Source organism: Alteromonas sp. MMG017 (assembly GCF_018100795.1).
Lineage (GTDB): Bacteria > Pseudomonadota > Gammaproteobacteria > Enterobacterales > Alteromonadaceae > Alteromonas.
On record NZ_JAGJDY010000014.1, the window covers coordinates 57,672 to 98,906 of the forward strand.

The following is a 41,235-nucleotide window of genomic DNA, read 5'->3' on the forward strand; positions in this document are numbered from 1 at the left end:
GCTATAAAGAACTCTTTTCGTTCACCAGGAACAAGGTGTTGTTTTACCAAGCGCCACGACTGTAGCTCCTTCAACCCCATGCTGGTGTTGCCGCGAGATATATTGAGCGCGTCGGCAATTTCTTGTGCTGAAATGGGCTCATCAGCAAGTACAATAAGCGCCAAAATTTGGCCCACAGTGCGATTAAAGCCCCAACGACTGCCCATTTCACCGAAGTGCATAACCGCAGAAGTAATAAGTGGTGTCATTTTCATATCTATACCTGCTGAACTTTCAGAAATTACTGAAAGTTTATGCCGAAGTTTGATTGAGATCAACAAGTATCAGATGAAAATTATGTTAGGAGGAGCACGAAAACGCTTAAATGAGCAGTTGGATCTTATTTACATAATATGAAGCTCATTGGTCTTTATCGGATTAATGACTTACCGCGAAAGATGCAACGCAAACTAACTGGCAACACTATTCTAGCAATCGTAAAATTAAGAATGAATTCAGTCTAAACTTTACGTTTCGATAAGTTGTTAAGTGTAAAATATAGATGCTATAAATAACCTAGAGTTAAATAGGAAATGCGATGTTGAGGCTTATGGCTCTTCCTCGCTAAAAATTAGGGATAAATTTTGAAGGTATTTTCTGCGTTATTATGCGTGTCATTGATAATGGTAAGCGCTTCCTCTTTTGGCAGCAGCAAAAAAGTTAAAGCCGCCAAATTAATAAAAAATGCTAATACAATGGAGGATGCCTTCACTTCTCGCGGTGGTATGGAAGGTTGGACAAGAGTTTCATTCATAATAGATACAGACGGAACAACGAAAGATATCGTTGTTTTTGATTATTCAGGTAAAGACAGGTATGTGAAAAAAAGCACTAAACTAGTTCAAAACCTACAATATTCCCCCGCATTAATTAATGAAAAACCGGTAACCAGTGCTCAAACCTTGTTTGTTAAACACACTTACTCACAGGCTGGTCATAGCGAAGGTAGTGTCACGCCTGCCTTTGCAAAAGAATACCAAGCTATAATAGACGCACTTACTAGCCCTTCCGCGAATATGACCAGCATAAAAGCATCCATAGACGAATTGGTAGAAGATCATACTAAGAATTTAAATGAGCATGCTTTAGCTGCGTGGTTAAAATCTATCTATTATTATAAGAATGAAGATTTTTTAGAATATATGCGCCAATCTCAAATTACGGTAGATTTATACGAATACCTACCTGTCGCAATATTGGCTAAATCTACGGTGAACCTTTTTCAGTCACAGCTTTACTACGGTAATTTCAATGGTGCCTCTGAAACCCTTGCGCGTATGGGAAGTGTTGATGGCCTCAATTTATCTCAACAAACCCATCAACAATTTGCCGACGCGCTTAAGGCTTCTAAGGCGACTGAATCATCAAATGTTACTAAAGGTCAGCTCAGTAGTTTAGGCGCGTGGTCTCAAGCTTATGAGTTCTCAACATTCAAAGTTGACGTTTCTCAAGGGAGTGTTGATTCAGTGGAACTTAGATGTAACGACTATCAACAAAAATATGTAGAAGGTTGGGAGAACCAAATAGATTTTCCGGCGCAAACTTCTAATTGTATTTTGTTAATCAGAGGGGATGCGGGCGCAACATTTGATATTCTTGAAATTACGAGTTGAATAATCACGAAAGCGAGCGCTGATACGCACATCGATTGATTACAATGCCGCTCTTCTCAAGTGCGAGTACAAGGCGCTGTCAAAGCGGCTAATGAAAGCGGCTAATGAGAGCGGCTAATGAGAGCGGCTAAATAGAGCAGCGAAAGAGCTACCAACGTCTAATCATGGTTTTATAAACATCAGGGTCGAGTAGGCTTTCTCGCTGGCTTTTTACGCCATTAAGCATAGCCATTGCATCAGCTTTAGACTCATACGTGATGCCATCAATGACGTAAACACTGTTATCGCCAGGTAATGCTTTATCTAATGGGTAGGCAATAGGTGTATCTGCTGCCACAAGGCTCACGCTAGTTTCACCAATATAGTCAGCGATACCATCGTTATTTATATCTTTGGAAAGCCACGGTAGCCCTAGAATTCTATTGTAACTGCCGTCCTGCTGCATAACTTGAATCGTTTGTTCAAACGCGTCAATAGTGGCCTTAGCATTCGGTGTATTGTCGCCAAGCGCCAATGAAAAACCTGCGTTCATTAATGCTGCTGAAGACACGTGTAAAAGTTCTTCGCCGTCTTTTTCAAGCAGCAAGTTAAATTCTTCAATAAGTAATCGGGTAGTAATTAAATACGGGGCTCTATCGTCGGCTAGCTGCTTAAAAGCGTCGAATGTACTGGGGTTGCGAGACCATTTCACTTCTTTTAGTAAACGAAATTCTGGAGTATTCGCAAAACGGTTTTCTATTGCCACGCGACTGTCTTTTAAATGCGGTATTAGCATTATTTCTTCAACATCATATTTTTTGCCAGTGGCATATAGGTATATGGGCAAATAGGGGGCAGATAGGGTAATGGCGTTTTTTCTTTCGCCTAAGTCTATATACGCGAACTCGCCATCCACCTTACCAGAGCGAACCGCGCTACCTAAGAAGGCGTCGCGCATAACTTGAAGCTCTAGGTCGGTTTGCATTCGCGAGAACGCCGCTTCAACGATAGACGTCAGTCTTGAAGGTTCGCCCTCATCGCTTACGTAAGTTTCAAATGGTGCTGCGGCAAGTGTGACACTATTTGCCTTTAACGGCGCCACAACAATGATAAAACTTAATAAAGCGATGACTCTCACCAACACGGGCGACATCTCCTAAACAACGTTATTATTATCTATTGGCGCTATTACTCTTTAGCAAGTATAGCCGTTACTGGCCAAAACTGCCTGCAGCGCCTGGGAATACAACTGGGCTTTCAATACCATCGTTGTTCACGCTGGCCACCCCGAAAAAGTAGTTATCAATCACTACGTTTTTCAACGTGGCTTCGTTCACCTTACCAACAAACTTACTGAATTCCCACTGCGGTGCATCGGTATGACGCCAGTAAACTTTGTAGCCTGCCAGCTGTGGATTTTGTGCTGAATCTGCCGCTTCCCACATTAGTGTAGTAGAGGGCTGAACGGCGCCTTTAATGGTGACCTTAGCAGGCGGGTTCGGTGCCCAAGCCATAGCCGCTAGCGATACTGCGTTTAAGCCAGTAAGCTTGGCTGCGTAGTCAAAATTCACACCATCTAAGGTATCGCCATATTTGATACCGTCTTCTACTCTAAGGTCTTGGTGCTGACGGGTGTAGTTTTCATTGGTTTCCATAATACGAATACCAGGAAAACCTAAATCGTTGAAAGGGCGATGATGTCCACCACGACCAAATCGATCTAGTCGATAAATAACCATGGTGTCTAGATTCTCGATGTATTGGTCGGCAATGTTATCGATGTATCTTGCTAAGTTTCTGCTTGGTGAATCTACTTCGCCACCGGTGAAGCGGCGGGTGCGTGCTTCATCTGGGGTTTCGGTTACTCGCGTGCCTTCTGCAAATATACGAGCCGTAGTATTGTTGATAACGCCGTTAACGCCTTCAATGTTGCCAATCATGTCATTGTTCAATACGGCTTTTAATCGCCAGCCGTCTTTTTGTGCTTGGTTTGCCATAATACGCCCACCAAACAAGCCTTGTTCTTCCCCTGCTAGCGCGGCGTACACAATGCTGCCGTTAAATGTATATTTCGATAATATGCGTGCGGCTTCCAGTGTACCAGCTACCCCAGACGCATTGTCGTTTGCGCCAGGTGAGTCTGATGTAAAGTCCATCACATCAGATACGCGAGAATCGATATCACCCGACATCATGACGTAGCGTTCTGGATCGGTACTGCCACGTTGAATAGCAATAACGCTTACCACGTCGACAGGGTCAGGAATGCGCTTTTCCCCGCTAATGATTTCAGACTGAAAGTATACTTCTAAGCAACCGCCACACTCAGCTGATATTTTTTCAAACTCAGCCTTAATCCAGCGCCTTGCTGCCCCAATGCCGCGGGTATCTGATTTGGTTTCAGATAAGGTATGTCGCGTACCAAAATTCACCAGTGTGGTGATATCGTTTTCAATTCGTTTTGGGGAAATGTCTTCGGCAATGTTATACAAGGATTGTTGCTGCGCACTTTGCGCCTGCGCGTTAAATGCAAATGTAAGAGGGAGTGCAGCTAACGCTGAAATTTTTACGAATGTAGGAATGCTTTTTATCATTGTTTTCTCCATATCTTTTTTACCACCATACTGGATACGAGAGAAAGCAACAAATGGGGTTAACGTGTGGAGAAGTTAATGGTCGAATTAAAAGGTGTATTAAGAATAGCCTCTTCAAAAAAGAGGCTATTTGCAAAGGTGAAAGTAAGTTGCTAACTATCTGGCTATATAAAGTGCACCAAATGAAGAATTACTCCAATCAGATAAAGACTCAAGATAATCTGTTGTATCTAGTACGTCCTCTGCTCGCAGATACAGGAAGCCATTCTCTATTTCCTGTGTTACGTCTAAATCTAGTTCGAAAGGTAAAACAACATCATCAAAATTCAGCGTTTCAAGAATGCTCATTGAACCTTGAGCGGGAGTGGTTAAACTGAAAGTGAACTCTTCATATGAGGCGAAATAAAAGTAAATATTGTCGGCTCCGGTATTTGAGAAATCATAATCGTCGCCTGAAAGCATATCTTGAGCGGCTTCAAGGAATGGGGTTGGTTCCATCACGGTAAAATCGACGACGCCTGAATAATCTGAATCAACCGAAACCCCAGACACCATGTCCATCCAAACGAAACCTTCTATGTCATCAAAAAGTATCTCATCATAGGTTGTTTCTTGAAATGTAAGATAGGTTTCCAAGTTTTCGCTTTCGCTGTAAATAGGTAAACTTTGCGGTAAAAAGGCGAGTGAGTCAGCGCCTGTATAAAAATTAAAAGAGTGCAAATCTTCAATCTGGCTAGAACTTGATACGCGGTAATCGCTTTCGGTAAATACAGGTGTATTGGTGACTAAGTAGGGAACGTTCGAATTAAGGTGTGCATCTGATAGTGAAATAATATGGGTACTATCAAAGTCGTAGTCTGATAGCTGGGTACTGTACACCTCTATGTCTTGGTACGGCTGGCCGTTATGGGGAGTTGAAATAACCAATGCTAAACTAGGCCATTCGCCATTAACCGCTCTACATACTTCGGCTTCAGCTACTTCGTCAATGCCATAAGAATACGTTTGCTCATTGCTATTAGCCGCAGACGCACGCACACTTACATTATCTGATACCGTAAATTCACTGATATCAAAAGTGACACTCTCGCATTCACATTCAGTCACATTATCTTCGGCACCTGGAAAGGAGGTCATATTAAGAATTTTATCGGCGGTAACCGACACGTAGGTTTTTACTTCAGGAAAGCGACCACTGTCGCCGATTGAGAAAGTAATTGAGCTGAAAGTGGCTACATCACCATAGTCTATCGCAATATCGCCATTTTCATCGGCTTCATAGACTTCTACAGCGTCGCCTGATGCATCATGCCGTACGATAACAGCTTCAGGTTGGGGAGTAATAGTGCCGCACTTCGATGTGTAAGATGCGTTAACAATATATTCAAATGATGAGTTTCCGCCACCAGAGCCGCCAGATGGAGGCGTTTGAGTGTCAGGGGTGCTATCGCTGCCACCGCAGCCAATTAAACCCAGGGCTATTGAAGTAACAAGAATATTTTTGGTGTTAAGCATGGTTTACTCCTACATACGTCAAGAAAGGCGCAAGCAAAAGCAAAGGCAAAAAACGCAAGTAACTCAAATAACTAAAGCGCCAATGCTTCCTGCTAGGCCAAAAGGGCTATCCCGCCCTTAAGATTACCAATAATAACAAAGCAGCCATTGGGGAGGCTCTCAACACTTTGTTATTTGAAGAATTAACACTCTAGCTATTTAGAAGTAGAATCACCATTTTTAAATGTAACAACATGTACGTTTATTTAGATAAACGCGAAGGCATCGCCAAATAGGTTTTCTACTTTTAGGCCGCTAACGGTAAAGTCTTCACGCACAGTCTTGGCCATTTCAAAACGTCCAGCGACATACACTTGCATGTGTTCGAAATCCGTATGGTCGGCCAATACAGCATGGTGAACCCATCCTGTTCTACCTTTCCAGTCGTCTTCGGCAAATTCAACCACAGGAACAAACGTAAAGTTATCGTGCTTGGCCGCGAGTGCATCTAACGCTTCTGATAAATATAAATCACCGGCATGACGGCCACCCCAATAAAGAGTAATAGGCGTTTTATCGCCACTGTGCAGGTGCTGCTGTAATATAGAATAGGTGTAGGAAAAGCCTGTGCCTCCAGCGATTAATACCATCGGCAAGCCATTTGATTGCAAAAAGGCTTCACCGTTATTTGCGCTAAGGCTAATTTCGCCTTCCTCTTTCATACGACTCAATACTTCACCGGCAAAGGTGTTGCCAGGCTCTGCGCCAATGTGAAGTTCAATGCGAGAACTATCAAAAGCGGCATTGGCGATAGAAAAGGGGCGCTTGTCTTTTTCGCCCATATCAATAAGCGCATACTGACCTGCTTGGAAGGTAACGGGCGCGGGAGGCGTTAATTCAATTTTGTATACTACGTCGGTTAACGGCGTGATGCTGGCAACCTTACATTTAATCTGTGACATGTAATCTCTTCTTACGTTTGCTGTTAGCGTTTCGCCGTTGGTAAATCCATGATACCAAGTTCATCCCAGATATCATCCACCCGTTTTTTCACGTCTTCGTCCATCACAATGGGCTCGCCCCATTCACGGTCGGTTTCGCCGGGCATTTTATTGGTGGCATCCATCCCCATCTTCGATCCTAGGCCAGATACTGGCGAAGCAAAATCCAAATAGTCGATAGGGGTATTTTCAATCATAACCGTATCGCGAGCTGGATCCATACGTGTGGTAATAGCCCAAATCACATCGTTCCAGTCGCGGGCGTTTACGTCGTCATCGCACACTATCACAAACTTGGTGTACATGAACTGTCGTAAAAACGACCATACACCCATCATTACGCGTTTGGCATGACCGGGATATTGCTTTTTCATTGTAACTACAGCCATGCGGTAAGAACACCCTTCTGGCGGTAGGTAAAAGTCTACAATTTCTGGAAACTGCTTTTGCAAAATAGGCACGAAAACTTCGTTTAATGCTACCCCTAAAATAGCCGGCTCGTCAGGCGGGCGACCGGTATAAGTAGAATGATAAATGGGATCTTTACGGTGAGTAATATGGGTTACCGTAAACACTGGGAAGTCATCTACTTCATTGTAGTAACCGGTATGGTCGCCATAAGGCCCTTCAGGTGCAACTTCGTCTTGCGCAATATAGCCTTCCAATACAATTTCAGCACTCGCGGGCACTTGTAGATCGTTACTTATCGATTTAACCACTTCGGTTTTATCGCCTCGTAACAACCCTGCAAAGGCATATTCGGAAAGGGTATCTGGAACAGGCGTAACGGCACCTAAAATGGTTGCCGGGTCGGCACCTAGCGCAACGCTTACCGGGTACGGTTTACCTGGGTGAGTTTGGCACCACTCACGAAAATCGAGGGCGCCACCGCGGTGAGATAACCAGCGCATAATAAGCTTGTTCTTACCGATAACCTGCTGGCGATAAATACCTAGGTTCTGGCGGTTTTTGTGCGGGCCTTTGGTAACGCTTAATCCCCACGTAATAAGTGGCGCAGCATCACCTGGCCAACAACGCTGAATAGGCAGTTTACCTAAATCGACATCATCACCGGTTAGCACGATTTCTTGGCAAGGCGCTTTTTTAACGACCTTGGCTGGCATATTCAGTACCTGTTTAAAAACAGGCAATTTCTGCCACAAATCCTTTAGCCCTTTTGGCGGTTCAGGTTCTTTTAAATAGGCCAGCAATTCGCCCACTTCTCGAAGTGCCGCAACCGACTCTTGCCCCATTCCCATCGCCACACGTTCTGGTGTGCCAAATAAGTTAGCTAATACCGGCATGCTATGGTTTTTAGGGTTTTCAAATAATAGCGCAGGGCCACCGGCACGTAGTGTACGGTCGGCTATTTCTGTCATTTCTAAATCGGTATCGATTGGCTGGCTTATGCGAACCAATTCACCTTTGGCTTCCAACTGGTGAATAAAGTCACGTAAATCTTTGTACTTCATTTGAACAGGGGGTATCCGCAGACTAAAGTTAGGAACAAGAATATACTATTTCGACACAAAGTCCGATCAGTTCAGTGGGCTAAAAGGGTGGCTTATCAGGTTTTAGCGGCGTATGTTGATAAAATAATCTGGACACCCTACGTAAATGGTAGTCTGATAGCGTTAGTGCGGTTGAACTTCAAGTAGTTGAACTGTCTATACAAAAGAGTGAATAACAATAATACCCTTTTTTGCCTAAGGTGAGTGTATGACAATATTTGACCAGGACATGCTCGACGAACTTAACTTATTAGTTAAGTTTCCTACAGACAGTTTATTACAAGGCCTAAAGATTCATCACGATGCTAGCCAGTCAATGGTGAATGCCGCATCAAGACTTTATACAAAAGGTCTGATTACTCAGCCCGATGGCGGTTACCTTACCGATTTAGGAATAGATTTGGCTGATCATTCCCGTCATCTACAATCAGCGCTGTGTAATCGGAAAAGTAGTCACTAACGAATACGCGCCTGCAGCGGGGCTGTTATTGAGCCTAGCTAAATAAGCCCCGCTAAATACCCATTAAGTATTCGTGATAATGGCCGATAATTAAACATAGCCAAAAAGGCTTAGAGGCAAATATCGTCATATAGATACCTTTATTTGTTTTCCTGCCTTTATACCTAAACGCTTTAGAAGCACGATTTTTATATATTAATTTTAGACATTAACTTAAAGCATAACTTTCAGACATTAACGTCTAAATAAAGAAGCCATTGATATGAAACTGTATTCACTGCCCACAATTTGTTTATTGCTTTCTGCACTTTTCAGCGCCGCGGTGTTGGCTGAAGGGGAAACCATTGATGAAATTCGTGCGGTACAGTTGTACGATCAAAATGCGCTTATCGATATGATTAACGCCAATACCCATTTAGATAAAGTGGTGGCCGACCGTTGTCAGCTGGTACAAGACATAGAAGCTCGTGCCGATATATTGAAAGTGCCTGCCTACCAGTTTTTATGGGGCGACATGTTAGCGTGGGGGGTATGCGTAGATGCTGAACCGGCTAGGGGCATGACCCATATTGAAGATGCGGCGAACCAAGGTTTTCCAGCTGCGTTGGAACAGTTGGGCCGTTACTATGCGAACGGTACATTAGTGCAAGAGAACAAAGAAAGGGCGGTGGTGTATTTACGAGAAGCCGCGGCGCTTAAAAGTTTAAAGGCGCAATTGCAGTTAGTTGAGCTATTCCTTGATGGGTACGGCAGCCCTTACGACTATCAAGATGCCTACCATTGGTTACATAACTCAGTCACTAACGACAAAGCGCAACATCAAAAAATAGCCAGTTACTTAACCAAGCTTGAAAAGCTAATGCACCCTAAAGCAGTACGCGCAGCGAAACGCCCATTAGACAGCTAGTTTCATACATAAGACAGGCTAGCTCCATAGCTTAGCGATTACTGCTACTTCGTTCGCTCAATCTTACAGCGCGCTTGCAAAACTTTCCCCACCGCAACACACCTCGATTAAACTACGACAGCAATAAATTAGCACCTCAGTATACTAACGCCTCAGTAAGCTAGCACCTCAGCAAACAATGACTGCCATAGATAACGACTTCAAAAAACACCCGCCAGCAGGTGATAAATAGCACCTTACTGCAACTCAATACGTTAATTGTGTATTTCTATACGTGTATGATAATTATTGGTTTTTGAAACATGTTGTCATAAAACTGCCTCTTATCTGTCACCCATGCTTCATCATTTCGTCTTATTTCAGGGCTAGATTCTTCTGCTTTGCAGCGCGCTGACGATTACTGCAACTCAATATGAAAAAAGCATATGAACACGCACACAACACACTAACAAAACGCTAATTGAAGTAAATTAAGGGACAGACACATGTTTTCAAAAACGCTACTAGCCACCGCTATTTTCAGCGCATTGGCCGCTCCAACGTTTGCTAACACAGACTCACCAGCAGATGAAAAAGATTACATTGAAGAAATTACCGTTACTGCGCAAATGCGTGAGCAGTCAATTATGGATGTTCCAGTCACCATGGATGTTATTTCAGGCGACTTTTTAGAGCGCACTAACATTATGGAACTTGATGAGTTGTCTCGCGTTTTACCAAACGTTCAAATTCAGGAACAAGCAGTAAGCTTGCCTTCATTTAATATTCGTGGTGTTACCGACGATGGCTCTTCGGTTTCAGCCACGCCACGTATTTCTGTCTATCAAGATGGCTTCGATATTAGTAAGAAAACCGTATCGAGTGTAGCGCTCTATGATATCGGTCGCGTTGAAGTATTAAAAGGCCCTCAGCCCACATTATTCGGTGTTGCCGCGGCAAACGGCGCAATCAGTATTCACTCTCACTTGCCTACCAATGAAAAAGAGGCAAGGGTTCAGTTGGGTTATGACACTGAGTCAGGCAAAGAAGCTGAGTTCATGTTCAATACACCTATTAATGACAATCATAGCGTGCGTATTGCCGGTCTATACCGCGAGATGGACGGTATTATAGAAAACAATGCCTGTTCTGAAGACAGTTACTATGGCAATGCCGACATGATTGATCATTTAGGCAATGCAGTGCCCTGTAATAGCGAAGACTTACAAGGCATTTCAGTGCAAGCACTGCGTGGTACATGGAAAGCCAGTTACGACAACTTTGAAGTAATCGCTCGTGCTTCCATGGAATACAACGACCAACCAGGTATTGCGTTTAAGTCAGGCTCGATTGCGCCTAATGGCGGCGACACTAGCCCTTTTACGGCTGCTGAGTTCAGTATGGGAAGCGAGTTAGGTATTGAACGTACGCTGCAGGCCTACGATATTTCACTTGATTACGATATCAGCAACAGCCTAATGTTCCACGGTGATGCGTATTACAAAGATGTAGAAGTGAGTGAAGGGTTTGATGCCGACGGTACCGCGCTTAGAATTCAAGATGCTTACTTTGATAATGATGCAACGCTAAGCGGTGGCTCAATGCGCTTGGTGTATGACGCGGGTGATAAATTGGTTGCTTTCGTAGGCGCCTCAGTTAGCCAAGATGATTCCATACTTCCATATTACGTCATGGTAGACCCGTTCATACGTGGTACGTTCGATGCGGTAAAAGCGCAATTAGAAGCCTCTTCCAATATTCCGTTAAATCAAAATATTGCTACTGACGCCTCTTTAGAAGAAATTGAAGCTCTGCGAGCCATGCTAGTGTCTTCATTATTTAACGCCGACGGCACACCCATTTCTAACGCGGACTTTCCCTCTACTTTAATTCAGGGCCCGTACATCTTTGAAGCAGAGTTAGACATTACGTCTTACGTGGCTGAGGTTTCTTACTTTGTAACAGATAATATTAACGTCACCGCTGGTGTGCGTTATATTGATGAATCACGTTTTACAAAAAATACTTATACGCTGCCAGAAGGCACATTTACTTTTGAAGCAGAAGGCGACTTTGACGATACGCTACCTCGTTTTGCCGTTAGCTACGACATGAACGATAGTTGGAATTTTTACGCCAACTACGCCCGCGGCCGTCGCTCACCTGTGGTTAATGCTGATTTCTCTGGTGTATCTACCACTAAAGCTGAAATTGTCGATAGCTACGATTTAGGTGTTAAATATCAAAGCAACAACTTCACCTTCTCGGGTGCGGTGTTTACTTATGAATATAGCGATTACCAACAGTCTTATACTGACCCTGAAACCCTTCAATCCATTACCGTAACGGTTGGCGATTCAACTATGTCGGGCATTGAAGGCATGGGTACCTATCACTACAGCGATACTTTATCGATAACCGGTAGTATTGGTTTCTTAGACGCAGAGTTTGCTGATGAAACGGCCGATGGAAGCCCATTCCAGTATGCTGGCAATAAATTCCGCTTAGCCCCAGAGGTGAGCGGTGCGATAAACATCAACAAGGAATTTGAAGTTCAGAACTGGTTAGTAAATGTGAATTGGCTAACGAGCTTCCAGTCTGAAGTATTCTTTGAGAGCAGCAACTACCCTGGTTTGTCGCAAGATACTCATTCATTGACAGATATATCTATACAACTTTCGCAAGAAGCGAGCAGCTTTGCGTATGAAGTGTATTTAGAAAATGCCTTCGATAAAGAGTATGTGATTGACGCAGGTAATACGGGTGGTGGTTTAGGTATTCCTACCTATGTTCGCGGTATGCCGCGCATTGCAGGTGTTCGCTTCTATTATAGCTACTAAGATCGATATTTTTAGCGTTAAAAAAATCCCGTTTCGCTTTTGGCGATAACGGGATTTTTGTTTTATGAGTCATGGTAAATAACAACGCTAATTATTTATCTGCCTCAAATCAGCTTTCAATTACACACTCATGGCTACTTACTATGCTGGCAGGTGTGGATTTCTGGTGGAAACATGGCCTGCTCAACTTGTTGCAATGGCAACACTGGCTTCGGCGATTTAACTTAATTTGATAAAAGCACATCTGTCCATAATGTATGTCTGTAATAGATTTTTTTTAGTGATTGAGAACTAAAGATATATCTAAAGTGTATGACACTGGCATAGCAGTTTTATAACGTAATGTTTTGTGCAGATTGCTGTTATACTGTGCGTAAATCGAACGCTTTAAAATTGCTATGCGTAGAACATGGGCAACAGTGTTTGAAAAATGAATAAACTAACGAGGCGACAGAACAACTCTATGAGTGATGATCCGCATTATCAGCGCGAGAAAGAAAAGTACGAAAACCCGGTAGCAAGCCGGGAGTTTTTGATGAGTCTATTGAAAGAAGAAGACAAACCTATGTCTTTTCTTGAAATATGTACGGCAGTGAATGCCGAAGAAGAAGATGCCCGCATAGGCATTCAGCGCCGCCTTCGCGCCATGGAGCGAGAAGGGCAAGTGCAGTTCACCCGTCAAAAGAAGTATATTCTTCAAGATCAAGATGAGTTGTTCCGCGGTAAAGTGATTGGCCACCGAGATGGCTTCGGCTTTTTACGCCCCGAAGATAAAAGCGGTGACCTTTTCATTAGCGCAGGCCAAATGAAACTGTTTTTGCATGACGATATTGTAGAAGCGCGCGTAAGCGGTACTGACCGCCGTGGTCGTAAAGAAGCCTTTATTACGCAAGTGGTAGAACCTCGTTCAGAGCCAATTGTTGGCCGCTACTTTGTAGAGCAAGGGTTTGGCATGGTTGTGCCAGATGACAGTCGCTTACAGTATGAAATTGTTATCCCACCTGAACATGTGCACGGCGCCCGCATGGGGCAAATAGTAGTGGTTGAGCTTACGCAGCGCCCACGCCGTAAAATGAGCCCAGTGGGTAAAATTGTTGAAGTACTAGGTGAACATATGGCACCTGGTATGGAAATAGAAATGGCGCTTCGCACCTTTGATATTCCGCATCAATGGCCTAAAGGCGTTACTAAGCAAGTTAAAAGCCTTACCGAACAAGTGCCCGATGAAGCAAAAGAAGGGCGAATCGATTTACGTCAGCTTCCTCTGGTAACCATTGATGGTGAAGATGCGCGTGATTTTGATGATGCCGTATATTGTGAACCGCTAGACGATGGTGGTTGGCAACTGTGGGTAGCTATTGCCGATGTCAGTTACTACGTACGAAATGGCACAGCACTAGATGATGAAGCCCAACAGCGAGGCAACTCGGTGTATTTCCCCGAGCAAGTTATACCTATGCTGCCGGAAGTGCTTTCTAACGGCTTGTGTTCACTGAACCCAGAAGTTGATCGCTTGTGTATGGTGTGCGAGATGACCATTACTGCGCAAGGTAAGTTAGATACTTACCAATTCTATGAAGCCGTAATGAATTCACACGCTCGCCTAACGTACACTAAGGTATGGCAAATATTGCAAGGCGACAAAGACTTGCATCAACGATATGAAGCACAGGTGCCGCATTTGCGACATCTTCACGATTTATATCGTTCATTGAAAAAAGCCCGTCAGCACCGCGGTGCTATCGAGTTCGAAACCCAAGAAAGTAAGTTTGTATTTAACGCACAGCGTAAAATTGAAAACATCGTGCCGCTTATCCGTAACGATGCTCACAAACTTATTGAAGAGTGCATGATTTTAGCGAACGTGAGTGCTGCACTTACATTGTCGGAAAATGAAGCACCTACATTATATCGAGTACACGACAAACCAGACGCCGATAGGCTTACAGCCTTCACCAGCTACTTAGCTGAAATAGGTGTGCCGCACAAGATCACCGATGAAGCCTTACCGGCAGATTTCACCGACGTGGTATTAAAAACCCGTGGTCGCCCTGACGAAGAGCTTATTCAAACCATGTTGCTTCGTTCAATGAAGCAGGCTATTTATGATGGTGACAACCTAGGCCACTTCGGCTTAGCGCTTGAAGCTTACGCGCACTTTACGTCGCCTATTCGTCGTTACCCTGATTTGGTAGTTCACCGCGCATTAAAAGGGATTATTGCCAAGCAAAAAGGCAAAAATACGGTTTCAGGTGCAAAGAATTACACGGTTGAAGAAATTGAACAGCTAGGCGAACAATGCTCTATGACCGAACGTCGTGCCGACGATGCTACCCGTGATGTTGCAGACTGGCTTAAGTGTGAATTCATGCTTGACCACGTGGGTGACACTTTTGAAGGCGTAGTGAGTTCAGTAACCAACTTTGGTTTGTTTGTTCGCTTAACTGAATATCACATTGACGGCCTAGTACATATTACTTCACTTGATGACGATTTCTATCACTACGACCAAGTTAAACAAATACTGGCGGGTGAGTCGGGACATCGTCAATTTAGACTAGGCGATACCGTAGAAGTGAAAGTGGCTGCGGTTAACCTAGATGAAAGAAAGATTGATTTATTACTGGATAAGTCTATGCTGCGCGGCCCCGGCGGCAAGAAGGTTAAAGTAGCCAGTGCGAAAAAGCCGCCTAGAAATGCCAAGCGAGGCCCTAAAAAAGCTGCGCCTAAAGGCAAGGGGGCACCATCGCGTTCGAAGAAAGGGGGTAAGCGTTAATGGCACAGCAAGAATGGTTATATGGTTTACATGCAATGCAGTCGGTTCTAGAACAAGAACCAGAGCGTGTAATGGAAGTGATGGTATTAAAAGGCCGTAATGATGAGCGTTTAACTAATATTGTTAATCAAGCACGTCGTTTTGGTATATCAGTACAGTTTTGTCAGCGTAAAGCACTAGACGACAAAGTTAACGGCGAACAGCATCAAGGCGTCGTAGCCAGAGCGAAGCCCGCTCGTGTTATGGATGAAGCTGACCTAGATAGAATTCTAGATAAAGAAAGTAAGCCTTTATTGTTAGTACTTGACGGTATAACCGACCCGCATAACCTAGGCGCCTGTTTGCGTACTGCTGATGGTGCTGGTGTGCATGCGGTGGTAGTACCAAAAGATAAATCGGCTAGCCTTAATGGCACCGTGCGCAAAGTTGCATGTGGAGCCGCGGAAGTTATTCCACTTATTCAAGTCACTAACTTGGCCCGCACGTTAAAGCACCTACAAGACAAAGGTTTATGGATTGTGGGTACGGCGGGTGAAACCGACAAAACCCTTTACGATATAAAACTAGATGGCCCAACTGCATTAGTGATGGGCGCTGAAGGTAAAGGCATGCGCAGGTTAACGAAAGAAACCTGCGATGAATTAGTGAAGTTGCCTATGGCAGGTAGTGTAAGTAGCCTGAATGTATCGGTAGCCACTGGTGTTTGCTTGTACGAGATAGTGCGACAACGTGGCTAACGAGCCTTAATTTAGTAGGTATGCAACTCGTCACTATATAAGTATTCGCTACAGACTTATTCGCAAAACACAGAAGCCGTTAACGTATTCGTTAGCGGCTTTTTCGTTTTTTGAAAAACACTAAGTAGAAAGTAAAATTAGTTAGTTGATATTTAAGCTTTATTAATTACTTAATTCATATTTGCTTACAAATTGAGACTTTACGCCCGAACCACACGCCACGCCTGCATTTACTAAAATTCCAACATTACTTAAGCACAATCCATTCTGCAACTTACGTATATATTTTGAACGTGAGGAACATTTCGTAATACTTAACTCATTGATTCTATGTTTAATAGTTAAACGGTGCGCATTTGATGTTTTACTGAATGCCACAACAAAAGGCATGTGGGCCGTTTGCGAATTTGAGCATGGAGTGCTTTCGTAGGAAGTAGCGTTTGCCCTGAATGTCTATTAATAACAACGAAGTTTCAAAAACGCTGTAAAGCGTTGAAACACGACAAGACAGATAACAGGAAATAATAGTGAATATGAAACACACAAGTATATCAGCCATCGCCCTTGCAGTATCTGTAGGGTTGGTAAGTCACGCTGCAACAGCAGCAATAACGAAAAATACGACAGCGACAAACACAACCAATGCGCCAGTCAAAGTTGAAGAGAAAAAAGCGTCGCTTCAATCTTTACTCGGTAAACGACTGGTTCTAAAGGGCGAGTCTGCACAAGAAAAACAGCGGTATATTATTAAATTCAAAGAAACATTAACGACAGATGTTATTAGCAATGCCAGTAGCAGTAAATCTGGCTCATCTGAGCTAGTTCAAGCCACTAAGTCTACCGTAAAGCGACCTTTTGAAGTGCAATCTGCCCGCAGTGAAATACAAAAGGTGGGAGGAGATGTTCGTAAAGAGCTTGGAAAGCATCGCATGATGGCGGCGTCTTTAAGCCGCAGTGCGCTTAATAAATTGCGTAACAATGCAAATGTAGAAAGTATTGAAGTAGATGTAAAACGAACACCTATGGCGCAAACTACTCCTTATGGTTACACCATGGTTCAAGCCAATCAGCTTTCGCAAGCAGATACTACCGCTCGCCGTGTATGTGTTATCGACACAGGGTACAACCTAGGGCATCCGGATTTACCTGGCACCAATGATGGTGTTACCGGTCAGGCGAATAATAGTGCGGTGGGGAATTGGTATAACGATGGCAACGGTCATGGTACCCATGTTGCTGGCACTATTGCCGCCTATGACAATAGTGAAGGAGTTATTGGTGTTTACCCTGGCGTGAATCTGCATATTGTTAAAATATTCAATGACAATGGCGATTGGACCTACGCCTCTGATCTTATTGATGCCATTTCACAGTGTCAAAGTGCGGGGGCTAACGTGGTAAACATGAGCTTAGGTGGCGGCAGCGCTTCTACAACCGAGCAAAACGCAATGCAAAGCTTTACCGATGATGGCTTGTTACTCGTCGCTGCGGCAGGTAACGCAGGTACGAGTGCGAAATCATATCCTGCCTCTTATGATGCAGTAATGTCGGTTGCCGCTGTAGATTCAAATGAAAATAGAGCAAGCTACAGTCAGTACAATGACCAAGTTGAAATAGCCGCACCCGGTAGTGCCGTTTATTCAACATATCCCACAGACACCTATGCTTCTTTAAGTGGAACGTCAATGGCTACCCCACACGTTGCAGGTGGCGCGGCCTTGGTGTGGAGTTACTTCCCACAGTGCTCAAATACGCAGATACGTAATGCATTAACATCGGCGGCCGAAGATAAGGGCGCAAATGGACGTGATAACTTGTACGGTTTTGGGCTTATGCAACTTGAGGATGCCTACAGCTACCTGAACACTAATGGGTGCGGCGGCGGTGGCGGTTCAGATCCAGGTACCGACCCAACCGTTGAGCCTGTATCAGGTCAGCTTACCGGACTATCTGCATCACAAAGTAACTGGAATCGCTATACATGGACCATTCCTGAAGGCGTGACTACCATGACAGTGCAAACATCTGGCGGTAGCGGTGATGCAGACTTGTACATGAAGTTTGGTTCTCAGCCAGAAACCAATGACTTTGACTGCCGTCCTTACGAGAATGGTAATAATGAAGTGTGTACGTTCCAAGCACCTGCTGCAGGCACGTGGCATATTGGAATTCGTGCTTACACGACATACAGTGGCGTAACGTTATCGTATTCGTATGAATAGATAGTTAGCCCACAAATACAATGCTCGCCCCTATTACCTGATGAGAGGTAATAGGGGCTTTTTTGTATAAAAAGACAAAATACTTTTGTCGTGAATTGTCAGCTTTGTAAAGGCAGCGTAAAGGTGTGAACTATAACAAGCTTTGTAGTGCCATACGGCAGTATAGTTCACGCCTTTCTGGGCAGTGTAACTCCCTTCAAACAATCACGAATTTAGTAAGGACGTTCAGTATATGCAATTTCAATTTCCGGCTTGGTTACGAAACGTAGCTATCGGTCTGGTGGCTATTTCAGGGCTAGCTGCTTGTGGCGGCTCTGACAGCAGCTCCGATTACTCGTATGCTTATATACAATTCTATAATGCTTCACCAAATGGTGCGAATGTAGAAATGCGAGAAGTCGATGGAGATAGCTTTGGCTCTGCGCAATATGGTGATACTACCGCGATGTACTCAATGGACAACGGTGAAATTGAACTAGAGTTCATTCGCACCGACTCAGATGACCAAGAAGTGCTTATTGATACTTACACCGTAAACCTTAAAAACGGTGACAAGCGTCTTATCGTAATGAGTGGCGATTTTGAATCACCCATTATCAGCGATTACAGCTATACCCGTGAAACGCTAGAAGACCATTTCAGGTTATTCGCATTGTCTGTAACTATTGATGAAGGTTCTTACGACTTCTATTTAGCCGAATCAGGCGACCCATTCGAAGCTGCAAACTTCTTAGGCACAGTAACTGCGTCTGAAATGATTGAGTTTGATTACTGGGATCCAGATGATGACAGCGATTACTTTGACGAAGATGAGTACACTATTTACCTAACAGAGCCGGGTAGCACAGAAGTTATATTTGAATCTCAGACACTAGACTTTGCTTACGAGACTGAATACCTACTTACTATGCGTGATGTAAGTGGTGCAATTCAATCAGGTTTAGTTGTAGATACTATCTTGAATTCATCTTCAGTGACTGCATTAACCGACGTTGAAGCCGATTCTCAATACCGTATATATAACTCGACCAATATTACTACAGCACTTGATGTGACCTTTGGTGGTAACACAGATGAAGAAGATGTTGCTTTTTCTCTGGATGCGGGTGAGTTATCTGAATTCACTGAAATTGGATACGGTGATTACCGCGTAACGGTCACAGATTCATCTGGTGAAGCTACAACGCTAAGCAATAAACTTATCACCTTGAACCAAGGTGAGAGCAAAGCAATTTTAATCTATGAAAAAGCAGGTGCACTTGGCGCGGTTACATTCGTAGAAAGTGGTCTGCCTCAAGCGTACGATAAAACTGTAAACTTCATTAACTTGGTTGAAGACTTTGATGATGTGGATTTCTATCTTGTGCGTAACGATGAAACTATCGATACCGCAGAATACGATCTTCAAAACCTTGAATTCGGCGAAACAGACAGTGAAGTATTACCGTCTGATTACTACGAAATCATTGCCGTTTACGAAGATGATAACGAAGAGCAAATTCTATTAGATCGCACAGCATTGTTCGGATTTAACGAAGAAGAGAACTATATTGTTACAGTAGAGCCAGCAGATACTGCAACAGGCTATGAAATTAACATTTTGTATTAATCACTTATGTGAAAACTATACTAATTGCTAATGCCGGTATGCTTTCAATACCGAGAGTTTAAGTTACCTTTTAAAAAGACTATTACTTTTCTGTAATGGTCTTTTTTGCCTTAAGGGCCTTTATAAGAGGGGCTTAAATCCTCATGAGTATAATTAAAGATCTTCACCAAATTACCACCGATGGGGCATTGTCCTTCAGTGAAAAAGTTCGGCGATTGCTAGAAATTGGCACGGAAGTGTTAGGCCTTGAAACCGGCATTGTTAGCTATGTACATAATGGCACATACACGGTGGTGCAAGCCATTTCCCCGTTGAATGAAATTGTCAATGGCGCTGAATTTCCCCTATCTGACACGTATTGCGCTGACACCGTAAATGCAAATGGCATTGTGGCCTACAACGACGTAGACGTTATGCCAGGCAATAGCCACCCTTGCTATGCGCTCTACACATTAAAAAGCTACTTAGCTACCCCTATACATGTGAATGCTGCTTTATATGGCACACTAAACTTCTCTTCTACTTCCTCGAAGGGCGACGGATTCACAGCGTTAGATTATGACTATTTACTGCTACTTGCCGATTGGATAGGGGCGGAAGTGGCGCGTGAACAAGCGTTAAGCGAAATCATATCTCAGAAAAATGCTTTAGAAGAACAAAATGCGCTGTTAAACCAGATCACTGAATTGGCGGGCGTCGGCACGTGGGAGCTCGATTTAGAGATGAACTCGCTTAAGTGGTCTGCATCTCTAAAGCGCATGTTACAAATAAACGAAAAACAAGAGATAACCCCATCCCATGCACTTAAGTTCATGGCTAACAAAAAAGTGCGAAATGTATACGAATCTAAAATGGAAGAAATTGCCATAACCGGTAATGATTGGGCTTATGAGTTCGAGGTAATTACCGATGGGGGAGAAAAACGGTGGTTAGAAAGTCGTGCGCATCCCATTATGAAAAATGGAACTTGCCAAAAAATCATCGGAGCAACACGGGATATAACCGAGCGATTTAACACCACCCAATCGTTGAAGCAAAAAACTGCGATTGCAGAGCAAGCCCTTAAAGCGCGTAGTGAGTTCCTGGCGAACATGAGCCATGAAATACGAACCCCCATTCATGGTGTACAAGGCATGCTCGAAACCCTTTGTAGTACATCGCTTAACGAAAAACAGAAAGAGTATACCCATGTTGCTATGCGCAGCTCAGAATCGTTGCTCAACATAGTGAATGATATTTTAGATTTCTCAAAAATCGATTCAGGGCATATGACCTATGATGTTGAGCCAGTAAATTTGAAAGAGTTAATCGAGCAACAAGTGCCTATGTTCAGGCGTTTGGCTGATAAAAAGGGAATTGAATTTATCACCGAAACGGCGGCTGTTTCAGATACGTTGTTCCTCGCTGATTCGTTAAGGCTAAGCCAGATTCTAATGAACCTTATCAATAACGCGGTGAAGTTCACCGAAGAAGGTTCCATTAAAATTAGTACGCGATGTACAAAATATGGTGCGGGTCGCTATAGAGTTAAGTTAATAGTAACGGATACGGGTATTGGGATTAGTGAAGAGCAGCAAAAAGTTATCTTTTCCCCCTTTCTGCAAGCCGAAGAGTCAACACAGCGACGTTTTGGCGGCACAGGTTTAGGATTAGCCATAGTGAACAATATTGTTGAGCATTATGATGGCAACGTCGAAGTATCAAGTGCGATTGGAGAAGGCGCGCGATTTATCGTGACCATGACTTTAGATTGTGCAAATGCCGGGGCATTGAAAGAAAAAACTATCGCGGCCAATAGGGCCACGCCGCTTTGCAAAAGGGTGTTGTCAGAATCACGGGTATTAGTAGTTGAAGATAACGAAATAAATCAGATAGTCATTAAAGAGCAACTAAAAGAAATTGGCGTGTCGGTAGAGCTTGCCAACAATGGTGCTTTAGGCCTCGCAAAGGTGAAAAGTGCTATAGCAAGGAAAAAGCCATACGATCTTATCTTCATGGATTGCCACATGCCGGTGATGGATGGGTTAACTGCCACGAAAGAAATTAGAGAGTTAGGTGAAACAATACCTATCATTGCACTCACTGCAAACGCGCTGAGTGGAGAAAAGGAAAAGTGTTTACGAGCAGGAATGGATGACTTTATATCAAAACCTGTAGGCGTTTCGCGGTTAGGCGACTGTATTAACTATCACTTGTCTTATAAACAGGAGAGGTTTAAAGATCCTGCTTGATAACCAACATTTGGTTATCTGCCCCGGCTATGCTGGGGCTTTTTATTGGTGTGTTATGAATGTACATTAAATCACAAGACAAACTGTAAAATCTTGCGTATAATCCGCATCAGTTTCTGGCACTATTCATGTCATGTGTCATGCGACCCCCTCGCATTTCAGAAACGATTTACTTAATTTCCCCATCGATTAAAAATAATCCAATTTAACGCTATCTCTAGCTCAAAATTTCTGTTATAGTTTCGCGCCCTTTTTATGGGGGTATGTATATAAATTCAACAATGTTTGTTGGGTTTAGCAGCAATAACGACTCGGCAGAGTCTCATAATAGAGCGGAGCACTAACATGATCCAAATGCAAACTAACCTGGACGTTGCAGACAACAGCGGCGCTCGCAGGGTTCAGTGTATTAAGGTTCTTGGTGGCTCGCATCGCCGTTATGCAGGTATCGGTGACATCATCAAAGTTACTGTGAAGGAAGCAATTCCTCGCGGTAAAGTTAAAAAAGGTGACGTACTGAATGCAGTGGTGGTGCGTACTAGAAAAGGCGTTCGTCGTGCAGATGGTTCATCCATTCGTTTTGACGGCAACGCAGCTGTTTTGCTTAACGCAAACAAGCAACCAATTGGTACGCGTATCTTTGGACCGGTAACCCGTGAGTTGAGAAGTGAAAACTTCATGAAAATCATCTCATTGGCCCCAGAGGTACTATAAGGAGTCACGATAATGGCTAATAAAATTCGTCGTGATGATGAAGTAGTCGTATTAGCGGGTAAAGACAAAGGCAAACAAGGCAAAGTCCTTAAAGTGCTTATTGCTGATAACCGTGTAATTATAGAAGGTGTTAATCTTATCAAGAAGCACACTAAGCCAAACCCTCAATTGGGTGTAGCTGGTGGAATTGTTGAGAAAGAAGCTTCTATTCACGTTTCTAATGTTGCGATTGTTAACCCGGCAACGGGCAAAGCAGATCGCGTTGGTTTCCGTTTCGAAGATGAGAAGAAAGTACGTTTCTTCAAATCTAACGGCGAACTTGTTTAATTATATTGGAGAGTACGATGGCGAAACTGCATGATTTCTATAAAGAAACAGTAGTAGCTGAACTTGCTAAGCAGTTCGGGTACAAAAGCGTCATGCAAGTCCCTCGGATTGAAAAAATCACTCTAAACATGGGTTTAGGTGAAGCAATTGCTGACAAGAAGGTGCTTGAGAATGCTCAAGCTGACATGGCGGCTATCGCCGGTCAGAAGCCGATTGTTACAGTTGCTAGAAGATCAGTAGCGGGCTTTAAAATCCGTGAAGGTTATCCGATTGGCTGTAAAGTAACCTTACGCGGCGAGCGTATGTGGGAATTCCTTGAGCGTTTGATTTCAATCGCTATCCCACGAGTTCGCGACTTCCGTGGTTTGAACCCTAAGTCATTCGACGGTCGTGGTAACTACAGCATGGGCGTGCGTGAGCAAATCATTTTCCCTGAAATCGATTTCGATAAAGTGGATAAAGTTCGTGGTATGGATATTACTATCACTACCAGTGCGGACTCAAATGAAGAAGCACGTGCTCTGCTGGACGCGTTCAACTTCCCATTTAAAAAGTAGGGTGTAGGGTTATGGCAAAAGAATCAATGAAGGCCCGTGAAGTAAAGCGCGCTAAGCTAGTAGCTAAGTACGCAGAAAAACGTGCCGCACTTAAAGCGACTATCAGCGATGTTAACGTATCTGAAGAAGAGCGTTGGGACGCTGTTCTTAAGCTACAACAACTGCCACGTGACTCAAGTTCTTCACGTCAGCGTAACCGCTGCCGCGTAACTGGTCGTCCACATGGTTACCTTCGCAAATTCGGTCTTAGCCGTATCAAACTGCGTGAAGCAGCGATGCGCGGCGAAGTCCCTGGCCTTAAAAAAGCCAGCTGGTAAGGAGTAGCTGATAATGAGCATGCAAGATCCTATCGCGGATATGTTTACCCGCATCCGTAACGGCCAAATGGCAGAGAAAGTTTCTGTAGTTATGCCTTCTTCTAAACTTCGCGTAGCAATTTGTGAAGTATTAAAGTCTGAAGGTTATATTACTGACTTCGCTGCATCTGGTGACGTTAAGCCTGTTTTAGAAGTTACGCTTAAGTACTTCGAAGGCAAGCAAGTAATTGACACTATTGAGCGTGTAAGCCGCCCAGGTCTGCGAATCTATAAGAAAAAAGATGAGCTTCCTAAAGTAATGGGTGGATTGGGTGTCGCGATCGTGTCGACTTCTAAAGGTGTGATGACTGACCGTGCAGCGCGTAACGCTGGCATGGGCGGTGAGATCATCGGTTATGTAGCATAACGGAGGAGTTGAAATGTCACGAGTAGCAAAAGCCCCAGTAGACTTGGTTTCAGGTGTAGATATTTCTATCGCTGGCCAAGAAATTACCGCAAAAGGTAGTAAAGGCACTTTGACCCGCGTTTTTAACGACGCTGTAGAAGTTGTACAAGAAGAAAACCAATTGAAAGCACTTCCTCGTGAAGGTTTTGCTGACGCTTGGGCGCAGGCAGGTACTGCTCGCTCTCTTCTTAATGCAATGGTTCAAGGTGTTTCACAAGGTTTTGAGAAAAAGCTTCAGTTAAATGGTGTTGGTTACCGTGCGCAAGCACAAGGTAGCAAACTAAACCTGACGCTTGGTTTCTCTCACCCAGTAGTATACGAAATGCCTGCAGGCATTACCGTTGAAACGCCTACGCAAACTGAAATCGTCGTGAAAGGCGCCGATAAGCAGGTTGTAGGACAGGTTGCGGCGAACATTCGCGCTTACCGTCCACCAGAGCCTTATAAAGGTAAAGGTGTACGTTACGCTGACGAACATGTACGTCGTAAAGAAGCTAAGAAAAAGTAGGTGGGTGATACGATGGATAAGAAAACAGCTCGCATTCGTCGCGCTACACGCGCACGAGCAAAAATTCGTGAACTGGCCGCGCATCGCTTGGTAATTAACCGTACACCTCGCCACATCTATGCTCAGTTAATCGCTCCTAGCGGTTCTGAAGTATTAGCAGCGGCTTCTACTGTAGATAAAGAACTTGCAAAAGATCTTAAGTCAACAGGTAACGCTGAAGCAGCGGCGATAGTCGGTAAAGCAATTGCAGAACGCGCTAAAGAGAAAGGCATTGAAAAAGTGGCTTTCGATCGTAGTGGTTTTAAATACCACGGTCGCGTTAAGGCATTAGCTGATGCAGCTCGCGAAGCTGGCCTTCAGTTCTAGGAGTTTATAATGGCTAAACAAGAAGTTCAGAACGGTGAACTATTAGAGAAATTGATTGCTGTAAACCGCGTATCTAAAGTGGTTAAAGGTGGTCGTATCTTTAGTTTCACTGCATTGACAGTAGTGGGTGACGGTAATGGTCGCGTAGGTTTCGGTTACGGTAAAGCACGTGAAGTGCCTGCTGCAATCCAGAAAGCTATGGAAAAGGCACGTCGCAACATGGTTGACGTTGACCTTAATGGCCACACGTTACAGCACCCAATTAAAGGTCGTCACTCTGGCTCTAAAGTCTACATGCAGCCTGCATCAGAAGGTACCGGTATTATTGCCGGCGGTGCAATGCGTGCAGTACTTGAAGTAGCTGGTGTACAGAACGTACTTTCAAAATGTTACGGTTCTACGAACCCAATCAACGTTGTTCGTGCAACAATCAACGCGCTGACAGAGATGAATTCTCCAGCGAAAGTTGCTGCGAAGCGTGGATTGTCTGTATCAGAAATTTTGGGGTAATCAGACATGGCAACGATTAAAGTAAAGCAAACTAAAAGTGCGATTGGCCGTTTGCCAAAGCACAGAGCTACGCTTAAAGGTTTAGGCCTTCGTAAAATCAACCATGTTCGTGAACTGGAAGATACGCCAAGTGTACGCGGCATGATTCACCGTGTTAATTACATGGTCGAAATAGTCGAGGAGTAAGTTATGCGTTTAAATACTATTGCTCCTGCTCCAGGAGCTAAACATTCTGGTAAGCGTACTGGTCGTGGTATCGGTTCAGGTCTAGGTAAAACAGGTGGCGCAGGTCACAAAGGTCAAAAAAGCCGTTCAGGTGGCCGTGTTAAGCCAGGATTTGAAGGTGGTCAGATGCCACTTCAGCGTCGTCTTCCTAAATTCGGTTTCACTTCACGCAAGAGCTTCGTTACTGATGAAGTAACGCTTGCAGAAATCGCAAAGGTTGATGGTGATACAGCATCTCTAGAAACTTTAAAAGCAGCTGGTCTTGTGAAAAAAGAGATCCAGTTCGTTAAAGTTATCAAGAGCGGCGAAGTATCACGCGCTGTTACAGTAAGCGGTTTAAAGGTTACTAAAGGCGCTAAAGAAGCGATTGAAGCTGCTGGCGGTAAAGTAGAGGAATAAGCTAGATGGCTAAACCAGGATTGGATTCAGGCGCGAAAAGCGGCTTGAGTGAGCTTAAAGCAAGATTGTTGTTCGTACTCGGTGCGATTGTTGTATTCAGATTAGGTTCTTATGTTCCTATTCCGGGCATCGATCCAGCTGTACTTGCTGACTTGTTCGAGCAACAGAAAGGTACCATTGTAGAAATGTTTAACATGTTCTCCGGTGGTGCGCTTGAGCGTGCATCCGTTCTGGCTTTGGGCATCATGCCATACATTACTGCATCAATTATTATGCAGTTGCTCTCGGTGGTTCATCCACCGATGATAGAGCTTAAAAAAGAAGGCGAAGCAGGTCGTCGTAAAATTAGCCAGTACACACGTTATTTAACGTTGGTGTTGGCTATCTTCCAATCATTTGGAATTTCGACGGGTCTGCCTAACCTAATTAATGGACTGGTATTGAACCCTGGCTTCGGATTCTACTTTACGGCAGTAGTGAGCTTGGTCACAGGAACTATGTTCCTAATGTGGTTAGGTGAGCAAATTACTGAACGAGGTATCGGTAACGGTATTTCTATATTGATATTTGCTGGTATTGTTGCCGGTCTACCAACAGCGATAGGTCAGACGGCAGAACAAGCAAGACAAGGCGACATTAACTTGTTGTTCTTGTTGTTGATGGCTGTGATTGTTATTGCGCTTACATACCTTGTGGTATTTGTAGAGCGCGGACAGCGCAGAATTGTGGTAAACTATGCAAAGCGTCAGCAAGGCCGTCAGGTTTTTGCCGCGCAAAGCACGCATTTACCACTGAAAGTCAACATGGCTGGTGTTATTCCACCCATCTTTGCTTCCAGCATCATTTTGTTTCCGGGTACTATCGCAGGATGGTTCGGACAGAATGAATCTACAGCGTGGTTGCAGGACGTAGCGCTTATGCTATCTCCAGGTCAGCCTCTGTATGTGATGTTATATGCAACAGCGATAATCTTCTTCTGCTTCTTCTACACGGCGTTGGTTTTCAACCCGCGTGAAACAGCGGATAACTTGAAGAAGTCTGGTGCGTTTGTACCAGGTATTCGTCCTGGTGAACAAACATCGCGTTATATCGATAAGGTAATGACTCGTCTGACACTGGCAGGCGCACTGTACATAACCTTTATTTGTTTGGTGCCTGAATTCATGCTGATTGCCTGGAATGTGCCGTTCTACTTCGGTGGTACGTCGCTTCTAATTATCGTGGTGGTTATCATGGACTTTATGGCACAGGTGCAGACGCATTTGATGAGTAGTCAATATGAGTCTGTTCTGAAGAAAGCTAATCTTAAAGGCTACGGCCGTTAAGTTAGCCCCTTAATATATAAGATAGGGGAGTGATGTAATGAAAGTTCGTGCATCAGTTAAAAAGATTTGCCGTAACTGTAAAGTTATCAAACGCAACGGTGTTGTGCGCGTAATTTGTACAGAGCCGAAGCATAAGCAAAGGCAAGGTTAATCTACGCGGTACTGAATACTCGCAAAGCCAATAAGCAGGGCCTGACTTATACTTATCAGGTTCTGCTGGTTTTGTTTAAAGTATTCAGAACCTAAATATTTGCAATTTAGTTGACGGGTAAGTATCCTATCGGGCTTTTTAGGTCGTCAACAATAAATTAGAGGAGTGCTGTTAATGGCCCGTATCGCTGGCATTAACATTCCTGAGCACAAGCATGCTGTAATCGCTATCCAAGCGATCTATGGCGTTGGTCCTACACGTGCTAAAAGCATTTGTGTAGGTGCTGGTGTTGCAGAAGATACAAAGATCAAAGAGCTAGACGAAGCGACTATTGATAAGCTTCGTGACGAAGTGGCTAAATTTACCGTTGAAGGTGATTTACGCCGTGAAGTCTCTATGAGCATCAAACGTTTGATGGACCTGGGTTGCTTCCGTGGTATTCGCCACCGTCGTAGCTTGCCTCTACGTGGTCAGCGCACTAAAACTAATGCGCGTACCCGTAAAGGTCCTCGTAAGCCAATTAAGAAGTAAACGGGGAATAAGTTATGGCTAAAGCACCAGCTCGTAGTACGCGTAAGCGCGCTAAACGTCAGGTTGCAGACGGTATGGCTCATATCCATGCGTCTTTCAACAACACAATTGTGACTATTACAGACCGTCAAGGCAATGCATTAGCATGGGCGACATCTGGTGGTTCAGGTTTCCGTGGTTCACGTAAATCTACCCCATTTGCTGCACAGGTTGCTGCAGAGCGTGCAGGTGTTGCTGCACAAGAATACGGTCTTAAAAACCTAGAAGTGTTTGTAAAAGGTCCAGGTCCAGGCCGTGAGTCTGCGATCCGTGCTCTTAACGCTACTGGTTATAAGATCACAAATATTACCGATGTGACACCAATTCCTCACAACGGTTGTCGTCCACCGAAAAAACGTCGCGTTTAATCGACGGACAGTTGGAGAAAGATCATGGCAAGATATTTGGGTCCAAAACTCAAACTTAGCCGTCGCGAAGGAACTGATTTGTTCCTTAAAAGCGGCGTTCGCGCAATCGATTCTAAATGTAAAATCGATACAGCGCCTGGTCAGCATGGAGCCCGTCGTGGCCGTTTGTCTGACTACGGTGTTCAGCTGCGTGAAAAACAAAAAGTTCGTCGTATGTATGGCGTTCTTGAAAAGCAATTCCGCAACTACTATAAAGAAGCTGCACGTCTAAAAGGGAACACAGGTGAAAACTTGTTACAACTTTTAGAAAAGCGTCTTGATAACGTAGTTTACCGTATGGGATTTGCTAGCACACGTGCTGAAGCACGTCAGCTAGTTAGCCACAAGGCGATCATGGTAAATGGTCAAGTTGTGAACATTCCATCATTCAACGTTTCTGCCGAAGACGTGGTTTCTGTTCGTGAAAAAGCTAAGAAGCAAGCTCGTATCGTAGCTGCTTTGGAACTGGCTGACCAACGCGAGAAGCCAACTTGGATTGAAGTAGACAGCACGAAAATGGAAGGTACTTTTAAGCGCCTACCAGAAAGAACTGATTTGTCTGCGGAAATTAACGAACAGTTGATCGTTGAACTTTACTCTAAGTAAAGCTAACTAAAGAGGAAGCATTGTGGGTTCTGTGACTGAATTCCTTAAACCGAGACTAGTTGAGATCGAAAACGTTTCTCCTACTCGTGCCAAAGTAACTTTGGAACCACTAGAGCGCGGCTTTGGCCACACTCTAGGTAACGCCCTACGTCGTATCTTGTTGTCATCCATGCCAGGATGCGCAGTTACTGAAGTAGAAATTGATGGCGTTCTTCACGAGTACAGCACCAAAGAAGGTGTGCAAGAAGACGTAATTGAAATCTTGCTAAATCTTAAAGGTTTAGCGGTTCGCCTAGAAGGTAAAACTGAGGCAACCCTAACTCTAGTGAAATCTGGCGCTGGCCCTGTTGTTGCTGGTGACATTCAGCATGATGGCGACGTAGAAATTGTTAACCCTGACCACTTAGTTTGTACTTTAACTGGCGAAGCTGAAATCAGCATGCGTATTAAAGTAGAAATGGGTCGCGGTTATGTACCAGCTTCTACCCGTCGCTCCTCTGAAGAAGATGATCGTCCAATTGGTCGTTTGTTAGTTGATGCTTCATACAGCCCAGTAGAGCGTATAGCTTACAGTGTAGAGTCTGCCCGTGTTGAACAACGCACAGACCTAGACAAATTGATTATCGATATGGAAACGAACGGTACTTTAGATCCTGAAGAAGCGATCCGCCGTTCTGCGACTATCCTAGCTGAACAGCTTGATGCATTCGTAGATTTACGTGATGTATCTGAGCCAGAAGCGAAAGAAGAGAAGCCGGAATTTGATCCGATTCTACTTCGCCCAGTTGATGACCTAGAGCTAACTGTACGTTCTGCTAACTGTTTAAAAGCAGAAGCTATCCAGTACATTGGTGACCTGGTTCAGCGTACTGAGGTTGAGCTACTTAAAACGCCTAACCTTGGTAAAAAATCGCTAACTGAAATCAAAGATGTTCTAGCATCTCGTGGACTTTCTCTAGGTATGCGCCTAGAAAACTGGCCGCCTGAGAGCATCGCTGAAAAAGATTAATCAGGTTTTTAATAAACTGATTTGTAGAGAAGGATAAAACTATGCGCCATCGTAAGAGTGGTCGTCAGTTGAATCGCAACAGCAGCCATCGTCAAGCTATGTTCAAGAACATGGCCGGCTCTTTGGTCAAGCACGAAGTGATCAAAACGACGTTACCAAAAGCGAAAGAATTACGTCGCGTTATTGAGCCTCTTATCACTATGGCTAAGCAAGACAGCGTTGCAAACCGCCGTTTAGCTTTCGCCCGCACTGGTGATAAAGAAGTTGTTGGTAAACTATTCAACGAGCTTGGTCCTCGTTACGAAGCTCGCCCAGGCGGATACACTCGCATTCTTAAATGCGGACTCCGTGCTGGCGACAATGCCCCTATGGCATACGTTGAACTAGTAGACCGTCCAGTTGTTGAAGCTGAAGAAGAAGCAGTAGAAGCAACTGAAGAGTAATAAATACTCTCAATTCTGAGTTATCAGAATTATTAAAAAACCCGGCTTAGGCCGGGTTTTTTGTTTCTTAAAATTTAATATTTGTCCTAACTGATAATTAATCTAGTTAATTGCTGGAAGCGCCGTTTCATACCAAAAAGATTCTTTGTATACTTAGATAAATAATAAAAGTATCAGGAAGTGAGAGTTCTCTCACTCATAAAGGAAGTTAATATGAAACCAGTAGTACTTGCAGGCGGTACCGGAAGCCGCTTATGGCCAAAATCACGAGCGGCGTTACCTAAACAGTTTTTGTCACTCACATCCGATAACACCATGTTGCAAGACACTATTGTTCGATTGAATGGAACTAAAGCCCAAAGCCCCATTTTCATATGTAATGATGCACACCGATTTCTAGTTGCAGAGCAACTACGTCAAAAAGACATCAACCATGGCGGTATTTTACTGGAGCCTGTTGGCCGAAATACTGCACCTGCTATTGCACTTGCAGCGTTGCATGCAACGATAAATGGTGAAGACCCTGTATTGCTCGTGCTAGCGGCCGATCATTTAATCAAAGACGAACCCGCATTTCATGCTGCAATTGAAAAAGCAGAAAAATTAGCAGAGCAAGGTAAATTGGTGACATTTGGTATAGTGCCAGATCAACCACACACGGGCTATGGCTACATTAAAGCAGGGAGTGGATTAGCAGACGGATTTGAAGTTGCGGAGTTTGTTGAGAAACCTGCGCTTGAAACTGCAAAAGGGTATGTCGATTCTGGTGACTATTATTGGAATAGTGGCATGTTTATGTTTAAAGCTAGCAGATACTTAGAAGAGCTTGAGAAATACAGTCCTGAAATGCTAGATGTCTGTAAACGCGCCATTGACACTGAAACCCCAGACCTAGATTTTATTCGCGTCGATCACGATATTTTTGCTACCTGCCCAGATGACTCTATCGATTATGCTGTAATGGAAAAAACTGATAGTGCTGCCATGGTTCCACTTGATGCCCAGTGGAGTGATGTAGGTAGCTGGACTTCGTTATGGGAAACAGCGGAAAAAGACGAAAATGGCAATGTTTCTGTTGGTGATACTATTTTAGAAAATACTAAAAATAGCTATGTGAACGCAGAGCAACGTCTTGTATCTGTCATTGGTCTGGAAGACGTTATTGTAGTTGAAACCAAAGATGCGGTTATGGTCGCTCATAAAGACGATGCACAGAGTATCAAGAACGTAGTAAACAAACTTAAAGCTGAAAAACGCCCTGAGTTTCAGTTCCATCGTGAAGTATTTCGCCCTTGGGGTAGTTATGATTCCATTGATAATGGAGCTCGTTTCCAAGTAAAACGAATTACCGTTAAACCTGGCGAAAAACTATCGGTACAAATGCATCATCACCGCGCTGAGCACTGGATAGTAGTATCGGGCAGTGCCAATGTCACCATTGATGATAAAACCACATTAGTCACCGAGAACCAATCGGTTTACATTCCTATTGGTGCGGTCCACGCCTTAGAAAACCCTGGGAAAATCCAACTGGAGCTTATTGAAGTGCAGTCAGGCGCCTACTTAGGCGAAGATGACATAGTGCGTTTTTCTGATAGATATGGGCGTGTAGCTAAGTAGATTAGACAGTTAATTAATTAGAAAGGCACCTTTGGTGCCTTTTTCTTTTTTTGGATTTATATCTTCATCCAATATCATCATTCTCGTGTGTTTCCATTTTATTAAATGCGGTATGATTAGCGCCGTAAAGGTATGTAGTAAACCTTCTACGTAACAAGTGAAGTTTAAGGAAAGCATTCTAAGCTTTATATAGGAAAAGGTGTTCACCCGTTTTGTTATCTAAAATTCTCAAGCCTGCAACTTTAAAGCGATTAGCCTATCGGCTAGCTAAAAAGTTAATCATTGTTCCCCATCATGAGTTAGCGCCAGTCAAGGCAGACAATAGTGGTTCCACTTGGGTATCAACGGGAGATGACCCGCAATTCATTATTCATCCTGCGCGACGCATTCCCACTCGTAGCTTTAGTAAAGGGTGGTACCTTTTGCGTATAAAGATTAACGAGGCAAATCATCAGTCGCACATAGGAAAGCTTTATTCTAACCTTCAAAAGGGTGAATTGGTGTCTATCAATGTGCCCTGGCATAGCACTAAGTTTGTGAATAGAGTTTTCTACCTTGAAAGTGCAAACGCTATGCTCAGGTTCGACCCTTGTGAAGCAGAAACAGAGTTCACAATAAATACTTTCATGATTTCAAAAGTGCCCTCCTTCATTGCAATGAGGCACATGAAACAGCGCTTGTACAAGTTACTTAGTCATGTAGATAACATTGAGGAGTACTTGGCCGCGAACTGTAGGCTGAACGGTGGGCGGTTAGTAGATACCGTTTACCAAGAATACAATAATACATTTACTCATGGTGCAATGGAGAAAAGCTATCCGTTTTGGGTAGAGTTTGATGAGCCGCGTGCCATAGAGAAGATGAAACAAGCTTTCACTGCAAATCAGTCTGAAGTAAAGTTTTCTATCATATTGCCGACGTACAATACCGCCCCTGTTTATTTAAAAGCATGTATCGATTCTGTAGTTCAACAAACGCATAAAAACTGGGAACTTTGTATAGCAGACGATGCATCAACTAACATGGAAACCATCGAAGTATTAAAGGCATATGAACAGCAGTATTCTAATATAAACGTTAAGTTGCTTAATGAAAATGGGCATATTTCTAAAGCAAGTAACGAAGCATTAGCCTTAGTGGCTAATGATTACGTTCTCTTACTTGATCACGATGATACTTTACCTGCACATACGTTATCGTTCTTTGCAAAGGCCATTACAGAGAATGCATCAGCGCAAGTTCTTTATGCCGACGAAGATAAAATAGACGAGCAAGGAAATCGGCACCAACCGCATTTCAAGCCAGACTGGAATCCAGATTTACTGCTAAGTCAAAATTACATATGTCACCCAGCAGTTTATAAAACCAGCTTACTTAAAAAAGTCGGTGGTTTTAGAGTTGGTGTTGAAGGTTCACAAGATCACGATTTACTATTAAGAGCTGCAGCTAATCTTAGTTGTGAAGAAGTGGTGCATTTACCCTTCATTCTTTATCACTGGCGAGTTATCGAAAACTCAACAGCGTCGAATGCATCAGCTAAATCGTACACAACCGATGCAGGAATTGAGTCGATAAAGCATTTCCTTTCGCAGACAAAGCAAAGTGCATCTGTTGAAAAAGGGGCATACCCCAACACCTATAGAGTTAATTGGGCTTTGCCTGCTAAACCACCTTTAGTGAGCTTGGTAATACCCACAAGAGACGGCTACGACATTCTGAAGCAATGCCTAGAATCTATCTACAATAAGACATCATACGAAAACTTTGAAATTATTGTTGTAGACAATCAAACGAGCTGTGAGAAAACATTAGCCCTCTTTAATGACTATTTAGACGCAAAAAGTAACTTTAGCGTGTTGAAGTGGGATAAGTCTTTTAACTACTCAGCAATTAATAACTTTGCGGTATCACAAGCAAGCGGAGACGTCGTTGGCTTAGTAAACAACGACATCGAAGTTATCAGCGAGCATTGGCTAACAGAAATGGTCTCCCATGCTTTAAGACCTGAAATTGGATGTGTAGGGGCCAAGCTCTATTATCCTAATGATACTATTCAGCATGCTGGCGTTGTTTTAGGAATAGGCGGCGTTGCTGGCCACTCACACAAATACTTCCACAAGAGTGAACCCGGTTATTTTACGCGGTTGCATCTAGTCCAGAATATGTCTGCCGTTACCGCAGCTTGTTTACTAGTGCGTAAGTCTGTTTTTGAAGAGGTAGGCGGGCTAAATGAAGAAGACCTCACCATAGCCTTTAACGATGTGGATTTTTGTTTGAAGGTACATACCGCAGGTTATCGAAACCTGTTTACACCTTGGGCCGAGCTTTACCACCATGAGTCGATAAGCCGTGGTGAAGAAGATACCCCAGAGAAAGTTGCGCGCTTTAATAAAGAAAGTGAGTACATGAAGGAAAAGTGGGCTGACTTATTGAAAGCTGACCCAGCTTATAATATGAATTTATCGTCTACGCATGAAGACTTTAGCCTTAGCTAATTAAATGTAAGGGGCTTACTAATGATTAAGTTTTTTAGAGGGAGCGATGACAAGTTCAAGCTTCCTAAGGTGAAAAATACTAGAAAGCATTATGATGTGGTTATACACATTGGTGCACCCAAAACTGGCTCATCGGCGCTTCAAAAGTTTTTTGTTGAAAACAAATCAAATTTAAATGAACAGGGTTTTCTATATCCTGAACATAGCTTGGATGAGAATGGAATCTCAGGTGGTCATTCCGATCTCGCCTTAAAATTAATCGATAAGCGTGAGGAAGAAGCCAAAAAGCAGTTCGATGTGCTAATAACTAGAGCTAAAAAAGCAGATAAAATATTATTTCTGTCTTCAGAAGCGTTTTATATACGACCTCAAGCTGTAGCTGAGCTAGTAAAGGGATATCGCTGTAAGGTTATTGCCTTCTACCGTGACCCGATAGAGGCAATTAATTCTAACTATAATCAAGGTATTAAGCGCAATTTTTCAACAGCAAGCCCAGAGCAATTCTGTTCTAGACTGCTAAGGGAGCATACTAGTTTCTATACTGGGCTTATATTCAATCAATGGGTGAAGTCCTTTAGTAAAGACGACGTTGAAGTGTACGGTTACGACACCGCGCTTTTCAAACAATACCCTATTCAGGAAGTTTTTTTAAATAGTCTTGGGTTGACTAGCAAAGAAATCTCCCCAAACTTTACTATCGAAAACAAAGTAGTTAATCGCAGTTATTCATACACAGCCTTGGAATTGAAAAGACTACTTAACCATGCGCTTGATCAGAAAGCACATCACTTTAATCATCAGTTAGACTGGTTTCTACAAGGAATCTCCGATAAGAGCGAAGATTCATCAATCAATTTATCAGCGCTTGTCTCAGAGTCGACACTAGGTAAGCTAGAAGAGCACTTCCGTGAAAAATCTCAACAGTGTTTAGATAAAGTGTTGGTTAAAATAAATCCAAACTTTCTCAAAGCTCCTTTAGTTAAAATAGAGTCGAAGCTACCTCATAGGGCTGAGACATTTTGTAAAATGTTTGAAGTAGTAGAAAAGTTGAAAGCTGAGAAACCCGGATTGTACAGCCATCTGGAGAATCAGGTTCAAGTCCAATTGACAAATAATACAATAGGGCCTGACGCGTTTAAGCTTGCTGATTTATTTAATGTAGATTACAAAAAAGGTAGTGATAATTCACCTTGGTTTTCTAATGCGATTCTTACAAAGATGCCGGACTTTAAGCTAGAAGACTTCTTGCGCGAAACCGCTTATGTAGCGTATGAAAGGGGTGAGGAAAAACATTCTCAGGCACTGATTGAAAAGGCTAGAGAGATACGCCCTAAAGGGCCTTTTATCGTCAAGTTCAGTGATAAATTGAGAGCTGAATTGGGCTCGAATAAACCTAACAAGTAATTGGGTGTTGAATAAAACAAAAGCCATTTGTGCTCTTGTTTTATTCAGGTCGATTCAATTTTGTTACTATGAAAGTAGTATACAAAGTCGTTTTTTCGACAAAGATGTTGTATAACACATTGAGACTTAGATTAAGTGCCTTTGATGTAATCTGTAATAATTCAGAATTATTGCGTGGAATTCGTTTATTTTCGTATTAGTGGAAGCTTTGCTAGCCTCCTTAGCTTTCTACCAAATTTGTTTAGGAGGCCATATTGAAAAGTATGTTCATCTGCATTGGATGCCACATTACCTTTAACAGCTCCTCCGCGTTTAGCTGACGAGAGTTTAATTTTTTCTATAGATTCACGAATAGAAGTTTCTTGTAATCCAGAAAAAATTCGCACTAAGTCTTTCTCATCTGTTGGGTTTAAGTTGTCAGATTGACTATTTAATAAGTCCACAGTATTTAAAGCACGCCTTTCTATATTTCTTTTCGCAGCATCTAACAAATGGCCAATTCGAATTGAGAGAAGAAAAGCATCAAACTGCGCCCTATAGTTGTTGTAAGCAAGTTCGTTAAATTCAATAAAACGTTCATTTTTACACTTTTTGATATATCCAGGCCTATTTCTTTTGAAAGGAAATGAGTCTGATGGACGCCCTCTTTGTAATAAGGAAATGTACTCTAACTCCGAACGATACATACGATGTAGAATATATGCTGGATAGTGTTCCTCTAGTGCTTTGTCCTGAAGCCTTTGTCGTTCTTTTGGTGAGTGCAGAAAAGGCTTATGGTTTGAAAGCATATGGCCCCTTGAACCATTCTCCAGTAAAGGTAAATGAAGCTGTATCTTTTTAATTTTACTTGATAAGTTGATAACAGACTTAACTGTCGGGGCCGGCTGAACATGTAACTGCCTAGTTATGTGGCTAAATTCTTTTTCATTTAAAATATTCAACCAATGGAAAGACAGTGTTTCGAACGATGAAACTTGTTCAATGATATCACTAATGGAGCTTTTGAAGTCTTCCGGAACCCAAAATTCATCAATGTCCAAAAAGCATATGTGCGATAGTGTAGCGTTGTTTGAAGCGCGGTTATAACTTTCAGCGTATGCAATATACTGTATGAACTGATTTGGAGGTGTGGTATCTATCCAATCAACTCTTCTGAAAGAAACTTGGGGGAATTCATGCACAATTTTACATAATACAGCTTCGGTATTATCGCTGGTTCTATTTATAAGTATTTCGATTTCATGGAATCCAAAGTGAAGGTGATGGAATATCCACTCAGGCAAATATGCTGCCTCATCTTTCGCTATAGCGACTAGTTTGATTTTACTCATTACTTCACAAGCGCTTTTACGTGATCATTAGTGTTAATATTACTCTCCTGATAAAACGATTTCCAATCATGTACTTTTGTTCACTGCCTAAAAAATAAGTCTAATGAGTTTTTACTTGAAGAAAAATAACCATACTTACTATATTTTCGAATACTGCTGGAAGGTTTTTGATGTTTTTAGGGTTTAATAAAGCATTTTCCCTTCCAAAGCTTGCTGATACCTTCAGTTCACTTATACTCGACGCGCTTACGAGTATAAGATAAATTGAAGTTATCGACTAGTCGTTGTGCAGCGGGTGTAGGCTACATTTCGTCAAGTCGAGCTAATTATTCCTAGGTTGGGCTATTCCTCTAGCAGTAGACAAATTAAGAGAGTTCAACATTGACTTAATTTGTATGGTTGGGGGGGGGGAAAGTCACATCGGCGATTCTTTTGCCAGGGTTGCATTTTAGAGTTTTTGAGTATGTAGTAATGTACTTGAGTTCAATAGCGAATCTGAGGTCGACATCGAGCAACTTCTACAATGGTAGTTCGCCAAGCACTAGATTGAACAGCCCGATGTATAAAGGGCTTAGTATAATAAATGCCTATATATTTAAATTAATTGATTTTTTAAATTATGTTGTTTGGTTTTTGCTTGTCAACAAACTTACGCCTAGAGGACTATATATACTTTAGGAGAGGGAAAATGACACTGCTCGAAGAGCGTTTACAGGTAAGTATACTTTTACTTGGGCAAATTTAATCGATATGAGGCTTTTATGAATAATTGGTATACGCATATCTTACTACTAATTTTGACCATTCCCTCGTTTCGATTGGCTATTGCAGAAGAGTTGCCAATAGTTAAGGAAGAAATATTCCAGGAAAGGCTCCTTAGATTTTATAGTAGTATTAAGTCGCATAGGAAAAAATATGATAAGGAAGTTCTTTACCAAGACTCAATTGCCCCTCATCAAAGCTTTTTAGACCCAAGAAAAGTAAAAAAACGTTTAGACTCAATACATGAACGATACCTATCCTATGAAGAGATAATTGAGCAGAAATACAAATTAGAATCGTTTACAAATACATATAAACCAGAAAAGCCTCAAGGATTTGTAAGTCTAGACATCTACTTAAAACGCTACAAAAGCGTGGACGTTGCACTTAATTGGGCTCTAACTGCTGGGGACGTTTGGTTACCCTCAAATCGTAAAATAGTACTTTCAAAATCGATAAGCATGCCAGAGGGCAGAAAGTTAGCTTCAGATGGAACTGCAACACTAGTGTTTGACTTTGAAGACGATGGCGAACAAAGGAGTTTAATTAATATATTGGGCAGTCAAGATGTAGTAGTTAAAGACCTCAAAATAACTGTTCAAAACAGTGGACGCCGTTACAAATCTGGAATTGAAATATTTAATAGTAAAGACATAACAATTGAAGGGGTTGAATTCGTCGGTGTTTCTAATACTAGCGCAATAATAAGAATAAACTCTTCCCACTCTGTTAAAGTCAGCGAAAACTTAATCCATGATTCGTTTTCCACTATGCCACTTCGTCAAATTACCGGAATAGAAGTCGATGAAACTAGAGATGACGGTGTAAACTCTAGAAATTTAAAGATTAAAGCTAATCTGATCCTAGGGATTATGATAGATGATTCATTATTTTTTAACACGGAATTAAGGAAGAATGGGAAAGCACTGCTGTATGAAACTGATGGAATAAACCTATGTTCCACAGAATCAAAGAGCTTTCATTCCGTTGAAAATAATCTGATTGTCGATGTTGGTGAAGGTATCGACTCGTTTGCATCGTACGGGCTGTATAAAGATAATCATATTGAAAGAGCTTTCTCTTATGGTATGAAGTTTATACACTCTTCAAGCCATAACAAAATTATTAACAATACAATCAAATATACTGGACTTTCCGCGATTGTTATCTCGCAAGGTGAAAGGTGGTTAACTGGCAATAACTTTATATTGAATAATAGTATATCGTTTGTTAACGCGTTTGAGATAAATAAATTTTCAGAAGAGATTGGCTTGAAACAAGATATAGGTGCAATAAAAATAGAAGGATTTTCACAAGGTAACTTAATTTTAAAAAATACAGTTTTCTCGAGTGTTATTGATGAATTATACAGGGCGGATATCGTGTGCAGCTGGGCTATGAATTCAGAGGGAAGAAGTAATGTCTCTATGTATAATATAGTCAATGAGAGGGAGTTTATCGCTAAACAATCAAATACTAATTGTTTAACTAATATCGAAAACTAACTTGGTTACAAACTCACTAGATATAATTTTTATAAGTGAGTTTGTACTTTTCCGTATTCTAAGAGATTGTAACTGCCAATCTCAATTTTTTTTACAGAGATTAAGAGTAAATGGATGAGCATGAAAAGTAAGTGCTTGAAACTTTCGCAAAGGAAGCAAATAAAGAAATAAAAAATCTGAAGATTTAAACTAATTTAGTCGGTTGTCGAAGGAAATCACCGTTGAAGTGGCATTAAACGTCGAAGTGAATGAGCTCATTGGCTATGAGAAGCACCAATAATTAGCCTCTTAGAGTAGTCGTAAAGTCAAAGGTAGTAAATGGGTTAATGAATCGACCAGACTTTACTAGACAGATTTTCGTTTGAATTCTTCTAGCTTTTCATAAGCCAGTGGAGGCATATTATTCGCTTCGCCATGCTTTCGTCTAGAGTTATAAAACATTTCGATGTAATCGAATATGTCAGCTCTTGCATGTTCACGTGTTGAGTATATTTTTCTTTTTACGCGCTCACGTTTAAGTAGCTGGAAGAAACTCTCAGCAACAGCATTATCGTGACAGTTGCCGCGCCGGCTCATACTGGCTTTAAGGTTGTGTTCGGTCAAGAAATCACTCCATTCATAGCCTGTAAATTGACTGCCTTGATCTGAGTGTATTAGTACCTGTTTCTTTGGTTTTCGTCGCCATACAGCGGCTAAAAGCGCTTGAGTAACGAGTTCTGATTCCATTCTTGAACTCATTGACCAACCAACGACGGCGCGAGAGTATAAGTCTAAGACGACTGCAAGATAGAGCCAGCCTTCGTGAGTTCGGATGTAGGTAATGTCAGTGACCCAATATCTATTCGGTGAAGTGACAGTAAACTGCCTATCAAGTACGTTATCAGCGACGACCGCTGGTTTGCCGCTGTAATGCCCTTTGTGTTTTCTATAACCTACTTGCGCCTTTATACCTTCTAGCTTCATCAGCTTGGCTACACGATTTTTGCTGCAAGCTTCGCCTAAATCACGCAGGTCACTCGTGACTTTTCTGTACCCATAAACACAGCCACTTTCTAGCCAAGAATGCTTTATTAATCCCGTCAACCGCTCGTCTTCCAATAACCGATTTGATTTCGGTTCATCCATCCACGCATAAAAGCCGCTTCGTTGTATCGACAGCGCTTCACACATCAATTTTGTTGGATAATTCTTGAGCCTGGCTTTTATGAACGCGTATTTTTCTTTGACTCGCCCGCGAAAAATACGGT

Annotated in this window: 38 protein-coding genes (1 of these 38 cut by a window edge); 30 read left to right on the forward strand and 8 right to left on the reverse strand. The window is 42.7% G+C overall.

What is annotated here, in order from left to right; all coding sequences use genetic code 11:
* Window positions 1–254: the 5' end (the start) of a GbsR/MarR family transcriptional regulator gene (locus J8L84_RS18345; protein ID WP_013786244.1), read on the reverse strand. 304 nt of this gene lie to the left of the window's left edge; the window shows 254 of its 558 coding nt (coding positions 1–254); it begins with the start codon at window positions 252–254; its stop codon lies beyond the left edge, outside the window.
* A 369-nt stretch (window positions 255–623) separates the two neighbouring features.
* Here J8L84_RS18345 and J8L84_RS18350 point away from each other — a divergent pair, with 369 nt between their 5' ends.
* Window positions 624–1,652 (forward strand): energy transducer TonB, encoded by a 1,029-nt coding sequence (locus tag J8L84_RS18350; RefSeq protein WP_211071953.1) that lies wholly within the window; start codon window positions 624–626, stop codon window positions 1,650–1,652.
* 148 nt (window positions 1,653–1,800) lie between these two features.
* On the opposite strand, the gene J8L84_RS18355 is transcribed toward J8L84_RS18350, so the two are convergent.
* The 5 genes from J8L84_RS18355 to ubiD all read right to left on the reverse strand — a co-directional run bounded on the left by J8L84_RS18355 (window position 1,801) and on the right by ubiD (window position 8,192).
* A complete protein-coding gene (locus J8L84_RS18355; protein WP_211071954.1) occupies window positions 1,801–2,775 on the reverse strand; it encodes a transporter substrate-binding domain-containing protein in 975 nt (324 codons plus the stop codon).
* Window positions 2,776–2,842: 67 nt separating this feature from the next.
* Window positions 2,843–4,225, reverse strand: coding sequence for a M28 family metallopeptidase (locus tag J8L84_RS18360; protein ID WP_247670874.1), 1,383 nt, complete (start codon window positions 4,223–4,225; stop codon window positions 2,843–2,845).
* Window positions 4,226–4,381: 156 nt separating this feature from the next.
* On the reverse strand, window positions 4,382–5,740 hold the full coding sequence (locus tag J8L84_RS18365) for a hypothetical protein (RefSeq protein ID WP_211071956.1): 1,359 nt from the start codon (window positions 5,738–5,740) through the stop codon (window positions 4,382–4,384).
* 245 nt (window positions 5,741–5,985) lie between these two features.
* Window positions 5,986–6,681 (reverse strand): NAD(P)H-flavin reductase, encoded by a 696-nt coding sequence (gene fre / locus J8L84_RS18370; RefSeq protein WP_211071957.1) that lies wholly within the window; start codon window positions 6,679–6,681, stop codon window positions 5,986–5,988.
* 23 nt (window positions 6,682–6,704) lie between these two features.
* Window positions 6,705–8,192, reverse strand: coding sequence for a 4-hydroxy-3-polyprenylbenzoate decarboxylase (gene ubiD / locus J8L84_RS18375; protein WP_211071958.1), 1,488 nt, complete (start codon window positions 8,190–8,192; stop codon window positions 6,705–6,707).
* A 247-nt stretch (window positions 8,193–8,439) separates the two neighbouring features.
* Between ubiD and J8L84_RS18380 the strand changes: the two genes are divergently transcribed.
* The 28 genes from J8L84_RS18380 (at window position 8,440) to J8L84_RS18515 (ending at window position 36,390) form a co-directional block, all read left to right on the forward strand.
* Window positions 8,440–8,691, forward strand: a complete 252-nt coding sequence (locus J8L84_RS18380) for a TIGR02647 family protein (protein WP_126871752.1) — start codon at window positions 8,440–8,442, stop codon at window positions 8,689–8,691.
* 262 nt (window positions 8,692–8,953) lie between these two features.
* On the forward strand, window positions 8,954–9,598 hold the full coding sequence (locus J8L84_RS18385) for a tetratricopeptide repeat protein (RefSeq protein ID WP_211071959.1): 645 nt from the start codon (window positions 8,954–8,956) through the stop codon (window positions 9,596–9,598).
* Between the two features lie 485 nt (window positions 9,599–10,083).
* Entirely contained in the window at window positions 10,084–12,417 is a 2,334-nt protein-coding gene (locus tag J8L84_RS18390; RefSeq protein ID WP_211071960.1) for a TonB-dependent receptor, read from the forward strand.
* Window positions 12,418–12,880: 463 nt separating this feature from the next.
* Window positions 12,881–15,193, forward strand: a complete 2,313-nt coding sequence (gene rnr / locus J8L84_RS18395; RefSeq protein WP_211071975.1) for a ribonuclease R — start codon at window positions 12,881–12,883, stop codon at window positions 15,191–15,193.
* The gene (gene rlmB / locus J8L84_RS18400) at window positions 15,193–15,930 is read left to right on the forward strand and encodes a 23S rRNA (guanosine(2251)-2'-O)-methyltransferase RlmB (RefSeq protein ID WP_013786232.1); all 738 of its coding nucleotides are present in this window, start codon (window positions 15,193–15,195) and stop codon (window positions 15,928–15,930) included. The genes rnr and rlmB overlap by 1 nt, the downstream gene beginning before the upstream one ends.
* A 533-nt stretch (window positions 15,931–16,463) precedes the next feature.
* Window positions 16,464–18,152, forward strand: a complete 1,689-nt coding sequence (locus J8L84_RS18405; RefSeq protein ID WP_211071961.1) for a S8 family serine peptidase — start codon at window positions 16,464–16,466, stop codon at window positions 18,150–18,152.
* Between the two features lie 232 nt (window positions 18,153–18,384).
* A complete protein-coding gene (locus J8L84_RS18410) occupies window positions 18,385–19,761 on the forward strand; it encodes a DUF4397 domain-containing protein (protein WP_211071962.1) in 1,377 nt (458 codons plus the stop codon).
* A gap of 143 nt (window positions 19,762–19,904) precedes the next feature.
* Window positions 19,905–21,992 carry an ATP-binding protein gene (locus J8L84_RS18415; protein WP_211071963.1) on the forward strand — a complete coding sequence of 696 codons (2,088 nt, stop codon included), beginning with the start codon at window positions 19,905–19,907 and terminating at the stop codon, window positions 21,990–21,992.
* 345 nt (window positions 21,993–22,337) lie between these two features.
* Window positions 22,338–22,706 (forward strand): 50S ribosomal protein L14, encoded by a 369-nt coding sequence (gene rplN / locus J8L84_RS18420; RefSeq protein ID WP_013786228.1) that lies wholly within the window; start codon window positions 22,338–22,340, stop codon window positions 22,704–22,706.
* A gap of 12 nt (window positions 22,707–22,718) precedes the next feature.
* Complete coding sequence (rplX, locus tag J8L84_RS18425) at window positions 22,719–23,033, forward strand: 50S ribosomal protein L24 (protein WP_013786227.1); 315 nt, start codon at window positions 22,719–22,721, stop codon at window positions 23,031–23,033.
* Window positions 23,034–23,050: 17 nt separating this feature from the next.
* Window positions 23,051–23,590 carry a 50S ribosomal protein L5 gene (rplE, locus tag J8L84_RS18430; RefSeq protein ID WP_013786226.1) on the forward strand — a complete coding sequence of 180 codons (540 nt, stop codon included), beginning with the start codon at window positions 23,051–23,053 and terminating at the stop codon, window positions 23,588–23,590.
* A gap of 11 nt (window positions 23,591–23,601) precedes the next feature.
* Window positions 23,602–23,907, forward strand: a complete 306-nt coding sequence (rpsN, locus tag J8L84_RS18435) for a 30S ribosomal protein S14 (protein ID WP_013786225.1) — start codon at window positions 23,602–23,604, stop codon at window positions 23,905–23,907.
* 13 nt (window positions 23,908–23,920) lie between these two features.
* A complete protein-coding gene (rpsH, locus tag J8L84_RS18440) occupies window positions 23,921–24,313 on the forward strand; it encodes a 30S ribosomal protein S8 (protein ID WP_013786224.1) in 393 nt (130 codons plus the stop codon).
* A gap of 13 nt (window positions 24,314–24,326) precedes the next feature.
* Window positions 24,327–24,860, forward strand: a complete 534-nt coding sequence (gene rplF / locus J8L84_RS18445) for a 50S ribosomal protein L6 (protein WP_211071964.1) — start codon at window positions 24,327–24,329, stop codon at window positions 24,858–24,860.
* 12 nt (window positions 24,861–24,872) lie between these two features.
* On the forward strand, window positions 24,873–25,226 hold the full coding sequence (rplR, locus tag J8L84_RS18450; RefSeq protein ID WP_041453128.1) for a 50S ribosomal protein L18: 354 nt from the start codon (window positions 24,873–24,875) through the stop codon (window positions 25,224–25,226).
* Window positions 25,227–25,235: 9 nt separating this feature from the next.
* The gene (rpsE, locus tag J8L84_RS18455; RefSeq protein ID WP_013786221.1) at window positions 25,236–25,736 is read left to right on the forward strand and encodes a 30S ribosomal protein S5; all 501 of its coding nucleotides are present in this window, start codon (window positions 25,236–25,238) and stop codon (window positions 25,734–25,736) included.
* A gap of 6 nt (window positions 25,737–25,742) precedes the next feature.
* Window positions 25,743–25,922: a 50S ribosomal protein L30 gene (gene rpmD, locus J8L84_RS18460; protein WP_013786220.1), complete on the forward strand. Its 180-nt coding sequence runs from the start codon at window positions 25,743–25,745 to the stop codon at window positions 25,920–25,922.
* A 3-nt stretch (window positions 25,923–25,925) separates the two neighbouring features.
* Window positions 25,926–26,360 (forward strand): 50S ribosomal protein L15, encoded by a 435-nt coding sequence (gene rplO / locus J8L84_RS18465; protein ID WP_013786219.1) that lies wholly within the window; start codon window positions 25,926–25,928, stop codon window positions 26,358–26,360.
* Window positions 26,361–26,365: 5 nt separating this feature from the next.
* Window positions 26,366–27,685 (forward strand): preprotein translocase subunit SecY, encoded by a 1,320-nt coding sequence (secY, locus tag J8L84_RS18470; RefSeq protein WP_211071965.1) that lies wholly within the window; start codon window positions 26,366–26,368, stop codon window positions 27,683–27,685.
* A gap of 37 nt (window positions 27,686–27,722) precedes the next feature.
* Window positions 27,723–27,836: a 50S ribosomal protein L36 gene (gene rpmJ / locus J8L84_RS18475; RefSeq protein ID WP_013786217.1), complete on the forward strand. Its 114-nt coding sequence runs from the start codon at window positions 27,723–27,725 to the stop codon at window positions 27,834–27,836.
* Window positions 27,837–28,010: 174 nt separating this feature from the next.
* On the forward strand, window positions 28,011–28,367 hold the full coding sequence (gene rpsM / locus J8L84_RS18480; RefSeq protein ID WP_013786216.1) for a 30S ribosomal protein S13: 357 nt from the start codon (window positions 28,011–28,013) through the stop codon (window positions 28,365–28,367).
* 14 nt (window positions 28,368–28,381) lie between these two features.
* Window positions 28,382–28,774, forward strand: a complete 393-nt coding sequence (gene rpsK / locus J8L84_RS18485; RefSeq protein WP_013786215.1) for a 30S ribosomal protein S11 — start codon at window positions 28,382–28,384, stop codon at window positions 28,772–28,774.
* Window positions 28,775–28,798: 24 nt separating this feature from the next.
* Complete coding sequence (gene rpsD / locus J8L84_RS18490; RefSeq protein ID WP_013786214.1) at window positions 28,799–29,419, forward strand: 30S ribosomal protein S4; 621 nt, start codon at window positions 28,799–28,801, stop codon at window positions 29,417–29,419.
* 19 nt (window positions 29,420–29,438) lie between these two features.
* Window positions 29,439–30,428 carry a DNA-directed RNA polymerase subunit alpha gene (gene rpoA, locus J8L84_RS18495; protein WP_041452624.1) on the forward strand — a complete coding sequence of 330 codons (990 nt, stop codon included), beginning with the start codon at window positions 29,439–29,441 and terminating at the stop codon, window positions 30,426–30,428.
* Window positions 30,429–30,469: 41 nt separating this feature from the next.
* Window positions 30,470–30,871 (forward strand): 50S ribosomal protein L17, encoded by a 402-nt coding sequence (gene rplQ, locus J8L84_RS18500; protein ID WP_013786212.1) that lies wholly within the window; start codon window positions 30,470–30,472, stop codon window positions 30,869–30,871.
* Between the two features lie 213 nt (window positions 30,872–31,084).
* On the forward strand, window positions 31,085–32,491 hold the full coding sequence (locus J8L84_RS18505; protein ID WP_211071966.1) for a mannose-1-phosphate guanylyltransferase/mannose-6-phosphate isomerase: 1,407 nt from the start codon (window positions 31,085–31,087) through the stop codon (window positions 32,489–32,491).
* Between the two features lie 665 nt (window positions 32,492–33,156).
* Window positions 33,157–34,986 (forward strand): glycosyltransferase family 2 protein, encoded by a 1,830-nt coding sequence (locus J8L84_RS18510; protein ID WP_247670875.1) that lies wholly within the window; start codon window positions 33,157–33,159, stop codon window positions 34,984–34,986.
* Window positions 34,987–35,007: 21 nt separating this feature from the next.
* Window positions 35,008–36,390 carry a hypothetical protein gene (locus J8L84_RS18515; RefSeq protein ID WP_211071968.1) on the forward strand — a complete coding sequence of 461 codons (1,383 nt, stop codon included), beginning with the start codon at window positions 35,008–35,010 and terminating at the stop codon, window positions 36,388–36,390.
* Between the two features lie 185 nt (window positions 36,391–36,575).
* On the opposite strand, the gene J8L84_RS18520 is transcribed toward J8L84_RS18515, so the two are convergent.
* Window positions 36,576–37,721 carry a glycosyltransferase family 2 protein gene (locus J8L84_RS18520; RefSeq protein ID WP_211071969.1) on the reverse strand — a complete coding sequence of 382 codons (1,146 nt, stop codon included), beginning with the start codon at window positions 37,719–37,721 and terminating at the stop codon, window positions 36,576–36,578.
* A 761-nt stretch (window positions 37,722–38,482) separates the two neighbouring features.
* On the opposite strand from J8L84_RS18520, the gene J8L84_RS18525 reads away from it, so the two are divergent.
* Entirely contained in the window at window positions 38,483–39,988 is a 1,506-nt protein-coding gene (locus tag J8L84_RS18525) for a right-handed parallel beta-helix repeat-containing protein (protein WP_211071970.1), read from the forward strand.
* Between the two features lie 345 nt (window positions 39,989–40,333).
* On the opposite strand, the gene J8L84_RS18530 is transcribed toward J8L84_RS18525, so the two are convergent.
* A partial coding sequence (locus J8L84_RS18530) for an IS3 family transposase (RefSeq protein WP_211071971.1) occupies window positions 40,334–41,235 on the reverse strand: 902 nt, incomplete at its 5' end.

Bases quoted from the DNA above. Each gene is read 5' to 3' on its own strand.
- J8L84_RS18360 (WP_247670874.1), bottom strand. From the start codon at position 4,225: ATGATAAAAAGCATTCCTACATTCGTAAAAATTTCAGCGTTAGCTGCA.
- J8L84_RS18365 (WP_211071956.1), bottom strand. From the start codon at position 5,740: ATGCTTAACACCAAAAATATTCTTGTTACTTCAATAGCCCTGGGTTTA.
- fre (WP_211071957.1), bottom strand. From the start codon at position 6,681: ATGTCACAGATTAAATGTAAGGTTGCCAGCATCACGCCGTTAACCGAC.
- ubiD (WP_211071958.1), bottom strand. From the start codon at position 8,192: ATGAAGTACAAAGATTTACGTGACTTTATTCACCAGTTGGAAGCCAAA.
- J8L84_RS18380 (WP_126871752.1), top strand. From the start codon at position 8,440: ATGACAATATTTGACCAGGACATGCTCGACGAACTTAACTTATTAGTT.
- J8L84_RS18385 (WP_211071959.1), top strand. From the start codon at position 8,954: ATGAAACTGTATTCACTGCCCACAATTTGTTTATTGCTTTCTGCACTT.
- J8L84_RS18390 (WP_211071960.1), top strand. From the start codon at position 10,084: ATGTTTTCAAAAACGCTACTAGCCACCGCTATTTTCAGCGCATTGGCC.
- rnr (WP_211071975.1), top strand. From the start codon at position 12,881: ATGAGTGATGATCCGCATTATCAGCGCGAGAAAGAAAAGTACGAAAAC.
- rlmB (WP_013786232.1), top strand. From the start codon at position 15,193: ATGGCACAGCAAGAATGGTTATATGGTTTACATGCAATGCAGTCGGTT.
- J8L84_RS18405 (WP_211071961.1), top strand. From the start codon at position 16,464: ATGAAACACACAAGTATATCAGCCATCGCCCTTGCAGTATCTGTAGGG.
- J8L84_RS18410 (WP_211071962.1), top strand. From the start codon at position 18,385: ATGCAATTTCAATTTCCGGCTTGGTTACGAAACGTAGCTATCGGTCTG.
- J8L84_RS18415 (WP_211071963.1), top strand. From the start codon at position 19,905: ATGAGTATAATTAAAGATCTTCACCAAATTACCACCGATGGGGCATTG.
- rplN (WP_013786228.1), top strand. From the start codon at position 22,338: ATGATCCAAATGCAAACTAACCTGGACGTTGCAGACAACAGCGGCGCT.
- rplX (WP_013786227.1), top strand. From the start codon at position 22,719: ATGGCTAATAAAATTCGTCGTGATGATGAAGTAGTCGTATTAGCGGGT.
- rplE (WP_013786226.1), top strand. From the start codon at position 23,051: ATGGCGAAACTGCATGATTTCTATAAAGAAACAGTAGTAGCTGAACTT.
- rpsN (WP_013786225.1), top strand. From the start codon at position 23,602: ATGGCAAAAGAATCAATGAAGGCCCGTGAAGTAAAGCGCGCTAAGCTA.
- rpsH (WP_013786224.1), top strand. From the start codon at position 23,921: ATGAGCATGCAAGATCCTATCGCGGATATGTTTACCCGCATCCGTAAC.
- rplF (WP_211071964.1), top strand. From the start codon at position 24,327: ATGTCACGAGTAGCAAAAGCCCCAGTAGACTTGGTTTCAGGTGTAGAT.
- rplR (WP_041453128.1), top strand. From the start codon at position 24,873: ATGGATAAGAAAACAGCTCGCATTCGTCGCGCTACACGCGCACGAGCA.
- rpsE (WP_013786221.1), top strand. From the start codon at position 25,236: ATGGCTAAACAAGAAGTTCAGAACGGTGAACTATTAGAGAAATTGATT.
- rpmD (WP_013786220.1), top strand. From the start codon at position 25,743: ATGGCAACGATTAAAGTAAAGCAAACTAAAAGTGCGATTGGCCGTTTG.
- rplO (WP_013786219.1), top strand. From the start codon at position 25,926: ATGCGTTTAAATACTATTGCTCCTGCTCCAGGAGCTAAACATTCTGGT.
- secY (WP_211071965.1), top strand. From the start codon at position 26,366: ATGGCTAAACCAGGATTGGATTCAGGCGCGAAAAGCGGCTTGAGTGAG.
- rpmJ (WP_013786217.1), top strand. From the start codon at position 27,723: ATGAAAGTTCGTGCATCAGTTAAAAAGATTTGCCGTAACTGTAAAGTT.
- rpsM (WP_013786216.1), top strand. From the start codon at position 28,011: ATGGCCCGTATCGCTGGCATTAACATTCCTGAGCACAAGCATGCTGTA.
- rpsK (WP_013786215.1), top strand. From the start codon at position 28,382: ATGGCTAAAGCACCAGCTCGTAGTACGCGTAAGCGCGCTAAACGTCAG.
- rpsD (WP_013786214.1), top strand. From the start codon at position 28,799: ATGGCAAGATATTTGGGTCCAAAACTCAAACTTAGCCGTCGCGAAGGA.
- rplQ (WP_013786212.1), top strand. From the start codon at position 30,470: ATGCGCCATCGTAAGAGTGGTCGTCAGTTGAATCGCAACAGCAGCCAT.
- J8L84_RS18505 (WP_211071966.1), top strand. From the start codon at position 31,085: ATGAAACCAGTAGTACTTGCAGGCGGTACCGGAAGCCGCTTATGGCCA.
- J8L84_RS18510 (WP_247670875.1), top strand. From the start codon at position 33,157: ATGAAACAGCGCTTGTACAAGTTACTTAGTCATGTAGATAACATTGAG.
- J8L84_RS18515 (WP_211071968.1), top strand. From the start codon at position 35,008: ATGATTAAGTTTTTTAGAGGGAGCGATGACAAGTTCAAGCTTCCTAAG.
- J8L84_RS18520 (WP_211071969.1), bottom strand. From the start codon at position 37,721: ATGAGTAAAATCAAACTAGTCGCTATAGCGAAAGATGAGGCAGCATAT.
- J8L84_RS18525 (WP_211071970.1), top strand. From the start codon at position 38,483: ATGAATAATTGGTATACGCATATCTTACTACTAATTTTGACCATTCCC.